The following is a 56,032-nucleotide window of genomic DNA, read 5'->3' as shown; positions in this document are numbered from 1 at the left end:
GGCAGGTACAGGTGCGTGAAGGCGGCGACCGAGCCGCCGTTGCGGTCGGCCGGCAGCCCCGTGACGGTGGCGCGCTCCAGCAGGAAGTCCAGCACCTGGGTCCTGGCGAAGATCCGGGTCACCAGCTCGCAGTCCTTGAGGTTGTAGCGCGCCAGCGCCACCTTGTCCTGGGCGAACATCCGGTCGATCTCGGCCAGGCGCTCGTGGGGCGTGTCGATGGCCTTGCCTTCGCCGAGCAGCTCGCGGGCGACGTTTTCCAGGGCAAACGAGGCAAAGCTCCAGGTGGCCGAGCGCAGCGCCTCGATGCCGTCGATGAGCAGCCGCCCGGCGGCGGCCGCGAAGAAGTGGCCGCTTTGGGTGCCGTGCGTGCGCCACTCCATCAAGGCGCCGCCGCGGCCCAGCCGCAGGGGCACCTGCAGGCGCTGCGAGTGCTCGTGCAGGATGCGCAGGTCGAACTGCACTAGGTTCCAGCCGATGATGGCGTCCGGGTCGTGCCGCTCGAGCCAGTCGCCCAGCGCCTGCAGCAGCTGCGCCCGGGATTCGACGACGTCGAGCCGGAAATCGACCGCTTCCTCGTTGCCGCTGAGCGGGCCCAGCACCCAGACCTGGCGCTGGCCGCAGCCCTCGATCGCGATGGAGTAGAGCTCGCCGTGCTGACTTGTCTCAACATCGAGGGATGCCAGTCGCAGGCGAGGGCGGTAGCCGGGCGCGGGCTTCATGCGCGCGTGGAGCACCACGCCGCGGTGGTCCGGTGTGCCAGAAAACCGGACGGGCGCCGTGATGAAGCGCTCCATCATGTACCGCTCCGGCGGGCGGATGTCAGCCTCGAAGACCGGAACGCCGGCGCGCTTGAGCAGCTTCTCGACGCGCAGCAGATGGCGGTGCTGCTGGCAGTACAGGCCCATCACGGAGCGGTGCTGGAAGTCCCGCAGATCGAGCGCGCGCAGATCCACGTCGCGCTCGCCGCACAAAAGCGCCGCGACTCGCTCGTGCTGATCGGCGGGAAAGAAGGCGACGGACGTCTGGTGAGGCAGCTGGACCAGGCGGGGGCCGTCATCGGTAGCCAGCCAGAACTCCACTTGCGTGCCTTCGGGCGTGTCGCGCCAGTGCCGGGTGAGCACGAATCCCTGCCGCTGATCCAACGCTTCAGCGCCGTGCAGCCCGCCACTTTGCGTATGCAAACTGTCTCCTGAAACGCAACCTTACCCCAGCCGAATGATGCGCCGCCACGGGAGATTCAGATCCGCCTCGTAGTCGGCAACGACCCAGGTGCGTGTCGGATGGTTGGCCATGGCGTGCAGGAACTCGCGGATCACACGGATCGAAGCCATGTCGAGCGCCGCGTAGGGCTGGTCCAGGCAAGTCACCGTGGCTTCAGTGGCGAGCAGCCCCGCGAGAGCGACCTTGCGGCGAGTCCCCGTGGAGAGCATCGACAAGGTCTTGCCCACGTGAGGCTGCAGCCCCAGTGCCAGCGCCAGCTCCTGCAGGAGTGCAGCGTTCCAGCGCGGGCAGCGCGTGCGCAAGGTATCCCACACGTCCTGAGGCGTGGAGTCATCGAGTTTCGGCAGACTGAGATCCAGCCAGATGGCGTCATGGTCCAGCCCGGGTGACGGAGTTTCGTGCAGCTGGCCAGTCAGTTCGCGCAGAAGGCGGGTCTTTCCAGTGCCCTCGTCGCCCACCACGGCGACAAGGCCCGCAGGCAATGAAGGATCGATCATGGTCCGTATTCTGCGGCGTGCTGGCGCCGGCAGCCTGCGGCGGCGACCTGAGCGCCGGCCGACTGCCGGGACGAACTGGCCTCGTCATTGCCCAGGAGCCAGAGCTACGATCCTTGCACTGGCACGCCATGCGAGGAACAGGCCAAGGGCTGACGTCTTGAAGGGCAGTGCCCGGAAAATCTGTTCCCCGTAGGGCAGCGACGTTGAGAAAAACGCCATTCAGTAATTTGCGGCTGCTGAAGTCGCAATTGCCTTTGCGCGACATTGGATGCGTCAGCACCAATCTGAGGTCGGTACTTACTAAGGCCTGAGGAAGTATTGCCTCATTGATAGAATGAGGTATGCGTTGCAAGAAGACGATTGATGCGCGCAGCTACCCGCACGACATGCTGGAGCGGCTGCGCCGGGATGCCGTCAAGCGAGTAGAGGACGGCGAGAGCCCGGAGGCGGTAGCTGCTGGGCTGGGGATCAACCGCCGCACGATCTACCGCTGGCTGAAGGCGTACCAAAGCGGCGGCAGCGATGCGCTGGCTGCCAAGCCGATACCCGGAGCACCGACTAAGCTCAGCGCTCAGGAGATGCAGGAGCTGGCACAGCTGCTGCGCGAGCACACGCCGCTGGACTTCGGCTTCGAAGTGGCGCTGTGGACGCTGGCGATCATCGGCGAGCTGATCCAGTGCCGCTTTGGCGTGAGCCTGAGCGAGAGCGCGCTGGGGCGGATGATGAAGCAGCGCCTGGGTTTTTCACCGCAGCGGCCGCTGTACCGGGCGTGGCAGCAGGATGCCGAGCTGGTGGCGCATTGGCGCGAGCACGAATATCCCAAGATCGCGGCACGGGCCAAGCGCGAGGGGGCGCTGGTGATGTTTGCCGACGAGTCGGGGATTCGGGCAGACCACCATGCGGGCACGACCTGGGCGCCCAAGGGCCAGACACCGGTGGTCGAGGCCACGGGTGCGCGATACGGCTTCAACATGCTCTCAGCCATCTCTGCCAAGGGGCACCTGCGTTTCATGACGATCGAGGGCCGGCTCAATGGCGACGTCTTCTGCGAGTTCCTGCGTCGCCTGATCACGGGCATGGACCGCAAGATCTTCCTGGTGGTGGACGGACACCCCGCGCACACTTCCAAGCTGACCAAACAATTCGTCGAGGACAACGCCGAGCGGCTGGAGTTGTTCTTCCTACCTGGGTACGCGCCGCAGCTCAATCCCGACGAGCTTGTCTGGGGCCACGTGAAGGCCCGCGTGGCCAAAGCGACAGCGCGCACCAAGCATGAACTCAAGCGCACGGTCTACCGTGTCTTGCATCGACTGCAGAAGTTGCCCCGGGTGGTCGCGAGCTTCTTCCACGCACCGACTTGCCGCTACGCCTCAGCGTGAGGCTTTACTTACGCTGGTTTTAGTAAGGCATACGTGATTGCCGTGATCAAAGCCTACTTGCCGCGCAACTGCAGTTGGTGAAGTGGCTGCGCGGCCATCGCGGGCGTGGCTGCTTCCGCCAAGGCGGGTGCGTCCTGCACCCCGTGGAGCGTGTTCGAGCGCTACGGCGCGCAGCAATGGCTGACCATGCGTCAGGTCCCTTGTAACCGCATCACGTCCTGGCCAGCGGCCGCGTGATCCGGTGCCAGCCGGCCTTGTGCGCTCGCCGCAGGGTTTGCGCAACGAAGTCCTGCTCCGACGGGGCAAGCTCGACGTCAGCGCGGATGGCGTCCACTGGACACTCCGGCACGCACATGGCGCAGTCGATGCACTCGCTGGGTTCGATCGCCAGCACGTCGGGCCCTTCCAGGAAGCAGCCCATCGGGCATGGCACCACGCAGCCCGTGTCCTTGCAGCCCACACAGGCCGCGGTGACAGCAAAGGTCATGGCAGCCAGTGGGAGAGCAGTGCCAGCAGCACCAGCACCGGTGCCATACCCAACACGAAAACGAGCAGGAAGCGCTCGGCCAGGCTGTAGGCGAGCCCTGCTGCGATGACAGCCATCCCGAGGGTGCGCAGGTCTGCGAGCGTGTCGTCGAAGCCTCCCATCCACAGCCAGGACGACGCCCCCACGAGTGCCGCCGTGGCCAGTGCCAGGGCCAGGCGGAACCCGGGGGAACATGAGGTTTCAGAATGCGGTTGGTCTCGCACGGCAGAGGCTTGCGGCAAGCTTGGGAAGCCCGAATTCTTCCAGAACAAGCTGCAGCGTGCCGGTGCTGCGCATGCTTGCCGAGTTGCCGGCTGCGACTGCGGTATGGCCCTGGCCGCGCATATCAACGTGCGCGTATCGCTGGCGATCCACGTACGGTCAGCGCCGACCCCAAGGTGAACGGTCGTACCAGTTCGGCACGCCATCGCCATCATGATCCTGGCGCAGGTTGTCACGGCGGTCATGCCGGTTGGCGATGCCGTCGCCGTCGCGGTCCCAGACCGGATTGAAGACGTGATCGCGGCCATTGGGAATGCCGTCGCCATCACGATCCCAGCGGGTGGGCTGTTGATAGCCCTGCGGCATGCGCACAGGTACAGGACGCGTTGCCGGCATCGGTGAGCCATGGACCGGCGCGCCTTGGTTGTAGACCGGCACACCGACGGGCGCGCCGATCGTCACCGACCACTGGACGTCGGCACCTTGCGCCTGCGCCAAGCCAGCTCCCAGGCTGCCGAAGAGGGCCATTGCCACGAGAGCGATCCGCTTGCTGAACATGAATGCGACTCCTTGATTACGGGCGCAGCTTGCGCGCCACAAATCGACAACGCATCGCGGCCGCGGGCGGTTCACCACGGTTTGTGAAGCGCAGGTAAAGAAGTCTGAAGCGCCGGCGGCCGGCGGTACCACGGTTGGTGCAGCGCCATGCGCAACTCCTCAAGTCCAGCCACGGGCGCCACGGGCGCCATGGGCTGCCAGCACGCCAGTGGCGTTTCCGGTGTGCATCATCCGCGTCATGCCGTTTGATTAATCGGCGATCATGCCTATGTAAATCAAGGTGCATACTCAACGGAGAAGGCTGCTTGGTGAAGCGCCGCTGCTGGTACTCAGGGTGGACCGTTTGTCCATCCGCCAGTTTCATCCTTCGACGCAACTATCGTGATAGGAAGACCTATCTCAATAGCAGCATGCTTTTGCATGATGGAGTGGGCGTCAATCAACGTTCACACAACTAGAAGCTTAACTTTTTGCTCTACGAAGGCAGCAAATGGTTCCAGCAGATGAGCGCGCAGCCCAGGGTCAGAAAGGCCTGGTGGATGTGAGCACGCCTCTCAAAGCGCGTGCGCAGCCGACGCATCTGGTGCAGCCAGGAGATCGTGCGCTCAATGGCCTTATCACAAGTGAGCCTCTCTTGAATTTCGAGTGGGTAGACTGGCTGGGATTGAGGATGAAGGCGATGGTCGATGAAGCGTGCTGACGCACCGGCCATCGCGATACGGGTACGTTTGGAATGCACGACAAGTTGTTCGAAGCCGCGCTGGGAATCACTGCACCGTGGTCTGTGAAGGGTGTGCAGTTCGATGAGGCGGCCAAGGTGCTGACGGTGGCTATCGACTTTGCTGTCGGCTCTCGCTTTGCTGTGGAGGGTGTGCCTGGTGAGCACCCGATCCACGACACCGTCACCAAGACGTACCGGCACCTGAACTTCTTCCAGCACGAGTGCCTGCTGCAAGTGCGCACGCCCCGGGTGAAGCTGCCCGGCGGCTCGGTGCAGTTGGTCAAGCCGCCGTTTGCCGGACGCCTGTCGGGCTTCACGCTGCTGTTCGAGGCCTTGGTGCTGATGCTCGCACCTGAGATGCCGTTTGCGGCGGTGGCGCGCATCGTGGGCATCTCGCCGCACCGGGTGATGGCGATCTGCCAGCGATACGTCGCGCTGGCGCTGCAAGAGGCTGACTTCAGCGACGTCACCGCGCTGGCCATCGACGAGACCTCGCGTGCCCGCGGCCACGACTACATCACGCTGGCGGCTGATGCCGTCAAGCGCCGCGTGCTCAGCGTGACCACCGGGCGTAATGCCAAGGCTATTGCCGCGATCGCTGCCGAGCTTGCTGAGCACGGCTGCCCGTCTGAGCAGATCAAGTCGGTAAGCATCGACATGTCGCCCGCGTTCATCAAGGGCGTGGGCGAGCAGCTGCCCAACGCGCGCATCACGTTCGACAAATTCCACGTTGTCTGGCATGCCAATGCCGCGGTGGACAAGATGCGGCGCATCGAGCAGCGCAGCGACAAGTCCCTTAAGGGCATGCGCTGGACGCTGCTCAAGGACCGCGACCGTCTCAAGCCCGAGGCCGCCGTGGAGCTCGACGGCCTGATCGCCCGGATGGCGAGCGTGCGCACGGCACGCGCCTGGCTCTACAAGGAGCAGTTGCGCGAGATCCTGGAGCGCAAACAGATCAACGTCGTGCGCGCCATGCTGCTGCATTGGTGCCGCTGCGTGATGCGCTCCAAGGTCGAACCGATGAAGGTCGTGGCCGCAATGGTGCGCCGTCATCTTGAGGGCATCGTGGCCTGGGCTCAGACCCGCCAGACCAACGGCTTCATCGAAGCCCTCAATGGCCTGTTCCAGGCCGCCAAGCGCCGCGCCCGAGGCTTCACCCGCATGTCAACCATCAAGACCGTGATCTTCTTGATCGCCGGCAAGTTGGACTTCACCGCGGTCAACCCTCATGCCCGGCAACCCACTTGAAATTTAGAAGAGCCACAAGTGACAAGTTTTGCCTGATCCGCTGCGAGCGGCTACAGCTCAGCTGGCCGCGTCCCCAGCGGCCACGAGTCGAGTTTTCCGCGCCGTACTCTGCCCCGCTCGATGTCGTGCACAGCGGAGGACGCGATGAACGGCAACCAGCGGCCGCGACGAGCGGACTGGAGCGTGCGGCGCAGCGGGGTGGCAATTCCCGTCGGCCAACAACGCTGGGATCGAACGTACCAACTCTTTCTGCAGTGGGCGACTGTCAAGCCGAGCGTACCGGTGGAGCCGGTCGCCGGCGCCCCGGTGGAGGTAAGTCAGGATCGCCCGCATTCGGATCGCCCTGTACGTGCGCGTATCGACCAGCCATCAGGTCGATCGACAGACCATCGAGCAGCAGCTCGAACTTCTAAACGACCACGTCCGAGCACATGCCGCCGACGGCTGGGAACTTGAGCCACCGCATGTGTTTCGCGATGAGAGCTGCGTGGTGCGACCTTGGCACGGCCCGGGCTGGATCGGTTGCGCGATGCTGCCAAGGCGCGCGAGATCAACTGCTTGCTGGTCACCGAGCCGGACCGTCTGGTGCGCAATTACGTGCATTGGATGGTGCTGATCGAGGAACTGAGCCGGGTGGGCTGCGCGGTGGAGTTTCTTGATCGCCCGATGAGCAGCGACCCGCATAGTTGCCGAAGGCCAGCTGTTTGCCGGCCGCAGCCTGACCGGCTTCCCAGAGGAACTGCGCTCCGCATGGGTTACGACTTTCCTTGTGTGAACGCTGTTGCAACAGAGCCGCCTCGCGGCTTGCCGCCGCTGTGGCTTCAGGAGGGCCTGGCCGCCTCGAAACGCGGATACCGTCCCAGCGGCAGCAGCATCAGCGAACCGACGACAAACAAGCCGGTGCAGATGGTCAGCATCGAGTCGTAGTCGCCCGTGCTCTTGTAGAGCTGCCCAAAAAGTAACGGAGCAACGGTAGAGGCCAACGTGATCATCCCGAGGTGGATGCCAAACAGCGGCCCGTAGTCGCGCATGCCGAAGTAGCGTGCCATCAGGAACGCCGCAATGTCGAACTCCGCGCCGGCGCCGATACCGATCAGCATCACGGCCAGTGCCAGCATCATGGTGTCGTGGGGGGCGGTGTGGCCCAGCAGCCAGCATCCCAGCGCCGGCAACGCCATCGCCACGGCAGCCACACCTGGGGCCCAGACTCGGTCGACGAGGTAGCCGACGACCACGCGTCCGAGGATCAGCGACAGCCCGAAGCTGCCGAAGACCTGTCCGGCGGTTGAGGCATCGAGCCCTTTGTCGCGCAGCAACGGCACGGTGCTCGTCACCATGGCAACGACGGCGGCCACCACCATGGACAAAGCGATGTTCAGTGCCCAGTAGCGCGGGCTGCGAAGCGCAGCCTTGAAGGGCACGCCTCCCGGCGCCGGGCGGGAAACCTGGGTGCTGCGTGCCGAGGCCGTTGCTGCAACCTCACCCGGCTCGACCATCCATAGCCGTACCAGGGGCAGCACGATGCCGGCCGGCAGCACTGCCAGCACCAGCAATCCGGCCTGCCAGCCCCACTTCGCCGTGGCAGCGCTCACGGCGGCCGGGATGATGATGGCGGCCAGGCCCGTGCCCGAAAGCACCAGCGCCAGGGCCAGCCCGCGGTTGTGTTCGTACCAGAGGTTGACGATGTGCGTCCAGGTGACCTGCATGGTACCCATGCTGCACAACGACAGCACCACCAGCATCACGTACAGGCTGCTGATGGATGGCCCCATCTGTGTCATCGCCACGTAGGCCAGCGACAGCGCCAGCAGCGACACGGTCGTCACGCGTTTCATGCCGTAGCGCCGGTTCAGCCAGCCCACCACCTGCGCGCTCACGATGGCGCCCAGGAAGAGGAAACCCACCGCCGACTGGATCGCACTGCGCTCCCATCCGAAAGCCTGCTGCCAGGGCAGAGTGAGCGAGCCGAAGGCATACAGCATCGACGCCGCAGCATTGGCCGCAATGCCCAGCGTGGCAATGATCACGATGCGCCAGGCCACGCGGAACTCGCTGAGGTCCAGGCGCAGGCCGTTGCTGCCCGAGTGCGTTTCGTGGCCAGCAGCGCTCGCGCCGCCATCGACCGGAATGGATCGGTCTGCGACCGGTCGTGTGTTGCTCATGGGGTGATTCCAGGCAGGTGGGCCATGTCGTTCCCGCGCGGGGCGACGGCCCTGTGGCTGAAGCGGGCCCCGTACGGGCGGCCCTCCAGGGGTTGAGGGAAATGCCGGCAGCTCGCAGCGGGCTCGGAACGGCCCGCGTCCTTTCGCGCGCGAGATGCCGGCGCCGTCGTGCCTGCGGAACTGGCACGCCCCGGGGCAGGCACACCGGCAAGGCAGCTTTTATCGCTGCACCCGAAGGGTCCTTGATGGGGTTGCCTGGCGGCTCGCGGAAGACGGGGTGGGGTGACAGGCATTGACGGCGCGTTGGAGGAAAAGTCTAATAGCTGAACAGATTCAATCAATCTGTGCAAATCTACGGAGTTACCCTTGGATTCCACACCTGCGGCGGCTGCCGCTTCACTTTCTTCCCGCCGGGTGCTGGTGACCGGCGGCCTGGGTGCGCTCGGACGTGCGGTGGGCGACCTGCTTGCCGAGCGCGGCGCCCGCGTGGTGCTGCTCGATCGCGCGCCGGCGCACTCGCTGCCCGGCATGGCTGGCGTGCTGGGCGACGTCGACCTGGGCGACCAGGCGGCCGCGGCTGCAGCGCTGGAGCAGGCTTGCAGCCTGTTGGGCGGCCTGGACTCGCTCGTCAACGTCGCTGGCGGGTTCCGCTGGGAGACGCTGGAGGGCGGCAGTGTCGAATCCTGGGATGCGCTGTACGGGATGAACCTGCGCAGCGCCGTCGTGGCCAGCCGCGCAGCCCTGCCGTACCTGCTGGCCGCGGCACCTGCGGCGATCGTCAACGTCGGCGCATTGGCGGCCAACAAGGCTGCCCTGGGCATGGGCGCGTATGCGGCGTCCAAGGCCGGCGTGGCCCGGCTCACCGAGGCCCTGGCCGAGGAGCTCAAGGACCGTGGCGTGCGTGTCAACGCGGTGCTCCCGAGCATCCTGGACACGCCGGCCAACCGTGCGGACATGCCTGATGCGGATTTCGCGCGCTGGGTGCATCCACAGGCGCTGGCCACCGTGATCGCGTTCCTGCTGTCCGACGATGCGCAGGCGGTTACCGGCGCCTGCATTCCCGTGGCAGGGCGGGTCTGAAGCATGGGTGCACCAATGCAGTGGACCGAGGCCTACCTGTTGGGCTACCCGGCCATGGATGCGACGCACCGCGACTTCGTCGACTGCGTTGCCGCATTGCAGGCCGCCGGCAACGCCGATGTGCTCGCACGGCTGGATGCAGTGGCCACGCACCTGATCGAGCATTTCCATCAGGAAGAGGCGTGGATGGCCGACAGCGGTTTTCCCGCCGCGCAGTGCCACGCCGACGAACATGCAGCGGTGCTGAAGTCCGTGCGTGAAGTCAGGGCGATGCTGGACGACGGTGCGCAGGACCCGGCCCGGGTGCAGGTCGCACGTGACCTGGCGGCAGCGCTTGAGAACTGGTTTCCCGGCCATGCCGATTACATGGATGCCGCGTTGTCTCACTGGATGAGCAAGCGCGCGCATGGGGGCGCGCCGGTGGTGCTGCGACGTGGGGTGGCCAGGACACCGGAAGATTCCAATGTCCAGGAGGACTGTTTGAAATGAGACTTGTGACCTATGAACGCGCCCAGGGCGTGCAGCGCTGCGGTGCGTTGATCGAGGCCGGCCAGGCCGTGCTCGATCTGGGACACGCGGCGCAGATCGCGCTTGGGGGCGATACGGCGGCCTTCGGCAGCGTGCAGGCCCTCATCGAGGCCGGTCCGGCGGTGTGGGAGGCGGCTCGCAATCTGATTGCGCGCGCACCGGCTGAAGCGGTGCTGGCGCGCCAAGACGTACGCCTGCGCGCGCCCATCCAGCCACCGATCCAGATGCGCGACTGCTCCTGCTTCGAACTGCACCTGCGACAGAGCTTTGCCGCCGCAAGACGGCTGCGTGCGATGCGCACGCAGGACCCCGAGGCCACGCTCAAGGCCATGAGCACGCGCGCCGACGATCGAGTGATCGACACCTTCAACCGCCAGCCGATCTACTACAAGTGCAACCGCTTCGCCACCATCGGCGCCGATGACGATGTGGTGTGGCCTGCCTACAGCCAGGCGTTGGACTTCGAGCTCGAGTTCGGCTGCTACATCGGCAAGCGTGCCAAGGACGTGCCCAAGGAAAAGGCGCGCGAGCACATCTTCGGCTACACCATCTTCAACGACATCAGCGCGCGCGATGCGCAGGCGGTCGAGATGGGCGGCATGCTGGGTCCGGCCAAGGGCAAGGACTTCGACACCGCCAACGTGATGGGACCCTGCCTGGTCACGGTGGACGAGTTGCCCGATCCCTACCAATTGACGATGGTGGCGCGCGTCAACGGCCAGGAGTGGGGCCGTGGCAACACCAGCACGATGCGCTGGACCTTCGAGGACGTGATCGCCCATGTCTCTCGATCCGAGACGCTGTACCCGGGCGAGTTCCTGGGCTCCGGCACGGTGGGCAACGGTTGCGGACTGGAGCAGCTGCGCACGCTCAAGCCAGGCGATGTGGTCGAGCTGGAGGTCGAGGGCATTGGTGTCCTGCGCACGCGCATCACCAAGCCGTGAGACGTCGCACCGCATCGAAGGCGCTGTGCGCGGCCTTGCTGCCCGGTGCGGGACTCGTGCCCGGCGCCGTGCGCGCGGCAGTTGACACGACAGCGAGGCGGCCGATCACGTTCATCGTGCCGTTCACCGCAGGAGCCGCGCCCGACGGGCTGGTGCGCGCGTTGGCCCGTGAGGTCGGCCAGCAGGCGGGTGTGCCGGTGGTCGTCGACAACAGACCCGGGGCCGGCTCGGCGCTCGCCGCCACGGCGGTGTCCCGGGCCACGCCCGATGGCCACACCGTGCTGGTCACGGGCAACGTCACGATGACGGGGAATCCGCATGTCATGCGACGGCTGCCCTATGACCCCGCCAGGGATTTCACGCCCGTGACGCCGCTGTCGCGCGGACCGATGGTCCTGTACGTCAATCCGGCCAGGGTCGTGTCGGCCTCGGTGCAGGATCTGGTACAGCGGCTGCGCAGGCAGCCGCGGCGATACTCGTTCGCGTACACCAGCATCACCAGCCGGCTGCCGGCCGAGGTGCTGCAGCATGGGGCCGGCAACCGGCTCACGGGCATTCCCTACCTCAGCGGTGCAGCAGCCCTGTCCGACCTCCTGAACGGGCGCGTCGATCTGCTGTTCACCGATTTCTCGCCCTGGCCCCATGTCGCGTCGGGACGCCTTCGCGCCCTGGCCGTCACCGGCCCCTTGCGCAGTCCCAGCGCACCGGAGTTGCCGACCTTTGCCGAGGCCGGTATCAAGGACATGGACATCGGCTTCTGGATCGGGGCTTACCTGCCGGCACAGGCTGACGAAGCGCTCGTGATGCGGCTGCAAGGCTGGCTTCGGCATGCCGGTGCTTCGGCGGCGGTGCAAGAGGCCCACAAGCGGCTGGGAACCGTGGAATTCACGCTTGCGCCCGCGCAATTCGCGCGTTTTCAAGCCTGGGAGATGCAAACATGGGGACACCTCATTCGTCAGGCGGGGATCGAGGCGCAATGAGTCAGGAGCCGGGCATCCTCGATGGTTTGCGGGTGGTGGATCTGGCCCAGGGCCTCGCGGGCCGTGCGGCAACACGCTACCTGGCCGAAGCCGGAGCCGACGTGGTGCGGATATCGCGCCCCGGCGCATGCGAGCTAGGCACCGGGACGCTGTTTCGCGTGCTCGACCGCGGCAAGCACCCGATGGCGCTCGATCCAGCCGATGCGCCTGGCCTGAAGCGGCTGCATGCTCTCCTGGCCGCGGCCGATGTGCTGGTACATGACCTCACGCCCTCGCAAGCTCGCGCGCTGGGGCTCGACGATGCCGCGCTGGCAGCGCTGAACCCGCGCCTGGTGTTCTGTGCCATCGGCGGCTGGCCGCAGCGCCACGCGCGGGCCGACGATCCCGTGGCAGAGACGCTGGTGCTGGCACGGCTGGGCCTGCTGGACGAGCAGCCCGGGCATCGCGACGGCCCTGTATTCATCCGCATGCCGTTTGCCGGCTGGATCGCGAGCTGGCTGGGTGCCGTGGGCGTGATGGCTCGGCTCATCGCTCGCGACCGCAGCGGCACGGGTGGTGCGGCGCACACGAGCCTGGCGCAGGCGGCCCTGGTGCCGATGACGATGCACTGGTCCCGCGCGCAACGGCCCAGTTCCGTCTTTGCCCAAGGCCTGCCCAAGTCGACACCCATCCCCCTGCACCAGGCCAGCGACGGCCAATGGATCCACGTTCACTACTCTCCCGATGCCGCGCCGTGGATGGCGCAGGCGCTCGCTGCCATGGGCCCCGAAGCCGTGGCCGCGGAAAACGCCAAGTACCCGCCCAGCCATGTTGCGCCCAACTTCGGGGCCAACAAGGCCATCATCGCCACCCGGCCTGCGCAGGAATGGGTGCGCCATTTTTGGGAACACGATGTGGCGGCCCAGATCGCCGCCCCCTTCGGCGCCATCTATGCAGACGAACAGGCGCGTGCCAATGGCTACGTCGCCGAGGTGGAAGACCCGGTCCTGGGCCCCACGCTGCAGCCCGGTCCTGCCGTGCACGTGCTGCCGCCTTGCCGGGTGCAGGTGTGCGCCACGGCGTTCGACCTGGATGTCCCGTGGCCGTCCCCATCTGCCTTGCCGACATCGGCTCCTGAGGCAGGGCGGGCCTGCCACGCACAGCCGCCGCTGCACGGCCTGAAGGTGCTGGACCTGGGTGCGTACCTGGCCGGTCCGTTCGCCTGCATGTTGCTGGCCGACCTGGGCGCCGAAGTGGTCAAGGTGGAGCCGCCCTCGGGCGACGCGATGCGGCGCCTGGAGCGCATCTTTGCCGGTACCCAGCGGGGCAAGCGCGCACTTGCACTCAGACTGGGGACGCCGCAGGCGCAGCCGGTGTTGCAGGCGCTGGTGCGCCAAGCCGATGTGGTGCACCACAACATCCGGATGCCGGCCGCGCGCAAGCTCGGGATCGCGCCGCAGCAGTTGCGTGCGCTCAAGCCCGAACTCGTCTGTGCTCACGTCAGCTCTTACGGTCCGCACGGCCCCCGTGCCGACTGGCCCGGCTTCGACCAACTCATGCAGGCCGCCTGCGGCTGGGAGCTCGAGGGCGGTGGCAAGGGCAACCCGCCGATGTGGCTGCGCTTCGGCGTGGGCGATCACCTTGCCGCGGCGGCCTCGGTATTTGCAGTGCTGCTGGGCCTGTATCGCAAGACGCGTACTGGCCAGGGACAGGCTGTGGCTGCCTCGCTGCTTGGCGCGATGCTGACCACCGTGGCCGAGGCCGTGGCGCTGAGCGACGGCAGCATCACGCCCATTGCCCACCTCGACCAGGACCAGGCCGGCATTGCGCCAACGCACCGCCTGTACCGCTGCGCCGACGCCTGGGTGGCCGTGGCAGCCTTCTCGCCGCAGGCGGTGGCCGCGTTCGAGTGCCTCACAGCCAGCGATCCACAGGCTCATTTCAGCCGGCTGACGCAGGCCCAGGCCCTGGCCAGCCTCGATGCGGCCCGCGTGCCGGCCGCGCCGGTCCTGCAGGCCCAGGGCGAACCCTTCCTGGACGATCCCGCGCACGCGGCCGCGGGCCTGCATGCCAGCTACATCCACGCCGAATACGGCCAGATGCGGCAGATCGGCGCGCTGTGGGACTTCGGCGATATGCCGCTGTCCCTGCACATCGCACCACCAGCCCTGGGCGAGCACAGCGAAGCGGTACTGCGCGAGCTGGGACTGGACCAGGCCGCCATTGACGCCCTGGTGGAAGCCGGCATCACGCTGTGCCGACCCGCCACGGCGATGGCTCCTACTGCGAAAGCGACGACATGAACCTTCTGGACTTCAGCGGCCAAACCGTGCTCGTGATTGGCGGATCCAGCGGCATAGGCAACGGTATCGCCCAGGCCTTCCGCCAGTACGGCGCCACCGTGCACGCATGGGGTACGCGTGCGAACGCGGCCGACTACGCCGACGAGCCGGGTTGCGACTTGACGGGGCTGCACTACACGCAGGTGGACGTGTCCGATTGGCGCCGTGTGGAAGCTGTCCCGCTGCCTTTTGATCGGCTCGACGTGCTCGTCCAGGTCCAGGGCACCGTGCGCTACCAGCAGCAGGAATTCAAGGCCGAGGTGTTCAGCAAGGTGGTGGACGTCAACCTGATCAGCCTCATGGCCTGCGCCGACCGCTGCCATGGCGCGCTCAAGGTTGCAGGCGGACGCATGATCATCGTCAGCTCCGCCGCGGCCTTCCATTCCACGCGCGGTACACCCGCCTACAACGCATCCAAGACGGGTGCCTTCGGCCTGACACGCACGCTGGCTGAGGCTTGGGCGCGCGACGGCATTCGCGTCAACGGCATCGCGCCGGGGCTGGTAGAGAGCAAGCTCACGCGCGTGACCACGCAGAACCCCCAGCGCCTGGAGTCCGCGCTCAAACGCATCCCGCTCGGCCGCCTGGGCCAGCCTCGCGACATGGCCCACGTGGCGCTCTTCCTGGCATCGCCGATGTCGGACTACATGCTGGGGCAGACGCTGCTGGTGGACGGCGGCATGTTGCTCGCCTGATACGAAGGAGACCATGATATGGCCTGGGATTTCGAGACCGATCCCGAGTTCCAGCGCGAGTTGGACTGGATCGCGCAGTTCGTGCGCGAGCGCGTGGAGCCACTGGATGCCGTGCTGGGCAGCCCTTGGAACATCCACGATCCGCGCTTCGAGCAGCACGTGCGGCCGCTGCAGGCGCAAGTCAAGGCGCGCGGCCTGTGGGCCTGCCATCTGGGGCCCGAGCTCGGCGGCGCCGGCTACGGTCAGGTCAAGCTGGCGCTGATGAACGAGATCCTGGGGCGCTCGTCCTTCGGACCCATCGTTTTCGGATGCCAGGCCCCGGACTCGGGCAACAGCGAGATCCTGGCGCACTATGGCACGCCGCAGCAGAAGCGCCGCTGGCTGCAGCCGCTGCTGGACAACCGGATCGTGTCCTGCTTTGCCATGACGGAGCCCCAGGGCGGAGCCGACCCCGCGGTGTTCACCACTTGTGCCGTGCGCGAAGGCGACGAATGGGTCATCACCGGGCGCAAGTGGTTCGCGTCCAACGCGCGCTTCGCAGCCTTCTTCCTGGTCGTGGCCGTGACGGATGCCCAGGCCCCCGTCACCGCGGGCCAGTCGATGTTCATCGTGCCGGCCGGCACGCCCGGGCTCTCGATCGTGCGCGACGTGGGCATCGGCGACGAGCCCGAGGCCACGCACGGCTACCTTGACTTCGACCACGTGCGCGTGCCGGTTGACCACATCCTGGGCCAGCCGGGCAAGGCGTTCGAGGTCGCACAGGTTCGCCTGGGCGGTGGCCGCGTGCACCATGCGATGCGCACGATCGGCCTGGCGCAGAAAGCGCTGGACGCGATGTGCGAACGTGCGCTGTCACGCCGTACTCAGGGATCCCTGCTGGCCGACAAGCAGATGGTGCAGGAGCGGATTGCCGACTCCTGGATCGAGCTGGAGCAGTTCCGACTGCTGGTGTTGCGCACCGCCTGGCGCATCGACCACTACAAGGATTACCGGCGCGTGCGCCAGGACATCGCCGCCGTGAAGGCAGCCATGCCGCGCGTGCTGCACGACATCGCCGCGCGCGCGCTGCACCTGCATGGCTCGATCGGCGTCTCGACCGAGATGCCCTTTGCCGGCATGGTGCTGCGTGCCTTCCAGATGGGCCTGGCCGACGGGCCAACGGAGGTGCACAAGATCACGGTGGCACGCCAGGAGCTGCGCCGCCACCAGGCCAGCGCTGCGCTTTTCCCGGCCTATCACAAGCCCACGGCAGCGGCACAGGCCCGGGCCGTGCTCGGCATGGATGGGGACGTGCCGGCATGAGTGCACTGGCTGGCGTCTCCCCCGAGGCCGTGGATGTGCTGCGGCTGCAAGGCTGGATGCAGGCCCGGGGGCTGGACCACGGCCCCATCGAGCAGGCCCGCATACTGTCCGGTGGCACGCAGAACCTGCTGGTGCACCTGCGGCATGAGGACGGTTTTTGCTGTGTGCTGCGCCGTCCACAGCTGCCAGCGCGCGCCGAGGTAGGTGCAGCGCTGCTGCGCGAGGCACGGGTGCTGGGGGCGCTGGCAGCCACGGCAGTGCCGCATGCGCGGTTGCTGGCCGCTTGCAGCGATGACGGTGTGCTGGGCGCGCCGTTCTACCTCATGCAGGCCATAGACGGCTTCAACCCGTCCGGCACACCTTTGCCTGGTAGGCATGCCAAGGATCCTGCGTGGCGCCGCCGCATGGGGTTGGCCCTGGTCGATGCGCTGTTGGCGCTGGGCGAAGTGGACCCTGCGGCCGTGGGCCTGGGGGACCTGGGCCGCCCGCAGGGATTCCTGCAGCGGCAGGTCGGCCGCTGGCAGCGTCAGCTCGATGGCTGCCGCGGCCTTGACGGCTGGGAAGGCCCCGAGGGCCTCACCGGCGTGGCGGAGGTCGGCCGCTGGTTGCAGCAGCATTGCCCCGCGGCTGGTGCGACCGGGCTGATGCACGGCGACTTCCACCTCTCCAACGTGATGTTCCGTCGCGACAGCCCCGAGCTTGCCGCCGTCGTGGACTGGGAACTGACCACCATCGGTGATCCGCTGCTGGACCTGGGCTGGCTGCTGGCCACCTGGCCCGACGCCGCGGGCCAAGGCGCGGGCACGATCCATGTGCAGCCATGGAGCGGTTTCCCGACGCCGGCCGAGCTGGTGGAGCACTACGGCAGGCACAGCCCCCGCCCACTCGATCACCTGGACTGGTACGTCGTCCTGGCGCGCTACAAGCTGGGCATCCTGCTGGAGTGCAGTCACGCGCGCAGCTGCGCGGGCCTGGGCGACCCGTGCGTCGGCAAGCGCCACCATGCCTCTGCGCAACGCCTGCTGCGCCAGGCGCTGGACCTGGTCGAATCTTGAACCCCATGGACGGAGACCCTGCGATGAGCCTCGAAGGAAAGCGTTTCATCGTCACCGGCAGCGCACGTGGCATCGGCGCCAGCACGCTGCGGGCGCTGGTGGCGGCCGGCGCCTCGGTGGCGGCGTTGGACGTGAGCGACGCTGACGGCGAACGCCTCGCGCGCGAAGCCCACGCTGCCGGACCTGGCCGATCGCGCTACTTCCACTGCGACGTGCGTGAGCGCGCGCTCGTGCATGCGGCGGTGGACGAGGCCGTGGCCTGGCTTGGCGGCCTGGACGGCCTGGTCAACATCGCCGGTGTGGAGCGGCAGGCTCCGGCCGAGGACCTGTCCGAGGAGGAGTGGGACCTGATGTTCGACGTCAATGCCCGGGGCACGTTGCACACCAACCAGGCGGTGTTCCGGCATCTGAAGGCCCGCGGCGGACGGATTCTCAACTTCGCATCCGCGGCCGGCGTGATGGGGCTGCCAGGCTGCGCACATTACTCTGCGGCCAAGGCGGCGGTCCTGGGCTGGACCCGCACCGTGGCCAAGGAATGGGGCATGTACGCGATCACCGTCAACGCGATCGCGCCCGGCATGTGGACGCCCATGTACGACGCTCACCGCGCCCGGATGGACCAAGCGCAATTGCAGGCGCACGACGCCATGATGGCGCGGATGATCCCCTTGGGAGGCCGCCTGGGCGACCCGGACCGCGACCTCGCTCCGGTGCTGGTGTTCCTGCTGGGCGAGGGGGCGCGTTTCATCACGGGCCAGACACTGGCCGTCGATGGCGGGTTGATGATTCCATGAGGAAGCAGCCCGGTGCGTGAGCGCCGGTACGGGGACAGCGCCCAGGCACATCCGCCCGTGCCCCTGCCGGCAGGCAGGCAGGCAGGCAGGCAGGGAAATGTAAAGTTGAACACTGCTGGCCATATGTGCTCAGTAATTAGCGTAAACCAGCATCGCTGCACGAGGGCAGGGTGCCTAAAGTCGGGATGTGGAAGGTGCCCTGCAGCGGGCGGGACACCGTCCACGGCATCACCCGAGAGGCTTCACCATGCGTCTTCGCAGTATCCTGACGACCAAAGTCTCCATCGTTGCCCTGCTGTTGGGCTTCGAAGCCTTGTCATTGCTCGTCCTGGGGCCGGCGCCGCTCCACGCGTCCGTCGACCCGATGATGCGGCAGTCAGCGCAGCACATGCCCGTCGTGCCAACGATTGAACACGGTTGGTCGTTACTGTTCCACTGAAGCCTTTGCCAGCGCGCCGCGGTTGCAAGGCGTGTGCTTGGGGGACGGTAACCGCGGCGCGGTGATCCAAAGAGGCGCCCGAGCCTCGGCCGTACTGCCGGCCGATGCGAAGCACCGGCTTTCGCGCGAGGTCTTCCTGCCCTTTGGCGTGGCCGCCTTCGGCATTCATGGAGGCAGCCAGGCGGCATGGCTCAACCCTCTCGACCAGGCGCGGCCCGAAGCCGGGCGCCCGGCTCGCAACCGCAGGTGTGCCTCGGCCACCGAGGCGCTGCAGCCACCGGCAAGCCGCTGACGCAGATCGGGTGGCGGGTCTCAGCGCCAGGAGCCACCGCGCTGCTGCAGCGGCTGGGCAAAGCGCGGCGGCGTGGCCAGCACCTGCGCGCCGCCGTACAGGCGCGGCACCATCGTGTCGATGAAAGCGTACGGGAAGATCGCTGGCAGCTTGCCCACCGCATCTAGCCGCTGCTCCAGTTCGGGCGGCAGCGTGAAGTCCAGTGCGGGCAGGGTCTGCGCCAGTTGCTGCGGTTTCGTGGCGCCCAGGATCACCGAGCTCACGCTTGGCCGCTGCACCACCCAGTGCACGGCCACCTGGGCCATGGGCCGGCCGATCTCGCGGGCGACCGCCTCGAGCTCGGCCACGATGTCCCAGTTGCGCGGGGTGAGCTTGTTCAGCGACGGGGTGGCCACCTGGGCCGTGTTGCGGATGCGGCCTTCATCCTGGTCAGCCGCTCCCACGTGGGGGCGGTACTTGCCCGACAGGAGGCCGCCACCCAGCGGACTCCAGGGAACGAGGCCGATGCCGAGTTCCTGGCACATCGAGGTGAATTCGTACTCGATGCCGCGCGACACGAGCGAGTACTCCATCTGCAACGCGCAGGGCTGCTCCAGGCCATGCGCCTGCGCCAGCGTGATGGCCCGTGCGGCATACCAGGCCGGCACGTCGGACAGCGCCCAGTGACGGATCTTGCCCGCGCGCACCAGGTCGTCCATCGAGCGCAGCACTTCCTCCACCGGCGTGACGGTGTCCCACATGTGCAGGTAGTACAGGTCGATGCAATCGGTGCCCAGGCGCGACAGCGAGGCTTCTAGCGCGCGCTGCAGCGCCTTGCGCCCGTTGCCCGCGGCATTGGGGTCGCGCGCGGTGTTGGAGAAGTTGTTGGTGTACTTGGTGGCCAGCACGACCCGGTCGCGCACGCCGGCCTCCCGCATGAACTCGCCCAGCCAGCGCTCGGACGTGCCCTGCGTATAGACGTCAGCGGTGTCGATGAAGTTGCCACCCCAGTCCAGGTAGCTGTCGAACAGCGCGCGCGCCGTGGCACGGTCGCAGCCGAATCCATGCTCGGTGCCGAAGGTCATGGTGCCCAGCGCCAGGCGCGAGACGCGCAGCCCGGTGCGGCCAAGCAGGGTGTAAGCGGGCGGAAGCGCCGTGGCGGGTGCAGCGTCGAAGGTCATGGGCGGCTCGTCCTCTGAGAAAAAGAGTGGTATTAGCACACATTGACTAAAAGTGTTCAATACATAGACTCCCGCTCCAGGCAAGCCCGGCAGGCGGGCTCGCAGTCACTGCCACGGAGCGCCAGTACATGCTGATCGATCTACACGCCCACCTTGTCACCGAAGGAATGCTCAACCGGCATGCCTTCTGGGGGCCCTTCATGAAAGCCCAAGGCTTCACAGTGGGCCATTTCTCACTGGGCACGCGCCAGCCCAAGAAGGCCGTCAGCGACGCCCAAGCGCAAGCCAACCTGCTGTCGCGCATGACGCACGATGCGCGGCGCAAGCTCATGGCCGAGCGCGGCGTGGATCGGCTCGTGATGGCCACCCCGTCGCACGCCTTCATGTATTGGGCCGAGGACTTCGGCAACGAGTACGCCCGCATCTGCAACGACGAGCTGTCCGCCTGGTGCGCACAGGATCCGGAGCATTTTGACTTCTGGGCCCACGCCAACCTGGCCGATCCCAAGGAGGCCGCGCGCGAGATCGAGCGCGCCGTCACGCAGCTCGGCGCACGCGGCGTGTGCGTCGGCGGCGCCAACTTCAACGGCCTGCAGGCCTATAGCGAGGAGCTGTATCCCGTGTGGGACAAGGTCTGCGCGCTCGACGTGCCGCTGATGGTCCATGGCTACAACCAGTCGGTCTGGTGGGGGGAGCGCCACACGGAGGACCGTTTCGAGACCACCTCCATCGTCGGCGACTGCGTGGACGAGACGCTCTTTCCCTGGTACCTGATCTGCGGCGGCGTGCTCGACGCGTTCCCGACGCTCAAGACCTATGTCACGCATGCGGGCGGCATGTTCGTGTTCCAGCTCGGACGCCTGTCGGAGCTCAACAAGACCATGGCGCCCGATGCGCGCAACAAGCGGCCGTTCATGGAGTACCTGCAGAACTTCTGGTTCGACCTCGACGTGCACCACCCGGCGCTGCGTCGGGGCGTGGCAGAGGTGGTCGGCGTGGACCGCCTGGTCATCGGTACGAACTTCGGCGGCGCCTACGACAACGGCGACCTCACCGAGGGACTGGGACTCAGCGATGCCGAGCGGGAGAAGGTGCGCGGCGGCAACGCGCTGCAGTTGCTCAAGCTCGCTCGATAAGTCCGTTCGGCACCGTACTGTGCCCTTGCGGCGCTGGCGGCTCAACCGCCGCGGGGCTGCAGCTTCCTTCTGCGCCCGAATCGCCATGTCCGCGCAAGCAGGCATGGCGATTCTTTTTGGTTGAGGAGGAAACCTGATCCAAGCGATGATCTCGGGCTGCGGGGGTCGCGATCGTCCCCGTGTACCGGCTGCCCCGGGCGCCGCGTCGCCTGCGGAATCTGATCCAGCGCAAACTCGCTGCGGGTATGGCCTATGGTTGGTCCCTATTTGTTGAACACAAAGCAGATAAGTGTCTTAGATTCGCGCCCACGCCTTGCAGTGCAGGCGCCAAGGAGACACCCACATGCTCAAGCGCAGCGACCCCATGCTGTCCGACGGAACCCGTATCTCGGACCTCATCAACCTGCAGACCCGCGAAGTCAAGTTGCGGACGCTTTCCGACAAGGAGCTCTACGAACTCGAGATGGAGAAGATTTTCGCCAGGACGTGGGTTTTCCTCGCCCACGAGACCGAGATCCCCAACCCCGGCGACTTCGTGCAGCGCGACATGGGCTCGGACTCGGTGCTGGTCACGCGCGACAAGAACGGTGAAGTCCATGTGGTGCTCAACGTGTGCACGCACCGCGCCATGAAAGTCTCAACGCTGGATTCGGGCAACACGCACATCCATACCTGCATCTACCACGGCTGGGCCTTCAGGCCCAACGGCGACTTCATCGGCGCCCCGGTGGAGAAGGAGTGCATGCACGGCAAGCTCATGACCAAGGAGCAGTTGTCGCTGAAGAAGGCGCGCGTGGCCCTTTACGGCGGGCTGGTCTTTGCCACGTGGAACGTCGACGGGCCGAGCTTCGAGGAGTTCCTGGGCGATGCCAAGTGGTACTACGACACCCTGTGGTGCCGTACGACCAAGGGCATGGAGGTGCTGGGCCCGCCGCAGCGCTTCATCATCCGCGCCAACTGGAAAGCCGCCGCGGAGCAGGGGGCCTCGGACGGCTTCCACACCCTCACGCTGCACCGCTGGCTGGGCGAGATCGGGCCGTACGCCAAGAAGCCCGGCGGCGAAGGCGGCGGCGCGGACCTGACACCGGAGATGTACGGCGTGGAGGTATGGACCGACCACGGCCACACGATGCGCTGCATCGATCTGGGCCGCAAGATCCGCCGCATCACGGGCCAGGATCCCGAGCAGCTCACGCCCGAGCAGCGCCTCACGGTGCTGCCCCCGCCGGGCATCACCCCCGAGCTGGTACCCGAGCTGCTGAGCCGCTTTACGCCCGAGCAGTTGCAGGTGATGTCCACCAACCCGCCGCAGGTGGGCAACTTCTTCCCCAACGGCCTGTTCGAGTTCATCTACCTGCCCACCGCCGACGGCAAGGTGGTCGGCGCGATGGCACTGCACACCTACGTGCCGCTGGGCCCTGACAAGTTCATGTTCATGAACTGGGTCCTGGCCGAGAAGGACACGCCGGCGCAGGTGAAGGCCGCGATGCTGCGCATTTCCTGCCAGCTTCTGGGCACCTCCGGCATGGTCGAGCAGGACGACTCCGACACCTGGCCGCACCAGACCATCGTCGCCAAGGGCGCGATGAGCCGGCACATCACGCTGAAGTACCAGGCGATGTTCGAAACCGGCAAGCCTGAAGGCTGGCCTGGCCCGGGACACGTTGGCAGCGGCTTCACCAAGGATGACACCAACTGGAGCTTCTGGCAGTACTGGCACGAGCTGATGACCACCGACTGCTGATCTGCAAAGGAGACCTGACCATGATTGCCAATCTGCTTGAACCGACGCCCCTGCCACCGACCGTGCGTGCCAACCGCGTGAGCGTGGGCAGCGCGCTCTACAACGAGATCGTCGAGTTTCTTTACGACGAGGCCGAGATGCTTGACGAGATCCGGCTCACCGAGTGGAGCGAGCTGCTGGCCCCGGACATCGAGTACAACGTGCCGCTGCGCCTGACCAAGCCGGTGCGCCAGCTCGACGGCACCGTGATCCGCACCGTCCAGCACCTGCACGACAACCATGCCTCCCTGATGCTGCGCGTACGCCGCATCACCGACACGCGCAGTGCCTGGGGGGAGGACCCGCCCTCGCGCACGCGCCGCCTGGTGAGCAACGTGCGCGTGTACAAGACGGACAAGCCCAACGAGTACAAGGTCCAGAGCTACATGCTGCTCACGCGCAGCCGGTTCGACTTCGACTACTTCGACCTGCTGCCTTGCGACCGCCACGACGTGCTGCGCAAGACGGGCCAGTCGCTGCAGTTGGCCCGCCGCGAGGTCATCATCGACCAGTCCGTGATCGGCACGCCCAATCTCGGCATCTTTCTCTGAACCGGAACCTCCCGATGAAACTGGAAGACCTCATCCTGGTCAGTGTGGACGACCATGCGATCGAGCCACGGGGTGCCTTCGACCGGCACATGCCCGCTCGCTTCAAGGGCCGCCAGCCCAAGGTGGTGCAGAGCAAGGGGCGCGACGTCTGGGTGTTCGAGGGCCGTGCCACCGGCTACATGGGCCTGAACTCCGTGGTGGGCCGTCCCAAGGACGAGTACGGCATGGAGCCCCTGGGCTACGAGCACATGCGCCGCGGCACGTGGGACGTCAAGGCGCGCGTGCAGGACATGAACGCCAACGGCGTGCTGGGCTCGATCTGCTTCCCCACCTTCCCCGGCTTTGCGGGCCAGCGGTTTCAGCAGTACCAGGCCGCACGCGACGTGTCGTTTGCCGCGATCCAGGCCTACAACGACTGGCACCTGCACGACTGGTGCAATGCCGCGCCCGGCCGCTTCATCCCGCTGGGCCTGATTCCGTGGTGGGACGGCGAGCTCGCCGCCGGCGAGATCCGCCGCATGGCCCAGCAGGGCGTGCATGCGATATCCCTGTCGGACAATCCGGCGCTGCATGGCTTCCCCTCCATCCACGACGACCACTGGGATCCGGTGTGGAAGGCCTGCGCCGACCACGACGTGGTGATCTGCTGCCACATCGGCACCGGGGTCAAGGCCGAGCATGCGTCCGATCTCACGCCCATCGACGCCTGGATCACGTCGATGCCGATCTCGATCGCCAACTCGGCGGCCGACTGGATCTGGGCGCCGATGTGGAAGAAGTACCCCAAGCTGCGCATGGCGCTGTCCGAGGGCAGCATCGGCTGGATCCCGTACCTGCTCGAGCGCGCGGACTTCACCTACCGTCATCACCACGAGTGGACGATGACGGATTTCGGCGGGGGCAAGCCCAGCGACGTGTTCCGCAAGCACATCATCACCTGCTTCATCGAGGACGAGTTCGGGCTGCGCAATCTTGGGGACATCGGCGAGGACATGGTGACTTGGGAGTGCGACTATCCGCACTCGGACTGCACCTGGCCCGGCTCGCCCGAGATCTTCCACGCACAGACCAGGCACCTGACGGATGCGCAGATCGACAAGATCGCTCACCTCAATGCCATGCGCGAGTTCTCGTACGATCCGTTTGCCATCCTCGGGCGCGAGAACTGCACGGTCGGCGCGCTGCGCGCCCAGGCCGCCGGCGTCGATACCAAGCCGCTGCTGGGCATGGGCGGCGCCCGCCCCGTGCGCGAACCGGGCAAGCCCGTCACTTCGGGCGACATCCACCGGATGTTCTGCGCGGCAGACGCCGAGACCGCGCTCTGAGCCGCTGTCGCTGCCATGCTCCCGCCCGGGGCATGGCGGCGACATGCTGCAGCACATGCGGGTTCCTATATATGTACACAGATTCGAATTCTGTCTATATTCGCCGCGCTGGACCACAATGCGAGGCGAAGGAACCCCTTATGCTGACTCCGACAATACCGACGCTGGCCGATGGCACCCGGATCGATGACCTGGTGAACCTGGCAACCCGAGAGGTGCAGATGCGCACGCTCTCGGATCCCGAAATCTACGAGCTGGAGATGGAGCGCATCTTCGGCCGCATCTGGGTCTTTCTGGGCCACGAGTCCGAGGTCCCGAACTCCGGCGACTTCGTCGTGCGCGACATGGGCTCCGACTCGGTGCTGGTGACGCGCGACAAGAGCGGCGAAGTGCACGTGATGCTCAACATGTGCACGCACCGCGGCATGCGCATCTCCACGCTCGACGCCGGCAACACGCAGATCCACACCTGCATCTACCACGGCTGGGCCTTCCGGCCCAATGGCGAGTTCCTCGGCGCGCCCGTGGAAAAGGAGCAGATGTACGGCAAGATCCGGACCAAGCAGGAACTGGGTCTGAAGAGGGCGCGCGTCACGCTCTACGGGGGGCTGATCTTCGCCACCTGGAACATCGACGGCCCCTCCTTCGAGGAGTTCCTGGGCGATGCCAAGTGGTACTACGACATGCTCTTCCAGCGCACCGACCGGGGGCTGGAGGTGCTGGGCCCGCCGCAGCGCTTCACCGTGCGCGCCAACTGGAAGGCCGCCGGCGAGCAGTCGGCCGCCGACGGCTATCACACGCTCACGCTGCACCGCTGGCTGGGCGAGGTGGGCAACTACTCCAAGAAGGGCGACGGCGAGGGCGGTGGTGGAGACCTCAGCCCCGAGATGTACGGCTCCGAGGTCAGTTCCCCGCATGGCCATGCGCTGCGCTGCATCGACCTCGCGCGCAAGATCCGCCGGCTCACGGGCAAGGATCCCTCGCAGCTGAGCATCGAAGAGAAGCTGGCGGCGCTGCCGCCGGCGGGCATGACGCCCGAGATGGTGCCGCAGCTCAAGAAGCACCTCAGCGATGGTCAACTGCAGGCACTGACGTGGATGCCGCCGCAGGTGGGCGGCATCTTCCCCAACGTGCTGTTCGGCTTCGTCTACATCCCGCAGGCCGACGGCTCGGTGGTCGGTTCGATCACCCTGCACGCCTACGTCCCGCGCGGCCCGGACAAGCTGGAGTTCGTGAACTGGATCCTGACCGAGAAGGATGCTCCTGCGGAGCTGCGCGACAAGATGCGCAAGCAGACCACGCAGCTCTTCGGCACCTCCGGCATGGTGGAGCAGGACGACTCCGACACCTGGCCCCACATGACGCTGGGCGCCAAGGGCGCCCAGGGCAAGAAGATGACGCTGAAGTACCAGGCGGTGTACGAGACCGGCAAGCCCGAAGGCTGGCCCGGTCCCGGGATCATCAACGAGGGCTTCACCAAGGACGACACGCAGTGGCACTGGTGGCTGTACTGGCGTCAGCTGATGCTGGGCGAGATCTGAGCCCCTGCAGCCCCACAAGCCACTTCCATGGAGACAATTCCCATGACCGATCTCAAGCCCGGCCAACTGGTGCCGGTGGGCTCGCCCGTCTACAACCGGGCGCTGGAGTTCCTGTACGTCGAGGCGCGCCTGCTCGACGAGATCCGCCTCAAGGAATGGGGCGCCCTGCTGGCCGAGGACCTGGTCTACACCGCCCCGCTGCGGGAGACCCGTCCGGTGAGCCAGCAGGCCGCGTCAGTGGTGCGTACCACCCAGCACTTCGAGGACGACTGGCGCTCGGTAATGGGCCGCATCATGCGGCTCACGGGCACCAAGAGCGCCTGGGCCGAGGACCCGCCCTCGCGTACGCGGCGCATGGTCACCAACGTGATGGTGGAGCAGGGCGACCAGCCCGAGGAGTACCGCGTGCGCAGCAACCTGCTGGTCACGCGCAGCCGCTTCAACTTCGACGAGCTCGACCTCATCAGCGGCGAGCGCCGTGACGTGCTGCGCGTCAGCGGCGAGAGCTTCAAGCTCGCCCGCCGCGAGATCCTGCTGGATCAGGCCGTGCTGGGCACGCCCAACCTGGCCATCTTCCTCTAGACACTGGCGTCCGCCTCGAACGCCAGCCAACCCTCGTCGTCAGCGCACAGGCGCTGCGGCGAGGTGCTGAAGTCCCAGGTCGACCCCACCACACGCAGCGCCTGCGCAGCCCGCACGGGCTGCTGTGCCCAGCACAGGCCGGTCACCCGCGCATGCGGCTGTTCGTCCAGCGGGAGGCCCTTGCCATTGGAGATGACGGCGCAGCGGCGCAGCACCAGCGCCGCCTCCGCCTCGTCCGCGGACAGTGTCTGCAGCGCCCAGCCAGCCATGGCCTGGCGCACCCCCATGCCAGCATAGAGCGGCGGCTCCACGATCGTGTCGTCCTGCAGGGACCACGACAGCAGCAACGTGCCGTCGCGCCACAGCAGGGCGTTCGTGCGTCCGGCCTCACGCAGGGGCACTTCGATGTCGTAGCGACGCGTGCTCAGGCCGCGTGCGGCCGCAGCGCAGGCCAGCCCCGCGAGCTCGAGCTGGTGCGTGCAGTGCTGGCGCGCCTCGACCGAACGCGTCACGGTATGGGCAATGGGCGACAGCGCCATGCCCACGAGCTGCTGCAACTCGGCAGCAGCGCCTTCGCACAGCGTATAAGGCTGTCGCGCGGCCGTCGCGCGCACAGCGGCGATCCGGCCCTCACGGGCCGCGAGCTCGACACGGAAATGGTGGAAGTCGTCCTCCAGCGCCGCGCGCACGCAGCTGTCGCCTCCATCGGTGCGGCTCCTGATGTCAATGCGGCGGCGGAATCTAGGCGGGGTCATGGCGGGCAAGGGTCCTCACCGGGTGTCACACGGAGGGTGAAAGTGTACGATTATCGTGAATGTGTTCAATAACCATTCCGAAATGGAGATGAGGATGACTCTGCTGAAAGACAAGGTGGCTGTGATCACGGGCGCGGGCGGCGGCATCGGCCGCGGCATCGCGCGCTGCTACGCGCGCGAGGGCGCCGCGGTGGTGGTTGCGGAGATCAACGAGGACACCGGCGTCCAGGTCGAGCGCGAGCTCAAGGAGCTCGGCGGCCGGGCACTGTTCGTGCGCACCGATGTGATGCGCAAGGAGGCGGTCCAGGGTGCGGTGCGCGCTGCAGTGGATGCCTTCGGTGGCCTGGACATCCTGGTCAACAACGCGTTCGTGCCATCGCCCAACGTGCTGCTGGAGGACAAGACCGACGAGATGCTGGCGCAGACCCTGAACTCCACGCTCTGGGCCACGTGGTGGGCCATGCAGGCGGCGCTGCCGCTGATGCGCGCGCGCGGTGGCGGGCGCATCATCAACTTCACCTCCATCGATGTGGAGGTCGGCGCCTGGCAGCATGCCGACTACAACAGCGGCAAGTCGGCGGTGGTCGGTCTCACGCGCAGCGCTGCTGCTGAATGGGGGCGCTTCAACATCACGGCCAACGCGATCGCGCCGACCGCGATGGGCGCCACGTTCCACAAGCTCGCGGCCGAGGTGCCGGGCTTTGCCGAGAAATCGGCCGCCGCGCGCCCCCTGGGGCGTTCGGGCGACCCTGAACTCGACATCGGCCCGGTGGCCGTATTCCTGGGCTCGGAGATGTCGCGCTACGTCACTGGCGAGACGCTGCACGTGGACGGCGGGCTGCACCTGCCGGGCTACAACTCGCGGCCCCCGCACGTGCCCGTGCGGGAGTACTGAGTCCGATCGATGGAGCGCGTGTCAGCGCTTCTTCACGCTGATGCCGCTGGCTTCCTGGTCCCAGGTGGCCGCGGTGCAGCCCTCGTCGCGCAGCAAGTACTTGAGCACGCGCCCTTGAGGGTTCTTGGGCAGCGTGTCGCGGAACTCGATGTAGCGCGGCAGCGCGTAGTACGGCACCGAGTCCACGGCCCAATGGAACAGGGCTTCGGGGGTCAGCGTGGCGCCAGGGCGCAGGATGGCGGTGACCTTCACGTCGTCCTCGCCCTTGGGCGAAGGCACCGCGTGCACGGCGACTTCGGCCAGGTCGGGATGGCGCGCGAAGGCGGCCTCCATCTCGAAGCTGGAAATGTTCTCGCCACGGCGGCGCAGGTAGTCCTTCTTGCGGTCGACGAAGTAGAAGAAGCCCTGCTCGTCGAATTTGCCGATGTCGCCCGTGTGGAGCCACAGGTTGCGCAGCAGCTTGAGCGTGTCCTCGGGGCGACGCCAGTAGCCCATGAACATGATGTCGGGCTTGAGCGGGCGCACGATGATCTCGCCCGCCTGGCCCGCGGGCAGCTCACGGTCGTGCTCGTCCACGATGCGCACATCGAATTCCGGGATGCGCCGGCCCGAGGAGCCCGGTGCCGCGTATTCACCGCCAGGCAGCGACGTCACCACCGCCGCCTCCGTCAGGCCGTAGCCGTTGCCTCCCACCTGACGGGCACCGAAGCGCTCGCGCCAGACGGTCTTGACCTCTTCGGTGAAGGGGTTGCCGCGCACGGTATGGATCTGCCCCTTGCAGCGCAGCGCCGCCTCGTTGTCGGGCGCGTTGGCCAGCAGCGCGCCCATGCTGCCCAGGATGGATGCGATGGTGGCGCCGCTGCGCTCGACCTCGGGCCAGAAGTTGCTCACCGAGAAGCGCGGCACGATGGCCACGCGCGCGCCCACCAGGATCGTGGCCACGACGCCCACGCACAGCGCATTCATGTGGAACAGCGGCAGCGGCGTGATCGTCACGTCGTCGGCGGTGGCCGGGCCGGCACGCAGCTGCTGGCGTGCCAAGTGCACCATGTAGTTGTGGCTGACCATGCAGCCCTTGGACGGCCCGGTCGTGCCCGAGGTGTAGATCAGGCAGGCCAGCTCGCCGGGTTGTGGCTTGCGCTCGAACGGCGTGTCATCGCTGCCGCGGTGCGCATCCAGCGCCGCGAGCGTGAGCGTGCCGCACAGCGCGCTCTCTGGCCGGCCGCGCTGCAGCACCAGCCGAGCTTCGGGCAGTTCGGCCGACACCGCGGCAATGCGTGCGACGTAGTCGGCCTCGCAGACCACGATCGCCGCGCTAGCGTCGGCGATCTGGTGGCGCAGGAAATCGCCCTTGAGCGCGGTGTTGATCGGCACGCTGACCGCGCACAGCTTGTTGATGGCCAGCCAGCACAGCACCGCGTCAAGGTTGTTGTCCAGCATCGTGACGACGGTCTGGCCAGCCTGCACGCCCAACGCCGCCAGCTCGTGCGCCAGCCGCGTCGACATCATGTCCACCTCGCCGTAGGTCACCAGCTGCCCCGAGAAGTCCAGCAGGACCCGGTCAGGATGGCTCTTGGCCACGCGCTCCAGCGCAGCAATCGGTGTGTCTTGCTCACCCAGGTACCAGGTGGCTTCGGGTCCCATGCCGGTCATCTCGTGCGTCCTTCCGTGCAGTTGTTCAGGAAAAATCGGTCCAGGAGTGGAGAGGAAAAAATGATTCTGATATTAGAAGACAATTCTAATGCCTGCATGGCTTTGCCAGATCGCTGGAAAACCCGCACAGACGCGAAACCGAAACTACCCACCATTAACCTCAGGAGGAACTGCGCATGAGCCGCTCCAATCCATCCGGCAACGCCGCCGTGCAGGCGGCTGCCAAGCGACCCGGCAAGAGCACTGTGGCCAAGGCCCCGGCGTCAAAGTCGGCGGCAGGCAAGGCCAAGCCGGGCAAGGCCGCAACTGCCAAGGCGCAGGTGGGCCAGCCAGCCGCGGGCGCGCAGGTCATTGCCCTGCCTGATCGTGGCGCGCAACAGCGCCGGCGCAGCAACCGCCGCTCGGAGCAGACGATCGATCGCATCCTGGCGGCCACGGAAAACATCGTCTTGCAGTCCGGCGCCGAGCGGATCTCGATCCTCGACGTGTGCCGCGCCGCCGATGTCTCGCGCGGGACGTTCTACCGTTACTTCGCTTCTCAGGAGGAACTGCTTGATGCCTTCTCGCGCCACAAGCGCGAGACGTTTCACCGCACCCTTGTCGAGTCGGTGGAGGTGTTCACGGACCCCGATGAGCGCTTTGCCGCTCTGGTGCGCTACCTGGACGAGTACCTGGAGCGCGGCAATTCGCGGCGGCTGCTCGTGGTGGCGCCGGACTATGCGCTGGGCTTCTTCAAGCGCATCTTTCACGACTCGGTGGTGCGCTTCCAGGACGTGCTGGGCATCGTGTTCGATGCCTGGGAGGAGCGCCTGGACATCAAGCTCGACCGCGAGCTGGTGTGCGAGATGCTGATCCGCTACGTGCTCAGCGAGCAACTCGTGCCCAGCGAGGGCGGCCGCAAGGCGCTGCCGCGCCGCATTGCCCGCCTGGTCGAGTCGCTGGTCACGGGCGGGACATCACGCGTGCGTCGCTGAAGCGGCGGCCGGCGCAACGCCGGCCATGTCCTTGCGCAGCAAGGCTGCAGCCACGTGCCTGAACAGCCGCTCCAGCGGCAGCCCGGGCTGCAGCTCGCGCAGCGGGTCATCATGGGTGGTGAAGGCCTGTGCCACCTCTGACCAGTCGCCTTCGCTGAGGTAGCGACGGGTGGCCGGGAACACGAGCGCCTCTTCCATGCCCATGTGCTCCCACACGGTGCCCGCGAGCTGCTGCACCGCATCGCCCACCGCCTCCAGCGACGCCGCCTCGCTGCTGTCATAGCGCGAGAGCGCATCCGCCAGCGCCTGGACGCGGCGCTGCTCCTGCCCGTGCTGGCGCTCGAGTTCCAGCAGCACGTGGTCAAGCTCGTGCGTACGCTGGCGCAGCAGGCGGAACAGGACCGTTTCCTCCTTCGGGTGATGCTGGGTGCCGGGAAACTCGCGCAGGTAGCGCACCATCTCCGCCGCAAGCCCGACATCCAGTTGCTGGCCCGGCAAGCGGGCCGCACGCACCAGGTGCTGCAGGCCCTGCAGCACTGCCGCGATCGCACGGTGCTCGCCGGCCACGATGCCCAGTGCCCTGGCCGCGGGCGCGCACGCGTCATTGGACTCGACGGCGGACACCAGCACCGGCAGATCGGCGAGTTGCAGCAGATGCTGCGTCACGCTGTGGCGTAGCCAGCCACGCAGGCCCGGCGCGCGCCCGTGCGCACTGACGAAGACAAGGTCGCACCCGTGGCGGTGCGCGGCTTCGACGATGGCCTGCGCAGGCTGGTCGCTCGTGCGCGACTCGGTGCCGCAGCTCACACCGGCCGCGCCTGCCGCCGCGGCAGCCTTCACGAGCACGGCACTGGCCGCGCCGGCGGCTTCCTGTGCGAAAGCCTCCTGGTCGAGCGTGTACAGCAGCGCGCCTTCTCCGGTGGCGGCAAGGTCCGGCGCCGCGTGAAAGAACGTGATGCGCGCACCCGCGGAGCGCGCGAACTCGACGCTGCGCGTGACGGTGGCATCTCCGAGCGGACTGTCGTCCAGCGCTACAAGCAGGTGTCGGTACATCGGTGCTCTCCTGTGTCGTGAGGGATGTGCACACGGCGCGAAAAGCCCGCGTGACGTGCCATTGCAAGGCATGACGCCGCCGGCGCAAGTCAGCGTAAACGCTAAATTGAACAAAAACTCAAAATGTGCACAATTTGGTGTGATCATCCTCCAAGGCTACTTCTGAAGGCGACCTAGACCATGCTGATCGACCTGCATGCACATGCGCCCCATCCGGGCTACTACAACCAGCACCCGCACTGGGGGCCGTTCTTCGAGCAGCACAGCGACGGCGACGTCAAGCTGCGCGTGGGGCACTGGATCCTTGGGCTGGGCTCGCCCGAGCGCAAGGCCGCGGTGCGCTCGGGCCAGGGCCTGCAGCTCGAGGAGTACCTCGCGCGCTGGGCCGACCCCAAGAACCGCCTGGCGGGCATGGACGCCGCAGGCCAGAACGCGCAGGTCGTCTCGGTGCCCTCGCACTGCTACATGTACTGGGCCGACCCGGAGTTCAGCGTGCGCTTCGCGCGCAAGGTCAACGACACGCTGGCCGAGTACTGCTCGGGCGCACCCGATCGGCTGATGTTCTGGGCGCACGCGCCGCTGAACGCGCCGCACGAGGCGGCCAAGGAGCTGCGCCGCGCGTGCACGCAGCTCGGCGCCAAGGGGCTGGTGGCCGGCGGGGCCAACTTCGGCGGGCTGGAGTACGACTCGCCGCAGCTGGACGTGGTGTGGGCCACGCTGTGCGACCTGGACCTACCGATCTTCGTGCACGGCTACAACCAGTCGGTGACGTGGGGGCTGCAGGCCAACCACGACAAGTACGAGACCACGGCCATCGTGGGCATGAACTACGACGAGACGCGCTGCTTCTGGTACCTCGTCAACGGCGGGGTGCTCGACCGCTTCCCCAAGCTGAAGGTCTACATCACGCACGGCGGGGGCTTCGTGCCCTACCAGCTCGGGCGCCTGGCGCAGACCAACCGCAACCTGGACGTCACGCACAACAAGCGCCCGGTGCTGGAGTACATGAAGAACTTCTACTTCGACGTGGAGCTGCACGAGCTGCCCATGCGCCAGGCGCTGGTGGACATCATCGGGGCGGACCAGGTGGTGTATGGCAGCAACTTCGGCGGCTCCGATGCCGTGCGCCACGACCTCACCGAGGGCCTGCGGCTGTCGCAGCCGGACCTGGACAAGATCCGCTGGAAGAACGCCTGCGAGCTGCTGCACCTGGACCCGGCCAAGCTGGGCCGGCCCGCAACGCAACCGGCGGCGACGCCTGCGTGATGTTCCTGCATGGCACTTGCGACGTGGTCCCTGCCTGGCCCCAGGCATTGCCGGCTTGTCGGGCCCGGCAAGCGCATGGTGCCGTGCCTGAGCTCCTGGCTCGCGCGCGGGCGGGCTGGCCTGGCGAGCCGGTGCAGGCGCCCTGCGTCGGGCGGACGGTGCCCTGAGTCATGGTTCGGCTCACCCGGAACCAGGCCTTCGCGCTGGTGCTGCTCACGCTCTTCTGGGGCCTGAACTGGCCCGTGATGAAGGCCGCCGTGACGACGTATCCGCCGATGAGCTTTCGTGCGCTGTCGATGCTGCTGGGGCTGCCGTGCCTGGCACTGGGCCTGCGGCTGCTCCAGGTGCCTTTCGCCGTGCCGCGCCGGCACTGGGGCGAGCTGGCGCTGCTGGCAGTGACGAACATGGTGGTGTGGCACGTGGGGCTCATGCTGGCGCTGCCGCACCTGAGCTCCGGTCGGGCCGCCATCCTGGGCTATACCATGCCGGTGTTCTCGGCGCTGTGGGGCATGGCCCTGTGGCGCCAGCGTCTGGGCGCGCGTCAGGCACTGGGGGTCGCGGCGGCAGGTGCGGGCGTGCTGCTGCTCCTGTGGCACGAGGTGGCACGCCTGAGCGGTGCCGTGGGCGCAGCGGCGACGCTGCTGGCTTCGACGGCGGTATGGGCGCTGGGCACCCAGCAGCTGCGCCGCTCGCGGCTGCCCGCACCGACGCTGGCCATCGCCTTCTGGATGACGACGCTGACCACGCTCGTCGTGTGCGTCATCGCGGCGCTGACCGAGGCGCCGCGATGGCGAGTGCCCTTGGCGCTGGAATGGTGGGCCATCATCTACAACGCGGTGTTGATCTTTGGCTTCTGCCACGCGGCGTGGTTCCAGCTCGCACGCGCGCTGCCGCCCACGGCCTCCAGCGTGAGCATCTGCATGATCCCGGTGCTCGGGCTGTTGTCCGGGGCCGGTCTGCTGGGTGAGCGGCTGCACTGGCAGGACGGTGTGGCCGTGGGACTCATCGTGCTCGCCATCGGGACCGTGCTGTGGCCCCCGCGCGTGCACGTGGCGGCAAAGCCCTGCGAGGCCTGAATGGAGCGAACCGAAGCTGCAAAGCCAGGGCGCACGGCGCGCGAGAGCTTCAGCGCAGCGCTGCTGGCGCTCATCACCTGCCAGGTCGGCCTGCACGCCTGCACGCAGGGCGTGCGCATGGCCGCGCCACTGCAGGCCTTGGGTGCGGGGCAGGGTGAGTGGTCCGTCGGCGTGCTGCTGGCGCTGTTCGCCGTCTTCCCGGCCCTGTTGGCCGTGGCCGCAGGACGCATGGCCGACCGGCACGGTTACCACCGGCCCGTGCACCTGGCAGGCACGCTGTCGCTGCTCGGCGCGCTTGCGGCCGCGGTCTCCGGCCACTATCTCGTGCTGTGCCTGGCCGCTGCGATGTGCGGCGCGGGATCGGGCTTCGGCATGGTGGCGATCCAGCGCACAGGCGGGCGCCTGGCGCACGACCGCACCGAACGCATGCGCATCTTCAGCTGGATCGCGCTGGCCCCGGCTGTCGCCGGACTGATAGGACCACTGCTGGCCGGCACGCTGATCGACGCGCTGGGCTTCCGGGCGGCCTTCGCCGCGCTGGCAGTCCTGCCCGCTGCCACGCTGGTGGTGGCGCAGGCAGTGCCGCGTGAAACAGGCCGGGTGGCCGACGCGGCCGACACGCGCCCGCGCCCAGCGTGGGAGTTGCTGCGCGACGCGCGTTTCAGGCGGCTGCTGTTCATCAACTGGCTGGTGTCGGCAAGCTGGGACGTCTTTGGCTTCGCGCTGCCCATCGTCGGCCATGCCCACGGTCTGAGCGCCTCGGCCATCGGCGGCGTGCTGGCGGCCTACGCGCTGGCCTCCATGGGCGTGCGGCTGCTGATTCCGCTGCTGGCGCACCGCCTCTCGCGGCGGTTGATGATGGTTGGCGCCCTGTCGGCCGTGGCGTTCGTGTACGCCGTGTTCCCGCTGCTGCAGGGCGCCTGGGCCATGGGCGTGGCTGCCGCGGTGCTGGGCCTGGCACTGGGCACCATTCAGCCTGCCATCCTGGCCAGCGTGCATGACATCGCGCCGCCTGAGCGCCAAGGAGAGGCCATGGCGGTGCGCTCGATGAGCGTGCATCTGTCCATGGCGCTCACGCCGCTGCTGTTCGGCGTCGCCGGCAGCGCCATCGGCGCGGCCACGCTGTTCTGGCTGATGGCAGCAGCACTGGGTGCCGGCGGCTGGCAAGCCCGTGCCATGGGCACCGCAGACGAATCCACCAGAGGAGAGAACCGATGAGCAACGTGAAGATCACCGCGCTGAAGAATGGCCCATTGAAGGTCGAGGGCGTGATCGAGCTGTTCAACGTCGACGTGCCCGTGCCCACCTCGGGCGCCGCAGTGTTCCTGTGTCGCTGTGGCGCGTCGAGCAAGAAGCCGTTCTGCGACGGCACGCACTCGAAAGTCGGCTTCCAGGCTGCCGCCGCGGCGGTGCCCGAGAGCAAAGAGTAAGGCAGGAGACACCATGAAAGCAGCCATCATCACCGAGCGCGGCGCAGCGCCGCAGGTCGGAGAGTTTCGTGAGCCCACGGCGCAGGACGGTGCCGTGCTCATCGACGTCGACACCGCCGGCCTGGGCGGCTGGGACACGCTGGGCGCGTACCGCCTGGGCGTGAGCTTTCCCTGCGTGATCCGGGGCGAGGGTGTGGGCCGGCGCGTGGCGGACGGCCAGCGCGTGTACTTCGGCGAGCGCTCGGTGCAGCCCTTTGGCGCCTGGGCCGAGCGTACGCTGGTACCTGCCGAGGAGGTGTGGGAGGTGCCCGACGACGTGGACGATCGCACGGCCATTTCCATGGGCATTGCCGCCACGGGGGCCATCGTGCCGCTGGAGCAGGCGCACATTCAGAAGGGCGAGAACGTGCTGGTGCTGGGTGCCACCGGCACGCTTGGACAGATTGCGCTGCAGCTGGCACGCCACTTCGGTGCCGGGCGCGTCGTTGGCGCCGCACGCTCGCAACCGGCCCTGGCCCGGCTGCAGGAGCGCGGCATCGCGGACGCCGTGGTCCAGCTCGGCGGCCCAGACGATGTCGCCGCGCTGAAGGAAGCGTCCAATGGCGGCTTCGACGTGGTGCTCGACCTGGTGTGCGGCCAGCCATTGCTGTCCTCGCTCAAGGCCACGCGCTGGGGCGCTCGCATCATGACCGTCGGTACCGGGGCAGGACGCCAGATCCAGCTGGACATGGCCGACTTGCTGTTCCGCACCCTGTCCACCGTGGGCACCGGCCAGCGCCCTCCGGCCGACCGGCGCGCCATCTGGGAGCGGCTGCTCGAGCTGGCGCGCAGCCCCGGCATCGTGCTGGAATACGCCGACTACACGCTGGACCAGGCGGCCCAGGCGTGGGCCGCACAGCTCAGTGGTCCGCACGCCAAGATCGTGGCAACTGTCTCCCCGCACGGGCGCCGTTTCGCATAAGGCGCGTCCGAGATGAGCACCCCGGCCGCGGTCGTGCAGCACCGCGGGATGATCACGCTGTCGCTGATGCTCGCGACGGTCATGCAGGCGCTGGACACCACCATTGCCAACGTGGCCTTGCCGCACATGCAGGGCAGCCTGCAGAGCTCGCTGGACCAGATCAGCTGGGTGCTCACCTCCTACATCGTCGCCACGGCCATCGCCACGCCGCTCACGGGCTGGTTGTGCATGCGCTACGGACGCCGCCAGGTTTTCCTTGTCTCGGTGGTGGGGTTCACGCTGGCGTCGCTGCTTTGTGGCTTGTCCAGTACCCTGTGGCAGGTGGTCGCCGCGCGAGTGCTCCAGGGCCTTTTCGGCGCGGCACTCGTGCCGCTGTCGCAAGCGGTGCTGCTGGACATCAACCCCAAGGAAAAGGTCAGCCAGGCAATGGCGCTGTGGGGCGCCGGTACCATGGTCGGCCCGATTCTCGGACCGCTGCTGGGGGGCTGGCTGACCGAGCAGGCCAACTGGCGCTGGGTGTTCTTCATCAATCTTCCGGTGGGCGCGCTGGCCTTTTACGGCATCGCACGCTACCTGCCCGAAAGCCGTCCCTCGCAAGAGCGGCTGGACCTCTTCGGCTTCGTGAGCTTGAGCTTTGCGGTGGCGCTGCTACAGCTCTTTCTTGACCGGGGCGAGCACCTGGACTGGTTCGATGCCACGGAAATCCGCCTGGAGGCCGCTGGCGCGGCCGTCGCCCTGGCCTGCTTTGTCGTCCATACCTGGACCACCCCCAGCGAGTCGTTTCTCAACCGCGCGCTGCTGCGGGACCGCAACTTCGTCATCGGCAACGTGCTGATGTTCGTCGTCGGAATCCTGCTGTACGCGACGCTGGCGCTGCTACCTTCCCTGTTTCAGGGGCTCATGGGCTACCCGGTGCAATTCACCGGGCAAGTGATTGCGCCGCGTGGCTTGGCCACGATGGCGACGATGATGCTGGTGGGCCGCCTACTGCACTACTTCGATGCACGCGCCATCATGGCGGTCGGGATCTCGCTTATGGTGCTGTCGCTGTACCAGATGACGCGCATCACGCTGGACATGGACAGCTCGCTGTTCATCATCTCCGGCGTGCTGCAGGGCATCGGCCTGGGCCTGACGTTCGTGCCGCTGAGCGCGGTCACCTTCGCCACGTTGGGAGCAAACTTGGCCGTGGAGGGCACGCCGATCTTCGCCCTGTTGCGCAACATCGGAGGCAGCATCGGCATTGCCATGGTGCAGGTGTTGCTGACGCGGGGATCTGCCCAGGCGCATCATGACCTGTCCTCTCATGTGACGTTATCCAATCCGGCCGTGCACGAGCTGCCTGCGGCCCTGAGCCCGTCCACCGCCGAAGGCCTTGCGGCGCTCAATGCCGTGGTGAGCCGCGAAGCGATGATGATGTCCTACGTCGGCGATTTCCAGGTACTGCTGGTCATGGCGCTGCTGCTGTTGCCAATGCTGCTGCTGTTGCGCCGCTCGTCGACCGGCACGGCCCGCGTCGACGCGGTGCTGGACTGATACCGGCGCGCTGATGCTGCCAGGGCTTGGGCCGCCGAGCTGGCATGCTGCTCTAGCGGCGGGTTGGCGGGCCACGCGCAGCCTGTGCGGGCTCCGGGGCGCCAACACGGGTAGTCCCGAAGTTGAACTAAAACACTTTTAGTGTCTAAATCTCGCCAAGCCGGAACGGATCCGGCGGCAGGGAACACACGCGCATGCAGACGGCGGAACTCAAGCCTTTGATGGACCGGCTGGCGCCGATCAAGGTGATCGGCGCGCACCTTGCGGAGGGCGCGTACGAGGTGGCGGTGCAGGACATCCACTGGCAGCAGCCGGGCTCGATCCGGGTGCTGTCCAAGGCGCACTGCCTGGTCGAACTCAACGAGCCGGCACCCTGTCCCGAAGACGAGCGCACCCGCTACGTGGTGTGCGGCGTGGACGGGGCGGAGCGCTCCACGGGCACGCTGAACTTCATGCCGCCTGACACCGAGGTGTCGGTCCGCTGGACGGCGGGGCGCCGTCGCTCGGTGGTGTGTGTCATGGAACCGCGACGCCTGGGATTGCTCGCGGGCATCGACTGGTGCTGGGATGCGGCCGACCCAACGCTGCTGATCGACATGCACAACGAGCGGGTGCACGCGTGCATGCGCTGGCTGGTGCAGGAGATGACGGCGCCGTCGTTCGCCAGTCCGCTGCAGACCAGTGCCCTCCTGACCATGCTGGCGATCGAGCTGCACCGGCATTGTGTGCCGGGCAGCGGCGTGCCGGCGGCGCCACGCGGTCGGCTGAGCAGCCAGCAGCTCAACCTCATCCAGGAGACGATCGAGGCCTGTGGCGAACCGTCGGGCCCCTCGCTGTCGACGCTGGCCGATGCCTGCGGGTTGTCAGCACGCGAGCTCTCGTCGGTGTTCAAGAAGACCACCGGGCACACCCTGCGCAGCTATGTGGCGACGGTGCATATTGCGCGTGCCAAGGTGCTGCTCGGCGACGAGGCACTGCTCATCAAGCAGGTGGCTTATCGCAGCGGCTTTCGCAGTGCCGCTGCCTTCAGTGACGCGTTTCGCCGTGCCACCGGGCTCACGCCGGTGCAGTACCGTCAGCGGTTGGGCCTGCCGCCGCAGCGAGACGACGCGCTTGCGCATTGATCTGCGCGCGCGGGGCCCGGCCTGGCGAGGCCTGCGTCGATGACACCGCCTATGGGCAGCCCCGTGCGGCCAGCAGCTCGGACATGTCGCGCAGGGGCCGCTGGCCGTCGAAGCGCTGGTGCTCACGGTACTGCGCCAGGGTGAACTGCCATAGGCGTTCCCCGACGTCCAGCAGCTCGATGAAGCAGCCCATGCTGGCAAGCGCATCGAAGAAGGCATGGCGGCCGATGCCTTCGACCTCGCCGGTCAACACGACTTCCAGCCCGGCCGCGCGGTGCGCAGCGAAGCGGCGGTCGTACTCGCCCGGCGGCATCAGGCGAATGTCTGGAAACACGTGGTGTACCGTTTCCCCCTTCACGTCCAGGATCTCGCGCCAGATCGAGGGCGTGTCGTCCAGCGGCTCGATGAACTCGACCACCGTGGTGCCCAGGCTGCCGAGTGCCACGCGATGCGGATCGCGGCACGGCTGACCGCGGTAGAGCCGCGCCCGGTCGTGCGGTTCGATGAGGTAGAACGGGCCCGCACCGACGTTGCGTGCCCACTCTCGGGCCGCACGCTCGACGTCGTGCACCACGTAGCAGATTTCCGTGAACGAGGGAGGATCTATAACAGACATCGAAACCTTTGTTGTCGGTCAGTGGGATGAACCAGGAGGCGGCCTCCACGCCAACCCGGGCGGCCGCACCGCGTGCCGGGCACGGGCGCATGGCTAGCCCACCGGCTCCGCGCCGGGTTGTTCCAGGGCGGCGGCCGAACGGCTCTGCAGCAAGGGCTGCCGCCCTAGCGTCAGCAGCAGCGCCGGACCGGCCAGGCATGCGCCGATGCAGTACGCCAGCATCGGGCCATAGCTGCCAGTGCTCTTGTACGCGGCGCCGAACGCCAGTGGCGCCAGCATGCTGCCTGCGGTGATCAGGCCCAGATGGATGCCGAAGAGTCGGCCGTAGTCAAGCAATCCGAAGTAGCGGGCCACGAGATAGGCGGACAGATCGAACTCCGCGCCAGCGCCGATGCCGACAAGGCACACGGCGACCGTGAGCTGCGTGGTCGTCCAGCTCGCGTCCGCGCTCCACAGCATCAGGCAGCCGATGGCTGGCATGACCAAGGCCGTGGCTGCCACGCCGGGGGCCCACAGGCGGTCGATCAGCCAGCCCGCAGCCAGCCGACCGGCGATGAGCGCGATGCCAAAGCCGCTGAACACGCTGCCGGCTTGCGCCGCTGTGAGCCCGATGTCGCGCAACAGCGGCACCGTGTTGGTCACCATGCCGACCACGGCCGTCACGACCAGCGTGAGACCGAGGTTCAGGGTCCAGAACTTGCGCGAGCGCACGTGCACCCGGAACGTTGCGGACGCCCGCCGTGGCGCCCGGGCTGCTGCCGCGGCGGTAGCCGTCGAGGCGCCGGGCGGGGTGGGAACAAAGAGCTTCCAGGCCAGCGGCAGGGTGATGAGCAGCGGCAGGGCGCCCAGCACGATGAACCCGGCACGCCAATCCCAGCGGTCGATGGCCCAGGTCAGCGCTGGCGGCAACAGCGCCGCCGACAGGCCCGAGCCGCACAGCACCAGCGCCAGCGCCAGGCCGCGCCGGACCTCGAACCACTGGCTCACCAACTGTGTCCAGGTCACGAAGGTGATACCCACGCCGGCGATCGGCACGACGAAGAAGGCCAGGTAGAGCCACCCGATCGAGCCTTGCACCAGCGTGGTCGCCAACAGCGCCAGCGGCATGGCCAACAGCGACAGCAATGCCACCGGCCGCATGCCCCAGCGCAGGTTCAGCCAGCCGGCGAGCTGGCTGGCCACGACCACGCCCCCTGAGAGGCAACTGATGGCGAACTGCAGGTTGCCGCGGTTCCAGCCAAAAGCCTTCTCCAGCGGCACCACCAACGTGCCGAAGCCATAGAGCAACGTCACGCTGGCCGTGGTTGCGGCGCCTGCCAGTGCCAGCAGTACGATGCGCCAGCCGCGCAGGAATTCATTGGGCATGCCGGCGTGGGCGGATCTTGCTACGGAGTTCATCGTATGGAGGGCGTGGTGGCTCGCTGTACCGGGCGTGCTGTCAAGCGGCCAGCGACTCGCGGAAGGCCTCCATGGACATGCCGTGCAGCTTGGCCACATGGCCGGGATCGAGGTATTCGCGCCACGCAGTGATCTGGCCGGCATCGTTGAGCTCGAACACCGCTACCAGCGGCACCGGCACCCAGCGCCCGTTACGGAAGGACCAGTCGCAGCGCTCGGTGAAGACGGTATTGCCACTGGCTGCCACAGCCTTCATGTCGTGCCTCTGGTCGGTGACGCTCTGGCGCATCAGCTCCAGCTCCGCCTTGATCGCATCGCGGCCGCGCACCGGTGCGAAGGCCGGCACCGCGATCTGGTAGTAGGCGTCGTCGGCCAGCGGTGCCAGCGCCGCGTCCAGGTCCTGCGGCCAGCTTTCGCGGAAGGCATCGATGAAGCGGCGCACGATGGCCTCGGGCGTCCTGGTGTCGCTCATGGTGTTGCTCCGTCAGGGGGAGGTCCGAACGCGGCCGCGGCAGCGGCCGTGTCGAAGTACTCACGTCCGCTGGCGATGAGGCCGTCGCGGACGATGAACAGGTAGTGGTACGTGTTGCGGTAGACGAGACCCGGCCGCTCGAAGTGGCCCTGTGCCTCGACCGCGACGCGGTCCGCCTCGGCGGTGACGCCCGTGGGCGTCACCCGGCGCTCGTCGAAGGCTCGCATGGTGCGCGACACGGCGTCGAGGAAGGCCTTGCGGCTGCGTTCGCCCCAGCCTGCCACCCACCAGCTGAAGCCCGGGGCCAGCAGCGCCTGCAGGCCCGGCGCGTCACCACGCTCGATGGCGTGCAGGAACGCTGCGGCGACGCGCTTGTTGTCCTGTGTCGTCGTGTCGGTCACGGCACGGCTCAGGATTGCGGCGTGAAGAAGTAGCGGATCTGCACATCGTCGCCATCGAAGCGGTAGAGCTCGATGCTGGGCCGCGGCGGGGTGCCGGCGCCGATGGTGGTGTTGTGGTGGTAGCACGCGGCTTCGTTGCCCGTCACCATCACCTCCTTGACGTCGATGTGCACCTTGCCGGCGAAGCGCTGCCACATGTCCTCCAGCGCCTGCCAGCCCTCCATCACCGGCAGCCCGATGTACTCGATCGTCATGCGGCCAGGCACCATGCGGCGATACAGGTCGAACATCTCGTGCTTCCTGCCTGCGTTCCAAAGCTCGACTTGCTGGTGCAGGAACGAGCGGATCTCCTGGGGGTCGCGGACCTTCATCGTCACTCCTTGGTTGTGCGCTGGATGCATGATCACCAGGGCGCTGGCCAGCCAAGCGGGGAACGCTATCGATGAAAAGCCCCATGCCATAGCCGAAGTGCACGCTACACGCCTGCCCGAACCGGGCTGCCTAGACTGGGCCGCATGAGCAGCACCCATGACCCTGTCCAGGTCCATCGACGCACCTGTCCGCTGTGCGAGGGCATGTGCGGGCTGAAGGTCGCGACGCAGGACGAGCGCGTCATCGCCATCCGGCCGGATCCGGACAACGTCTTCAGCCGGGGTCACATCTGTCCCAAGGGCACGACACTGGGCGCGGTGCATCATGATCCCGACCGGCTGCGGCACCCTGTCGTGCGCGACGGAACCACATGGCGTGAGGTGTCCTGGGACGCCGCGTTCCAGCGCATCGACGAACTCGCGCAGGGTGTGCGCCACCGCCACGGTCCCAAGGCCTTTGCCTTTTACGGCGGCAACATGAACAAGGGCGGCTTCGACACCAGCCGCTACATGATGCTCATGGTTCGCCAGGCCGGCTTCGCGCAACGCTTCTCGTCGTCCAGCGTCGACCAGCTTCCCAAGAACGTGTCGACCTTCCTGATGTACGGGGACATGTGGAAGATGCCCATTCCGGACATCGATCACACGGACCTGTTCGTCATCGTGGGCGGCAACCCGGCAGCGTCCAAGGGCAGCATCTTTTCGCACCGGGACGTGATGGGCGCCATCAAGGCGCTGCGCTCGCGTGGCGGACGCGTCGTGGTCATCGACCCGGTGTGCACTGGGACGGCCCGGGCCGCCGACCAGTGGATCGGCATCCGCCCGGGCACTGACGCAGCGCTGCTGCTGGGCGTCGTCCATGTGCTGTTCCAGGAGGGACTGGTTCGCCTCGGGCACCTGGAAGGCCTCGTCAACGGCCTGGAGGAGGTCCGGGTCCTGGCCAGGGCCTGGCCTCCCGAGCGCGTCGCGTCCTTCTGTGGCGTGGAGGCAGCCACGATCCGGGCCCTGGCGCAGGAGATCGGCCAGGCACCGCGTGCCGCAGTGTATGGCCGCATCGGGACCTGCACCCAGGAGTTCGGCACGCTGGCCTCCTGGCTGATCGACGTGGTGGCAGTGCTCACCGGCAACATGGACCAAGAGGGTGGCGTGATGTGGAGCACCTGCGTCGCTCCGCATCTGAAGCTCACGCCGCCGTATCCGACCGATGCGCCGCTGCTCGGGCCGCCCATGCGCGTGCGCGGCGTGCCGGGCGTGCTCGGTCAGTACCCGGCGTCGTGCCTCGCCGAGGAAATCGACACTCCCGGAGCCGGGCGCATTCGCGGCCTGGTCACCTCAGGCTGCAATCCGGTGCTGTCTGCGCCCGGGTCGGCCCGGCTGGCAGCAGCGCTGCCGCAGCTTGAATGCATGGTCAGCGTCGACCTGTACATCAACGAGACGACGCGCCATGCCCATGTGATCCTGCCGGCGCTCTCTCCGCTGGAGCAGCCGCATTGGGACATCTGGGCCTGGCCCTTCAGCCTGACCAGCGGCGGGCACTACTCGCCGGCGCTGTTCCCGCGGCGGGACCGGCCACCGGAATGGCAGGTGCTCGCGCGCCTGGGCTCGATCATCGGTGGCAATCCGCACGCGGACCTCGATCGGCTCGACGACGAGTACTTCGGCGCGATGTGCGACCAGCTCGGCGTGCCGCGCGCGGTGGCATTCGCAGCGCTGCCCTCGCATGGCGCGGAGCGCATCCTCGACCTGTGCATCCGCACGGGGCCGTTCGGAGACAGGTTCGGAGAGCGGCCTGAAGGCCTGAATCTTCAGGCGTTCAAGGACCAGCCCGACGGCATCGTGCTCGGACACGCACCGTCGCAGGGTGCCGCCGCCTTCACCACCCCGTCCGGCAGGCTCGAGCTGGCGCCTGCACACATGCTGGGTGACCTGCCACGCCTGGAGCAGGCGATGGTGGCACCTGCGCCCTGCCTCGTCCTCGTCAGCCGGCGACAGTTGCGCTCGCTGAATTCGTGGATGCATAACGTGGAGGTGCTCGTGAAGGGGCGCGACCGCTGCACGCTGCAGATCCACGTCGACGATGCCCGGCGCCTGGGCATCGCCGACGCAGACTTGGTGCGGGTGCAAAGCGAGAGTGGCGCGCTCGAGGTGCCCGCCGAGCCGACCACCGATATTCGTCCCGGCGTGGTGTCGCTGCCGCACGGCTGGGGACATGGGCAGCCCGGCACGCGACAGCACACGGCCGCCGAGCATGCGGGTGTCAACATCAACCTGCTGAGCCCGGCTCGCCTGGTCGATGCCGCGTCGGGCAACGCGGTGCTCAACGGCATTCCCGTCCAGGTGGTGCGCATCGGCGATGGCTTGCGTGCCTCATCGATATCGCACGAACCCCTGCCGGAATCGACGCTGCCTGGACTGCGCCAGGCGCCTGGGATCGCAAGCGCTTGACAGGGGGGATCGGAATGGCGCGACTGCGAGGCAAGGTGGCCTGCATCACTGGCGCAGGCAGCGGCATCGGCCGCGCCAGCGCGCTGCGCTTTGCTGCCGAGGGCGCGCGCGTCATGGTCACCGACCTGCGTGGCGACGCGGCACAGACGGTCGCGGAGGAGATATCCGCCGCTGGTGGCCAGGCCCTGGCGCTGGCCGTGGATGTGGGGGTGGAAGAACAGCTCGTCGCGATGGTCGAGCAAGCGGTGACCCGGCTGGGCCGCATCGACGTGTTGTTCAACAACGCGGTGAACACCGCGGGCGCCGGCAAGGCGGACAAGGATTTCCTGTCGTTCAGCAGCGAACGCTTCTTCGATGTGGTGCGGGTCAACGTGCTGGGTGGCGTGCTGGCCAGCAAGCTGGCCATCCCGCACATGCTCAGACAAGGCGGGGGCTCGATCCTGTTCACCTCGTCCACGAGCTCTCTGGGTGGCGACGTGGCCCAGTTCAGCTATGGCGGCTCCAAGGCCATGGTCAACTGGTACGTGCAGACGATCGCTGCGACCTTCGGCAAGCAGGGCATTCGCTGCAACGCGATCCTGCCCGGCGTGATCCAGACACCGGCCATGCAGGCTTGGGCAAATGGCGCCATGCAGGAAGCCTTCCTGGAACTGCACAACGTGCCGCGCCTGGGGCGCAGCGACGACATCGCCGCGCTGGCGACCTTCCTGGCCTCTGACGAGGCCGCCTACATCAACGGTGCGCTCATGCGTGCGGACGGTGGCATGAGCTGCACCGTGCCGCACGTGCAGGTGGTGCGCCACCTTCTGCGCTGATCGAGACAGACGGAGACCGAGCATGGGACACAAGCAGGAGCAGGCGGTACGCGAGTTCCTCGACGCCTGGGGCGACGAGACCCGGCGGCCCGACGTGGAAAAGATCGTTTCCATGTTCGCGCCCGATGGGTACTGGGAACTGTACGTGCCTCATGGCCCGGTCATCCGCGGTCGCGAGTCGTTGCGCAGGGAGATCCAGCGGCAGCTTGGCTACACCGAGTGGGCACGCTGTGGCATCGAGCGCATGTGGTCCGATGAGCGCTCCGTGGTCACCGAGCGGCTGGACCACTTCGGCCGCAACGGCCGCACAGTCCGGCACGCGCTGATGGCAGTGTTCGATCTCGACGACCAGACCCTGATCACGGCCTGGCGAGAGTACTTCGACCTGCACGACCTCTCGCGGCAGACCGGCACCGATCCGGCCCGGCTCTGCGGACTCGAGCAGCCGGTGGAGGCCTGAGCGATGGCCTGCACCGATACCACGACGGATTACGGCGCCGACGGTCAGGCCCGGCTGCGCGCCTTCGTCGAGCACGCCACGGGGGGCAAGGTCGTGCGCATGGAGCGCCAGGTGCGTTGGCGTCCCGCATGGTTTGTCGATGTCGAGCGCGGTGGCGAGCTGATGAAGCTGCACCTGCGCGGAGACCGCGGCGGCGACGTCGCAATCTTTCCGGAGCTCAAGCGCGAGGCTGACGTCATCAGCGTGCTGGGCGAACATGGCATCGCCGTGCCCCGCATCCATGGCTACTGCAGCGAGCCGCCGTGCATCCTGATGGACGCGCTGCCCGGCACGCGCCGGGTCGCTGACGCGGCCAGTGATGCCGAGCGACGAACCGTCGCACGCCAGTACATCGCCGAGGTCGCGGCCATGCACCGCGTGCCGGTGGAGTCCTTCGTGGCCCGGGGGCTGCACCTGCCGCAGGGCGCGCGCGAGATTGCGCTCGTCGGCCTGGGCGCCTACATGCCGCACTATCTGCGCACCAGGAGCCGCCCCGAACCGATGCTCGAGTTCGTGATCGGTTGGCTGAAGCGCAACGTGCCCACGCACCGCACCCGGGCCAGCTTCATACAGTTCGACTCGGGCCAGTTCCTGTTCCAGGATGGCCGCATGACCGGGCTGTACGACTTCGAGTTCAGCATGATTGGCGACCCCATGGTCGACCTCGCGACGATGCGCATGCGCGACAACTACGAGCCGTTGGGCGAGTCGTTCCCGGTGCTGCTCCAGCTCTACGAGGAGTTCAGCGGCGAGCCCGTTGACCACGAGGTGATCGACTTCCACACGCTGCAGTTCGCCACGCTGGGCACCATGCAGTTCACCGGCACGGTCGGTGCCGGGCGGCCCGGTGACGAACACGCGGTGTACCTGGAGTTCGACCTCGCCCTGCGCCAGGTCATCCTGCAGGCGATGAGCGGCCTCACGGGCATCAGGCTGCCGCTGGAGCCACCCCTGTCCGAGCACACGGGCAACCATGCTGCGCTGTTGGCCAAGCTCGCTGACACGGTGTCGCGCATCGAGACGCCGGACAAGCTGCAGCAGTCGCGCCAGGAGGCCGCGGACAAGCTCATCGAGTGGCTCCAGCGTGCCGACGCCATGGGCACGGAGCTTGAGGCGCGCAACCTCCATGACATCAGCACGCTGCTGGGCCGACGCTTCGACAACTGCTGCGCGGCGGAAGCTGCGCTTGAGCGCCATGTGCAAGAGGCCGGGCCCGAGCACGACGAAACGCTGCTGCGGCTGTTCGCCACGATGGAGGCCCGCCGCATGCATGTCTTCGGCCCGACCCGCATCGGCCGCTCGGCCACGCAGGTACACCTGCCTCCCACCCGCTGAACCCTTGTCCACCACGACGGAGCACTCACCCGTGACCCAGACCACTTCATCCGACCGCGATTTTCTCGACCGCTACGGCCCCTGGGCCCTGGTGGCCGGCGCGTCCGAAGGCACCGGCGCGGAGTTCTCGCTGCAGGCCGCGGCCAAGGGCCTCAACGTGATCCTGGTCGCCCGCCGTCCGGACAAGCTCGGGGAACTGGCCTCGCGCATCCGGCAGACGTACGCCGTGCAGGTGCGCACCCTGGCGCTGGACCTGTCGACGCCCGGCGCCGCAGCCGCGCTGCAGCACGTCGCTGACGGCCTGGATCTTGGCCTGGTGGTGTTCAACGCCGGCGGCGACAGCGTCGGCGGCCGCTTCCTTGAGAGTTCCTACGAGGCCTGGCGCACGCTGCTGCAACGCAACATCGACTTGCTCACCGAGGCTTGCCACCGCTTTGCGACGGCCCTTGTCGCGCGTGGGCGCGGCGGCATCGTCCTGGTGGGTTCCGAGGCGGCGTTGGGCGGCACGGGGCGGCTGGCCATCTACACGGCCACCAAGGGCTATGCGCTGAACTTTGGCGAAAGCCTGTGGAAGGAGCTCAAGCCGCATGGCGTGGATGTGCTCAACGTGCTGCTGGGGGCGACCGACACGCCCAAGCTGCGCACCGTGTTTGCCAAGCACGGGCTGTCGCCCGACGCCGTGCACTTGACGCCCTCGCAGGAGGTGGCACGTGTCGGACTGGCGCGCCTGGGTCAAGGGCCCACCGTCGTGCTCAGCGCACCCGAGGGCTCGACGGACTCGCTGGTCTCAGCACGCGTGCGCCGCGAACGCGTGGAAGCGCAGAGCCGCTTCCTCGACAACTTCTACGGTCCCGCCGCGTGAACTGCTGAGGGCGCGTGCGGCTTGTCGCGCTGCAGCGCCCGGCGCCGAGCCGGACGATCGGCCAGGGCGAGGTAGGCATCGATCGACGGGCTGGCGCCTAGCAGCGGGCGTGCCTGTTCGAACAGGCTCATCATCAGGATGTCCGCCGCCGTGAAGCGCTCGCCCAGCAGGTAGGGGCCGGACTCCGCAAGCGTTGCCTCGATGTGCTGCATCATCGCCGCGTCCAGCCGGGCCATCGCGGCATCCCGGGACAAGGCCTGAGTGCCCTTCATGTACACCAGCGGTTCGGTGAGCCCCACCTGGTAGAACAGCCAGGTGAGGTATCGCCCACGCAGCGCGTCGCCCGCAGGCACGCCGACCTGCGCATTTGGGAACAGGTCCGTGAGGTACAACGCGATCGCCCCGGTCTCTGTGACGATCCGGCCGTCGTGATCGAGTGCCGGTGTGAAGCCGTGCGGATGGGGATTGCGTGCATCGGCCCGGCCGCCCGTGCTGTACGGATCGGCAACGTTCACGAGTTCATACATCGCACCGAGTTCTTCGAGCAACCATGCGATGCGCGACGATACGGAACCGGGGGCGTGGTACAGGGTCAGCATGGCTGGCCTCCTTGGTGCGCCTGACGGCGCGGACAGTGGAACGGATCGGCACGGCCGGCATGCGCATGCGCATGCGTGCGTGCCAAGGCTGCACTCGATGGTGGCGCCAAAGATGGAAAATAGTTGAGGGCTCAACTCTATGGCGGTCTGCTCTATTCCCTCTACTGATCGTTTTCCCGGATCTGCCGGGAGATTGCCGCCGAGCGTTGACGCAGCGCAAGACGCGGGGTGGAAGCGGCGTCGCAGGCGCTTGTGTGGCGGGCGTCAAAAGATCAGAATTTGAAAATGTGTTCAATATAAGGGCGCGACCGGTGACCGGCAAGGTCCGGGCCGCCCCTGACTGAAAGGAGACGATCGTGACCGCAGCAACCAAGGACCAGTCGCTGGAGCGCGCTTTTTCCGGCGTGGCCGACAACTACCGGGGAGCCGATGTCGATCTGAATGCCCTTTACCGTGAAATGCGACGCGACTCGCCGGTACTGGAAGAAAACTTCATGGGGCGTCTGGGTGTGCCCAACATCGCGGGCCTCGACCCCGACCGCCCCACGTTCACGCTTTTCAAGTACGCCGACGTGATGGCCGTGCTGCGCGACGCAGCCAACTTCACCAGCGGCTTCATTGCCGAGGGGCTGGGCTCGTTCTTCGACGGGCTCATCCTCACCGGCATGGACGGCGAGGCGCACCGTCGCGCCCGCGCCCTGCTGCAGCCCATTTTCATGCCCGAGGTGGTCAACCGCTGGAGGCCCAGGATGGACCGCATCGTGCGCGAGGAGTACCTGCAGCCCCTGGTGCCCCAGGGACGCGCGGACCTGATGGACTTCGGCCTGCATTTCCCGATCCGGCTGATCTACGCGCTCATCGGCTTTCCCGACGACAAGCCCGAGCAGGTCAAGCAGTACGCCGCCTGGGCGCTGGCCATCCTCGCCGGACCGCAAGTGGACGCCGAACGCGCGCGCGTTGCCCGCAAGGCGGCCATGGAGGCAGCGCAGGCGCTGTACGACGCCGTGAAGGTCCAGGTGGCACAGGTACGCGCCAACGGTGCCACCGGCGAGGACCTCATCAGCCGACTCATCCGTGCGGAGTACGAGGGCCGCTCGCTGGACGACCACGAGGTCACCACGTTCGTGCGCTCCCTGCTGCCTGCGGCCGGCGAAACCACCACCCGCACCTTTGGCTCGTTGATGGTGCTGCTGCTGGAGCGCCCCGAACTGCTGGAGCGCGTGAGGCGCGACCGCAGCCTGGTGTCCAAGGCCATCGACGAAGCCGTGCGCTTCGAGCCCGTGGCCACCTTCAAGGTGCGTCAGGCCGCAAAGGACCTGGAGATCCGGGGCGTGAAGATCCCCAAGGGCGCCATGGTGCAGTGCATCGTGGCCTCGGCCAACCGCGACGAGGAAGCGTTCGAGAACAGCGAGACCTTCGACATCGATCGCAAACCCAAGCCGTCCTTCGGATTCGGGTTCGGGCCGCACATGTGCATTGGCCAGTTCATCGCCAAGACCGAGCTGCAGGTAGCCCTCAACGCGGTGCTGGATCTGCTGCCCGACGTTCGACTGGATCCGGCGCAGCCGGCCCCGCAGATCACCGGAGCACAGCTGCGCGGGCCGCACGCCGTGCCCGTTGTCTGGGGCTGAGGCCATCCTCGGCATGGGGCCCATGATCGAGAAGGACGTGGTCGTCGTAGGGTCCGGCGGTGCCGGTCTCACGGCCGCTACCGTTGCCGCCCGGCACGGGCTGGACGTGTTGCTGGCAGAAAAGACAGCGTGGTTTGGCGGCACGACGGCGCTGTCAGGCGGAGGCGTCTGGGTGCCGGGCAGCACGCTCGCAACGCAGGCCGGCCTGGGCGAGGCTGCCGGTACAGCCGCGCGCTATGTTCACGAGGTAGTGGGCCCGACCCTGCGTGCCGACCTGCTTGAGGCATTCCTCGACGCCGCGCCACGCATGGTGGACTTCCTGCATGCACACACCGCCGTGCGCTTTGCGGTGCAGCGTGGCTTCGCCGACTGGCATCCGGCTGCCAGCGGGTTCTCGCGCGAAGGCCGCCTGCTGGTCCCGCTGGAGTACGACGCGCGCGAGCTGGGTCCACATTTTGCACAGCTGCGCCCGCCACTGACGGAATTCAATGCACCCGGGGGCATGATGATCGGACTGGCCGACATGGGGCATGCAGCCAACGCGACGCGCTCCTTCGCGGCGTTCAGGCACATGGCGCGGCTCGCCTTGCGCTTCGGGCTGGACAGGCTCGCGCGGCATCCGCGTGGCACGCGTCTGACCATGGGCAATGCGCTGGCGGCCCGGTTGCTGCGCTCGGCGCTGGACGCCGGCGTGACGCTGTGGCGCCAGGCGCCCATGCAGCGGCTGCTTGTCGAGCAGGGCAGGGTCACCGGTGTGGTGCTGCAGCGCGGTGGGGAGCAACTGGAGGTGCGGGCCCGGCGCGGTGTGGTGCTGGCCACGGGCGGATTCTCGGCCAATAGCGAGATGCGACGTCAGTTCATCCCCTATGCCGAGCACCACGTCTCGCTCGTACCCGAGGGAAACACCGGCGACGGCCTGGCGGCGGCGCGTGCGGCTGGTGGACGCTTCGACGGTGAGAACCTCAGCAATGCCGGCTGGGTGGTGGTGTCGGTGCTGCAGCGAGCGGACGGCTCGGTGCGCAAGTTCCCGCACCTGTTCCTCGACCGTGGCAAGCCCGGCTGCATTGCAGTCAACGCCCATGGCAAGCGCTTTGGCAACGAGTCCGCCACCAACCTCGTCGAGCCCATGCACCGCAGCGGCTCGGTACCTGCGTACCTCGTGTGCGACGAGGCATTCATCCACCGCTATGGCCTGGGACTTGTGCGCCCCGGTGGTTGGGGCCTGCGACGCATGATTGCTGAAGGCTACATTGTCACGGCACCGACGCTGCAGGCGCTGGCCGCGGCCATCGGTGTACCGCCTCACGCACTGGAAGCGACCGTCAATCGCTTCAATGGACAGGCCGAGCGTGGTGTCGACGAGGACTTCGAACGAGGCAACGCGCGCGCCGACCATGTCATGGGCGATCCGTCCCACGGTCCCAACCCCTGCCTGGGCCCGGTGCACAAGGCGCCTTTCTACGCGCTGAAGGTATTTCCTGGCGACTCGACCACCACCGTGGGCTTGCGCGTGGACGCCCGGGCTCGCGTGCTCGACATGCAGGACGCGCCTGTGCCGGGGCTGTACGCCATCGGGCTGGACATGAATTCATTGTGGCGAGGGCGTGCGCCGGGAAACGGCGCGAACAACACGCTGTCGTTGACCTTTGGCTTCATTGCGGGACACGCGCTGGCTGGTGCTGCCTGACTGCTGTTGGCCGTAACCTGCGCGACAGTGCGCAGTCGCGTTCCTGCCGCGAGATGTCTTGATGAGGGCCGCGCGCCTGACGCCAGGAGTTCCCAAGCTGCCAGTGGAGCCTTCTCCGGCACGGTGGTGCCGTTGCCGCACGCGCTGCTCGCCACGGACAGTGTAAGAAGCGGTTGGAGCCGTTTCAGGGCAGGTGCGGCGTTGCAGTACGCGCCGCGTCATTCCCACGCCCGCACCGCGCGGAAAACCGATGGCGGCATGCATACGGTGCGTCCCGGACGTATGCCGGATCAAGCCCTGGGCGCGCGTAAAGCCCGCAACCGGCATGCACCTGGCACAGGCCGGTACGGGCCTGTGCCAGGTGCTGTCCCGTCAGGCCTGGCCCAGGAATGTTGTTCCCACATCGGCACCGGCCCCATGGCTGCCGGTCACGGAAGAATCCGCCGGCGCCTGGGCCATCGGGTTGCGTTCGACGGCGTAGCGATGCCGCACAGCGTTGCTGTGGATGCTGACTGCCCTGGGGCGATCGCTTACCTCGATTGAAGCGTACTCAGCATCATCGCCGGCATGGAGCTTGAATGTCGCCACCATCTGCGACAGCCGCTGTGCCTGTGCCTGCAGCGAAGCTGCCGCTGCCGCGCTTTGCTCCACCATCGCGGCGTTCTGCTGGGTCATCTGCTCAAGATCCGTCATTGCGGCGTGTACCTCGCCGATGCCCGAACTCTGGGCCCCAGCGGCATCGGTGATCTGGGAAATCATGTGGCTGACCTGCTGCACCGAGCCGACCAGCGTCGTCATCGTCTGTCCCGCCTTCTGTACCAGTTGGCTGCTCGAGTTCACCTGGTCCACGGAGCTGCCGATCAGCTGCTTGATGTCCTTGGCGGCCAGCGCGCTGCGCTGAGCCAGGTTGCGCACCTCGGCAGCCACGACGGCAAAGCCACGCCCTTGCTCGCCTGCGCGCGCGGCCTCCACCGCGGCGTTGAGCGCCAGGATGTTGGTCTGGAACGCAATACCGTCGATCACGCCGATGATCTCGCTGATGCGGCGCGACTGGAGCGCAATCTGCTCCATGCTGGCAACGACGTCGGCAACCACCCGGCCACCGTGCTGCGCAGTGGCAGCGGCGCTGCCAGCGACGTCGTTGGCCATGTGGGCCGAAGTCGCTGTCTGCTGCACGGCACCGGCGAGCTGGCTCATCGAGCCTGCGGTGCGCTGAAGATTGGCGGCGGCGTTCTCGGTGCGCGCGGAAAGGTCCTGGCTGCTGCTGGCCACCTCGGTAGATGCAACCTCGATCGTATGGGCGGTATCGCGAACCGCGCCCACTACCTCCCGCAGGCTGGCCTGCATCCGACCCAGCGCCGCCAGCAACGCACCGGTCTCGTCGCGCAGGGACGTTTCAATGGGCTGCGACAGGTTACCTTGGGCCACTTCCTCGGCGACTGCGACGGCACGGCGCAGCGGGACACTGACGCTGCGCGCAATCAGCCAAGCCGCCAGCACGCTGATGGCCAGCCCCGCGCCCGCGGCAAGCAACTGGATCCGGCGCGACAACGCCACGGCGGCTTCGGTCCGAGCCTGCGCCTCTTCGCCGGCCTGTCGCACCGCGGCGACCACGCCATCCACCGACTTGGCCCAGAAATCGACTTCGTTCTTCACGCTGAACGCCATCGTGGCCACCTGGGCCTCGTCGAGCGGCACGTCGGCGTCACCTGCGCGCGCGCCATCGGAGATGCGAGCACTCAGCGCCTGCCTCATCAGCCCCATCGCACCCTCTGATTCGGTCAGCGGCTTGAGCGCCTCGAGCATGCCCGCAATGTCGTTGCCCTCATGGGTCAGTTCCATCAAGCGACCTTTGGCCGCCGCATAAGCAGCAATCTGCTTCTCGATTCGGCCGGCGTGGAAACTGATTTCCTCGGACTGCGTCGAGAGCATGACAAGCAGGCCGCTCATGTAGCTCTCGTTGATCTGCGCGCGCATTTGCTCGGCTGCTGCAATGAGCTCGGTACTCGAACGCATGGTGGCACCCATGTCCTGCTGCAGCCGACCGGTCTGGAACACGGAGAATCCCGTCGTCCCGGCAAAAAGTGCCAGAACGGTCCCGAACGCCAGGGCCAGGCGCCGTCCAATTGTCATGTTGCCAAGCAAGTTCTGCAGGGACGATCGGCGGCCAGGAGAGCGCACGAAGGAGGAGGAGTAGGGCATCAAGGCGACCTCGGCACGCCGCGACTAGCGGCACGGTTTGTGGAACTTCTGAATCGACCCCTTGTTCACCGACATGAGGCACGAACTCCGCAACATTGGTTGCGAAAGCTGCCGATCTTTGGATTCGACAGTGCACAAGGTCTTATGTGATTCGCAATTGTTGATCTAGTTGATACGGCAACTACATGATTCTTGCCCATATGCGTTGTTCGAACGCATGGAACTCAAGCTGGCGCAGCTCATGCGTGCCCTGCAGGAAGCGCCGTTGCTGCAGCACGGCATTCCAGGCGCGCAGCGCGGGGCATGCACCGCTGACGCCGGGATGGCATTCGCGCGTGAGCAGTGCGTGCTTCGCGGCAAGTCCCCATGCAAAGAGCACTGCCTAGTTGCGTGCTGCCTGTACGAAACGGCGCGAGGACGTCTTGCGCAAGACCGCTGCAGCACTGCAAGGCGGAAGAGCGTTTTTTGGCTTGCGGTTCAGGCCAGGAGCACGCCTGTACAGCGCGCCTCCGCTGGAGGCCATGCGATGCCGCTGCGCTGGCGGCATGGTGGATAGCGAGCCGGCGTGTCAGGCCGGCGTGGTGTGCTTGCGCACCGGTATACGTGGCCGAGCCGCACCCGCGGACTGCTCGAGCCGCTGTGGTGCTGGCGTTGCAGCACCGCCATGCGCGGTGCGGAAGATGCGAACCGACTCCACCACGACTTCGGCCCGGTGGTGCAGCGAGCGGGCTGCCGTGGAGAGCTGCTCCACCATCGCGGCGTTTTGCTGCGTGACGCTGTCGAGCTGGCTCACGGACTTGTTGACGAGTTCCACGCCCTGCGCCTGCTCCTGCGCGGCGCGGCTCATGTCGGCGATCAGGCCGAACACCCGGTCCACCGCCTGCGCGCTCTGGCGCACGGTGCGGCCCGTGGCCTCGGCCAGCGCGTTGCCGGC

Annotated in this window: 53 protein-coding genes and 2 pseudogenes (1 of these 55 cut by a window edge); 35 read left to right on the top strand and 20 right to left on the bottom strand. The window is 67.3% G+C overall.

Features of this window, described 5'->3' with window-relative positions; genetic code table 11:
- On the bottom strand, positions 1-1,142 hold the start of the coding sequence (locus tag H537_RS0105190; RefSeq protein WP_028997049.1) for a DNA polymerase II. Its footprint begins 1,228 nt before the window's first position; only the first 1,142 of its 2,370 coding nucleotides appear in the window; it begins with the start codon at positions 1,140-1,142; the stop codon falls past the left edge of the window.
- 60 nt (positions 1,143-1,202) lie between these two features.
- A complete protein-coding gene (locus H537_RS41295; protein ID WP_084150449.1) occupies positions 1,203-1,718 on the bottom strand; it encodes an ATP-binding cassette domain-containing protein in 516 nt (171 codons plus the stop codon).
- A gap of 341 nt (positions 1,719-2,059) precedes the next feature.
- Here H537_RS41295 and H537_RS0105180 point away from each other — a divergent pair, with 341 nt between their 5' ends.
- Positions 2,060-3,097 carry an IS630 family transposase gene (locus H537_RS0105180; protein WP_028997048.1) on the top strand — a complete coding sequence of 346 codons (1,038 nt, stop codon included), beginning with the start codon at positions 2,060-2,062 and terminating at the stop codon, positions 3,095-3,097.
- Between the two features lie 211 nt (positions 3,098-3,308).
- Here H537_RS0105180 and H537_RS41290 read toward each other — a convergent pair whose 3' ends face one another.
- The 4 genes and pseudogenes from H537_RS41290 to H537_RS52345 all read right to left on the bottom strand — a co-directional run.
- Positions 3,309-3,584 carry a ferredoxin family protein gene (locus tag H537_RS41290; RefSeq protein ID WP_064735915.1) on the bottom strand — a complete coding sequence of 92 codons (276 nt, stop codon included), beginning with the start codon at positions 3,582-3,584 and terminating at the stop codon, positions 3,309-3,311.
- Positions 3,581-3,895 (bottom strand): hypothetical protein, encoded by a 315-nt coding sequence (locus tag H537_RS52350; RefSeq protein WP_156901410.1) that lies wholly within the window; start codon positions 3,893-3,895, stop codon positions 3,581-3,583. The genes H537_RS41290 and H537_RS52350 overlap by 4 nt, the downstream gene beginning before the upstream one ends.
- Before the next feature lie 109 nt (positions 3,896-4,004).
- On the bottom strand, positions 4,005-4,403 hold the full coding sequence (locus H537_RS48875; RefSeq protein WP_051241928.1) for a hypothetical protein: 399 nt from the start codon (positions 4,401-4,403) through the stop codon (positions 4,005-4,007).
- Between the two features lie 475 nt (positions 4,404-4,878).
- A pseudogene (locus tag H537_RS52345) lies at positions 4,879-5,013 on the bottom strand (IS5/IS1182 family transposase); the annotation flags it as partial.
- 123 nt (positions 5,014-5,136) lie between these two features.
- Between H537_RS52345 and H537_RS0105160 the strand changes: the two are divergent.
- Positions 5,137-6,372: an ISL3 family transposase gene (locus tag H537_RS0105160; RefSeq protein WP_028997046.1), complete on the top strand. Its 1,236-nt coding sequence runs from the start codon at positions 5,137-5,139 to the stop codon at positions 6,370-6,372.
- A gap of 498 nt (positions 6,373-6,870) precedes the next feature.
- Positions 6,871-7,299: a recombinase family protein gene (locus H537_RS56695; RefSeq protein ID WP_084150447.1), complete on the top strand. Its 429-nt coding sequence runs from the start codon at positions 6,871-6,873 to the stop codon at positions 7,297-7,299.
- On the opposite strand, the gene H537_RS0105155 is transcribed toward H537_RS56695, so the two are convergent.
- Complete coding sequence (locus H537_RS0105155) at positions 7,194-8,534, bottom strand: MFS transporter (protein ID WP_084150446.1); 1,341 nt, start codon at positions 8,532-8,534, stop codon at positions 7,194-7,196. The genes H537_RS56695 and H537_RS0105155 overlap by 106 nt on opposite strands.
- A 366-nt stretch (positions 8,535-8,900) precedes the next feature.
- Between H537_RS0105155 and H537_RS0105150 the strand changes: the two genes are divergently transcribed.
- From H537_RS0105150 to H537_RS0105105, 10 genes are all read left to right on the top strand, one after another.
- The gene (locus tag H537_RS0105150; RefSeq protein ID WP_051241926.1) at positions 8,901-9,614 is read left to right on the top strand and encodes an SDR family NAD(P)-dependent oxidoreductase; all 714 of its coding nucleotides are present in this window, start codon (positions 8,901-8,903) and stop codon (positions 9,612-9,614) included.
- Between the two features lie 15 nt (positions 9,615-9,629).
- A complete protein-coding gene (locus H537_RS0105145; RefSeq protein ID WP_238446612.1) occupies positions 9,630-10,103 on the top strand; it encodes a bacteriohemerythrin in 474 nt (157 codons plus the stop codon).
- Entirely contained in the window at positions 10,100-11,086 is a 987-nt protein-coding gene (locus H537_RS0105140) for a fumarylacetoacetate hydrolase family protein (protein WP_028997042.1), read from the top strand. Before H537_RS0105145 ends, H537_RS0105140 begins: the two co-directional genes overlap by 4 nt.
- Positions 11,083-12,066: a Bug family tripartite tricarboxylate transporter substrate binding protein gene (locus tag H537_RS0105135; RefSeq protein ID WP_028997041.1), complete on the top strand. Its 984-nt coding sequence runs from the start codon at positions 11,083-11,085 to the stop codon at positions 12,064-12,066. Before H537_RS0105140 ends, H537_RS0105135 begins: the two co-directional genes overlap by 4 nt.
- A complete protein-coding gene (locus H537_RS41280) occupies positions 12,063-14,348 on the top strand; it encodes a CoA transferase (RefSeq protein ID WP_051241921.1) in 2,286 nt (761 codons plus the stop codon). The genes H537_RS0105135 and H537_RS41280 overlap by 4 nt, the downstream gene beginning before the upstream one ends.
- Positions 14,345-15,082: an SDR family NAD(P)-dependent oxidoreductase gene (locus tag H537_RS0105125; protein WP_028997040.1), complete on the top strand. Its 738-nt coding sequence runs from the start codon at positions 14,345-14,347 to the stop codon at positions 15,080-15,082. The genes H537_RS41280 and H537_RS0105125 overlap by 4 nt, the downstream gene beginning before the upstream one ends.
- Before the next feature lie 18 nt (positions 15,083-15,100).
- Positions 15,101-16,384 (top strand): acyl-CoA dehydrogenase family protein, encoded by a 1,284-nt coding sequence (locus H537_RS0105120; protein ID WP_028997039.1) that lies wholly within the window; start codon positions 15,101-15,103, stop codon positions 16,382-16,384.
- A complete protein-coding gene (locus H537_RS0105115; protein WP_028997038.1) occupies positions 16,381-17,439 on the top strand; it encodes a phosphotransferase family protein in 1,059 nt (352 codons plus the stop codon). The genes H537_RS0105120 and H537_RS0105115 overlap by 4 nt, the downstream gene beginning before the upstream one ends.
- A gap of 23 nt (positions 17,440-17,462) precedes the next feature.
- Positions 17,463-18,233, top strand: coding sequence for an SDR family NAD(P)-dependent oxidoreductase (locus H537_RS0105110; protein ID WP_028997037.1), 771 nt, complete (start codon positions 17,463-17,465; stop codon positions 18,231-18,233).
- Positions 18,234-18,480: 247 nt separating this feature from the next.
- Positions 18,481-18,672 carry a hypothetical protein gene (locus tag H537_RS0105105; RefSeq protein WP_028997036.1) on the top strand — a complete coding sequence of 64 codons (192 nt, stop codon included), beginning with the start codon at positions 18,481-18,483 and terminating at the stop codon, positions 18,670-18,672.
- 312 nt (positions 18,673-18,984) lie between these two features.
- Here the strand turns inward: H537_RS0105105 and H537_RS0105100 are convergent, their stop codons facing one another.
- Complete coding sequence (locus tag H537_RS0105100) at positions 18,985-20,124, bottom strand: aldo/keto reductase (protein WP_043458233.1); 1,140 nt, start codon at positions 20,122-20,124, stop codon at positions 18,985-18,987.
- Between the two features lie 128 nt (positions 20,125-20,252).
- Here H537_RS0105100 and H537_RS0105095 point away from each other — a divergent pair, with 128 nt between their 5' ends.
- The 6 genes from H537_RS0105095 to H537_RS0105070 all read left to right on the top strand — a co-directional run bounded on the left by H537_RS0105095 (position 20,253) and on the right by H537_RS0105070 (position 27,042).
- Positions 20,253-21,260 carry an amidohydrolase family protein gene (locus tag H537_RS0105095; protein ID WP_028997034.1) on the top strand — a complete coding sequence of 336 codons (1,008 nt, stop codon included), beginning with the start codon at positions 20,253-20,255 and terminating at the stop codon, positions 21,258-21,260.
- A gap of 343 nt (positions 21,261-21,603) precedes the next feature.
- Positions 21,604-23,004: an aromatic ring-hydroxylating dioxygenase subunit alpha gene (locus H537_RS0105090; protein ID WP_028997033.1), complete on the top strand. Its 1,401-nt coding sequence runs from the start codon at positions 21,604-21,606 to the stop codon at positions 23,002-23,004.
- Positions 23,005-23,024: 20 nt separating this feature from the next.
- Complete coding sequence (locus tag H537_RS0105085) at positions 23,025-23,594, top strand: aromatic-ring-hydroxylating dioxygenase subunit beta (protein WP_028997032.1); 570 nt, start codon at positions 23,025-23,027, stop codon at positions 23,592-23,594.
- Positions 23,595-23,608: 14 nt separating this feature from the next.
- On the top strand, positions 23,609-24,919 hold the full coding sequence (locus H537_RS0105080; RefSeq protein ID WP_028997031.1) for an amidohydrolase family protein: 1,311 nt from the start codon (positions 23,609-23,611) through the stop codon (positions 24,917-24,919).
- Between the two features lie 140 nt (positions 24,920-25,059).
- Positions 25,060-26,460, top strand: coding sequence for an aromatic ring-hydroxylating dioxygenase subunit alpha (locus H537_RS0105075; RefSeq protein WP_028997030.1), 1,401 nt, complete (start codon positions 25,060-25,062; stop codon positions 26,458-26,460).
- A 42-nt stretch (positions 26,461-26,502) separates the two neighbouring features.
- Positions 26,503-27,042: a 3-phenylpropionate/cinnamic acid dioxygenase subunit beta gene (locus tag H537_RS0105070; protein ID WP_238446611.1), complete on the top strand. Its 540-nt coding sequence runs from the start codon at positions 26,503-26,505 to the stop codon at positions 27,040-27,042.
- Here H537_RS0105070 and H537_RS0105065 read toward each other — a convergent pair.
- Positions 27,039-27,797, bottom strand: a complete 759-nt coding sequence (locus tag H537_RS0105065; protein ID WP_028997028.1) for a DUF2889 domain-containing protein — start codon at positions 27,795-27,797, stop codon at positions 27,039-27,041. The two genes, H537_RS0105070 and H537_RS0105065, sit on opposite strands and share 4 nt — an antisense overlap.
- A gap of 94 nt (positions 27,798-27,891) precedes the next feature.
- Here H537_RS0105065 and H537_RS0105060 point away from each other — a divergent pair, with 94 nt between their 5' ends.
- A complete protein-coding gene (locus H537_RS0105060) occupies positions 27,892-28,692 on the top strand; it encodes an SDR family NAD(P)-dependent oxidoreductase (RefSeq protein WP_028997027.1) in 801 nt (266 codons plus the stop codon).
- A gap of 21 nt (positions 28,693-28,713) precedes the next feature.
- Here H537_RS0105060 and H537_RS0105055 read toward each other — a convergent pair whose 3' ends face one another.
- On the bottom strand, positions 28,714-30,336 hold the full coding sequence (locus H537_RS0105055; RefSeq protein ID WP_238446610.1) for an ATP-dependent acyl-CoA ligase: 1,623 nt from the start codon (positions 30,334-30,336) through the stop codon (positions 28,714-28,716).
- A 185-nt stretch (positions 30,337-30,521) separates the two neighbouring features.
- On the opposite strand from H537_RS0105055, the gene H537_RS0105050 reads away from it, so the two are divergent.
- The gene (locus H537_RS0105050; protein WP_084150444.1) at positions 30,522-31,319 is read left to right on the top strand and encodes a TetR/AcrR family transcriptional regulator; all 798 of its coding nucleotides are present in this window, start codon (positions 30,522-30,524) and stop codon (positions 31,317-31,319) included.
- Here the strand turns inward: H537_RS0105050 and H537_RS41275 are convergent.
- Positions 31,302-32,372 (bottom strand): universal stress protein, encoded by a 1,071-nt coding sequence (locus tag H537_RS41275; RefSeq protein ID WP_051241918.1) that lies wholly within the window; start codon positions 32,370-32,372, stop codon positions 31,302-31,304. The two genes, H537_RS0105050 and H537_RS41275, sit on opposite strands and share 18 nt — an antisense overlap.
- Before the next feature lie 180 nt (positions 32,373-32,552).
- Here H537_RS41275 and H537_RS0105040 point away from each other — a divergent pair, with 180 nt between their 5' ends.
- From H537_RS0105040 to H537_RS48870, 7 genes are all read left to right on the top strand, one after another.
- The gene (locus H537_RS0105040) at positions 32,553-33,638 is read left to right on the top strand and encodes an amidohydrolase family protein (protein ID WP_028997024.1); all 1,086 of its coding nucleotides are present in this window, start codon (positions 32,553-32,555) and stop codon (positions 33,636-33,638) included.
- 170 nt (positions 33,639-33,808) lie between these two features.
- On the top strand, positions 33,809-34,714 hold the full coding sequence (locus tag H537_RS0105035) for a DMT family transporter (protein ID WP_028997023.1): 906 nt from the start codon (positions 33,809-33,811) through the stop codon (positions 34,712-34,714).
- Positions 34,715-35,932, top strand: a complete 1,218-nt coding sequence (locus tag H537_RS41270) for an MFS transporter (RefSeq protein WP_051241915.1) — start codon at positions 34,715-34,717, stop codon at positions 35,930-35,932. It begins immediately after the preceding gene.
- The gene (locus H537_RS0105025) at positions 35,929-36,144 is read left to right on the top strand and encodes a CDGSH iron-sulfur domain-containing protein (protein WP_028997022.1); all 216 of its coding nucleotides are present in this window, start codon (positions 35,929-35,931) and stop codon (positions 36,142-36,144) included. The genes H537_RS41270 and H537_RS0105025 overlap by 4 nt, the downstream gene beginning before the upstream one ends.
- Positions 36,145-36,157: 13 nt before the next feature.
- Positions 36,158-37,105, top strand: coding sequence for a quinone oxidoreductase family protein (locus H537_RS0105020; protein WP_028997021.1), 948 nt, complete (start codon positions 36,158-36,160; stop codon positions 37,103-37,105).
- A gap of 12 nt (positions 37,106-37,117) precedes the next feature.
- Complete coding sequence (locus H537_RS0105015) at positions 37,118-38,641, top strand: MDR family MFS transporter (protein WP_028997020.1); 1,524 nt, start codon at positions 37,118-37,120, stop codon at positions 38,639-38,641.
- A 194-nt stretch (positions 38,642-38,835) separates the two neighbouring features.
- Entirely contained in the window at positions 38,836-39,765 is a 930-nt protein-coding gene (locus H537_RS48870; protein ID WP_084150442.1) for a helix-turn-helix transcriptional regulator, read from the top strand.
- A 49-nt stretch (positions 39,766-39,814) separates the two neighbouring features.
- Here the strand turns inward: H537_RS48870 and H537_RS0105005 are convergent, their stop codons facing one another.
- From H537_RS0105005 to H537_RS54325, 5 genes are all read right to left on the bottom strand, one after another.
- Positions 39,815-40,381, bottom strand: a complete 567-nt coding sequence (locus tag H537_RS0105005; RefSeq protein WP_084150441.1) for a VOC family protein — start codon at positions 40,379-40,381, stop codon at positions 39,815-39,817.
- Positions 40,382-40,474: 93 nt separating this feature from the next.
- Positions 40,475-41,746, bottom strand: coding sequence for an MFS transporter (locus tag H537_RS41260; protein WP_043458231.1), 1,272 nt, complete (start codon positions 41,744-41,746; stop codon positions 40,475-40,477).
- A gap of 73 nt (positions 41,747-41,819) precedes the next feature.
- Positions 41,820-42,251 carry a nuclear transport factor 2 family protein gene (locus tag H537_RS41255; RefSeq protein WP_051241906.1) on the bottom strand — a complete coding sequence of 144 codons (432 nt, stop codon included), beginning with the start codon at positions 42,249-42,251 and terminating at the stop codon, positions 41,820-41,822.
- Complete coding sequence (locus tag H537_RS54330; protein ID WP_043458230.1) at positions 42,248-42,652, bottom strand: nuclear transport factor 2 family protein; 405 nt, start codon at positions 42,650-42,652, stop codon at positions 42,248-42,250. The genes H537_RS41255 and H537_RS54330 overlap by 4 nt, the downstream gene beginning before the upstream one ends.
- Before the next feature lie 8 nt (positions 42,653-42,660).
- A complete protein-coding gene (locus H537_RS54325) occupies positions 42,661-43,023 on the bottom strand; it encodes a Cif family virulence factor (protein ID WP_028997018.1) in 363 nt (120 codons plus the stop codon).
- A 144-nt stretch (positions 43,024-43,167) separates the two neighbouring features.
- Between H537_RS54325 and H537_RS41245 the strand changes: the two genes are divergently transcribed.
- From H537_RS41245 to H537_RS41240, 5 genes are read left to right on the top strand one after another with little or no spacing between them, the layout of a single operon-like run.
- On the top strand, positions 43,168-45,468 hold the full coding sequence (locus tag H537_RS41245) for a molybdopterin-dependent oxidoreductase (RefSeq protein WP_084150440.1): 2,301 nt from the start codon (positions 43,168-43,170) through the stop codon (positions 45,466-45,468).
- Between the two features lie 14 nt (positions 45,469-45,482).
- Entirely contained in the window at positions 45,483-46,283 is an 801-nt protein-coding gene (locus tag H537_RS0104975) for an SDR family NAD(P)-dependent oxidoreductase (RefSeq protein ID WP_028997017.1), read from the top strand.
- 22 nt (positions 46,284-46,305) lie between these two features.
- The gene (locus H537_RS0104970; protein ID WP_028997016.1) at positions 46,306-46,743 is read left to right on the top strand and encodes a nuclear transport factor 2 family protein; all 438 of its coding nucleotides are present in this window, start codon (positions 46,306-46,308) and stop codon (positions 46,741-46,743) included.
- 3 nt (positions 46,744-46,746) lie between these two features.
- Complete coding sequence (locus H537_RS0104965; protein ID WP_028997015.1) at positions 46,747-48,117, top strand: phosphotransferase; 1,371 nt, start codon at positions 46,747-46,749, stop codon at positions 48,115-48,117.
- 31 nt (positions 48,118-48,148) lie between these two features.
- A complete protein-coding gene (locus tag H537_RS41240) occupies positions 48,149-48,979 on the top strand; it encodes an SDR family NAD(P)-dependent oxidoreductase (protein ID WP_051241903.1) in 831 nt (276 codons plus the stop codon).
- Here H537_RS41240 and H537_RS41235 read toward each other — a convergent pair.
- Entirely contained in the window at positions 48,961-49,578 is a 618-nt protein-coding gene (locus H537_RS41235; protein WP_051241901.1) for a glutathione S-transferase family protein, read from the bottom strand. The genes H537_RS41240 and H537_RS41235 overlap by 19 nt on opposite strands.
- A 356-nt stretch (positions 49,579-49,934) precedes the next feature.
- On the opposite strand from H537_RS41235, the gene H537_RS0104950 reads away from it, so the two are divergent.
- Positions 49,935-51,209, top strand: coding sequence for a cytochrome P450 (locus H537_RS0104950; RefSeq protein WP_028997014.1), 1,275 nt, complete (start codon positions 49,935-49,937; stop codon positions 51,207-51,209).
- A gap of 22 nt (positions 51,210-51,231) precedes the next feature.
- Complete coding sequence (locus tag H537_RS0104945; protein ID WP_043458229.1) at positions 51,232-52,896, top strand: FAD-dependent oxidoreductase; 1,665 nt, start codon at positions 51,232-51,234, stop codon at positions 52,894-52,896.
- Between the two features lie 372 nt (positions 52,897-53,268).
- Here the strand turns inward: H537_RS0104945 and H537_RS41230 are convergent, their stop codons facing one another.
- The 3 genes and pseudogenes from H537_RS41230 to H537_RS41225 all read right to left on the bottom strand — a co-directional run.
- The gene (locus H537_RS41230; protein ID WP_084150438.1) at positions 53,269-55,098 is read right to left on the bottom strand and encodes a methyl-accepting chemotaxis protein; all 1,830 of its coding nucleotides are present in this window, start codon (positions 55,096-55,098) and stop codon (positions 53,269-53,271) included.
- Between the two features lie 181 nt (positions 55,099-55,279).
- Positions 55,280-55,477 (bottom strand): hypothetical protein, encoded by a 198-nt coding sequence (locus H537_RS0104935; RefSeq protein ID WP_028997012.1) that lies wholly within the window; start codon positions 55,475-55,477, stop codon positions 55,280-55,282.
- Positions 55,478-55,666: 189 nt separating this feature from the next.
- Positions 55,667-56,032: pseudogene (locus H537_RS41225) on the bottom strand (hypothetical protein); the annotation flags it as partial.

The sequence above is a fragment of the Azohydromonas australica DSM 1124 genome, assembly GCF_000430725.1.
Classification (GTDB): Bacteria; Pseudomonadota; Gammaproteobacteria; order Burkholderiales; family Burkholderiaceae_C; genus Azohydromonas; species Azohydromonas australica.
The sequence above is the reverse complement of the archived record's forward strand: the minus strand, read 5'-3'. Positions and strand labels throughout refer to the sequence as shown.

Excerpts from the sequence above, each read along its gene's own strand:
- H537_RS0105085 (WP_028997032.1), top strand. The coding sequence starts at position 23,025 with ATGATTGCCAATCTGCTTGAACCGACGCCCCTGCCACCGACCGTGCGT.
- H537_RS41280 (WP_051241921.1), top strand. The coding sequence starts at position 12,063 with ATGAGTCAGGAGCCGGGCATCCTCGATGGTTTGCGGGTGGTGGATCTG.
- H537_RS41260 (WP_043458231.1), bottom strand. The coding sequence starts at position 41,746 with ATGCCCAATGAATTCCTGCGCGGCTGGCGCATCGTACTGCTGGCACTG.
- H537_RS41255 (WP_051241906.1), bottom strand. The coding sequence starts at position 42,251 with ATGAGCGACACCAGGACGCCCGAGGCCATCGTGCGCCGCTTCATCGAT.
- H537_RS0105110 (WP_028997037.1), top strand. The coding sequence starts at position 17,463 with ATGAGCCTCGAAGGAAAGCGTTTCATCGTCACCGGCAGCGCACGTGGC.
- H537_RS0105160 (WP_028997046.1), top strand. The coding sequence starts at position 5,137 with ATGCACGACAAGTTGTTCGAAGCCGCGCTGGGAATCACTGCACCGTGG.
- H537_RS0105040 (WP_028997024.1), top strand. The coding sequence starts at position 32,553 with ATGCTGATCGACCTGCATGCACATGCGCCCCATCCGGGCTACTACAAC.
- H537_RS0105100 (WP_043458233.1), bottom strand. The coding sequence starts at position 20,124 with ATGACCTTCGACGCTGCACCCGCCACGGCGCTTCCGCCCGCTTACACC.
- H537_RS0105070 (WP_238446611.1), top strand. The coding sequence starts at position 26,503 with ATGACCGATCTCAAGCCCGGCCAACTGGTGCCGGTGGGCTCGCCCGTC.
- H537_RS41245 (WP_084150440.1), top strand. The coding sequence starts at position 43,168 with ATGAGCAGCACCCATGACCCTGTCCAGGTCCATCGACGCACCTGTCCG.
- H537_RS0105055 (WP_238446610.1), bottom strand. The coding sequence starts at position 30,336 with ATGGGACCCGAAGCCACCTGGTACCTGGGTGAGCAAGACACACCGATT.
- H537_RS0105140 (WP_028997042.1), top strand. The coding sequence starts at position 10,100 with ATGAGACTTGTGACCTATGAACGCGCCCAGGGCGTGCAGCGCTGCGGT.
- H537_RS41290 (WP_064735915.1), bottom strand. The coding sequence starts at position 3,584 with ATGACCTTTGCTGTCACCGCGGCCTGTGTGGGCTGCAAGGACACGGGC.
- H537_RS0104965 (WP_028997015.1), top strand. The coding sequence starts at position 46,747 with ATGGCCTGCACCGATACCACGACGGATTACGGCGCCGACGGTCAGGCC.
- H537_RS41230 (WP_084150438.1), bottom strand. The coding sequence starts at position 55,098 with ATGCCCTACTCCTCCTCCTTCGTGCGCTCTCCTGGCCGCCGATCGTCC.
- H537_RS0104970 (WP_028997016.1), top strand. The coding sequence starts at position 46,306 with ATGGGACACAAGCAGGAGCAGGCGGTACGCGAGTTCCTCGACGCCTGG.
- H537_RS0104975 (WP_028997017.1), top strand. The coding sequence starts at position 45,483 with ATGGCGCGACTGCGAGGCAAGGTGGCCTGCATCACTGGCGCAGGCAGC.
- H537_RS0105145 (WP_238446612.1), top strand. The coding sequence starts at position 9,630 with ATGCAGTGGACCGAGGCCTACCTGTTGGGCTACCCGGCCATGGATGCG.
- H537_RS0105060 (WP_028997027.1), top strand. The coding sequence starts at position 27,892 with ATGACTCTGCTGAAAGACAAGGTGGCTGTGATCACGGGCGCGGGCGGC.
- H537_RS48870 (WP_084150442.1), top strand. The coding sequence starts at position 38,836 with ATGCAGACGGCGGAACTCAAGCCTTTGATGGACCGGCTGGCGCCGATC.
- H537_RS0105120 (WP_028997039.1), top strand. The coding sequence starts at position 15,101 with ATGGCCTGGGATTTCGAGACCGATCCCGAGTTCCAGCGCGAGTTGGAC.
- H537_RS0105080 (WP_028997031.1), top strand. The coding sequence starts at position 23,609 with ATGAAACTGGAAGACCTCATCCTGGTCAGTGTGGACGACCATGCGATC.
- H537_RS0105125 (WP_028997040.1), top strand. The coding sequence starts at position 14,345 with ATGAACCTTCTGGACTTCAGCGGCCAAACCGTGCTCGTGATTGGCGGA.
- H537_RS54325 (WP_028997018.1), bottom strand. The coding sequence starts at position 43,023 with ATGAAGGTCCGCGACCCCCAGGAGATCCGCTCGTTCCTGCACCAGCAA.
- H537_RS0105075 (WP_028997030.1), top strand. The coding sequence starts at position 25,060 with ATGCTGACTCCGACAATACCGACGCTGGCCGATGGCACCCGGATCGAT.
- H537_RS0105095 (WP_028997034.1), top strand. The coding sequence starts at position 20,253 with ATGCTGATCGATCTACACGCCCACCTTGTCACCGAAGGAATGCTCAAC.
- H537_RS0105035 (WP_028997023.1), top strand. The coding sequence starts at position 33,809 with ATGGTTCGGCTCACCCGGAACCAGGCCTTCGCGCTGGTGCTGCTCACG.
- H537_RS0105015 (WP_028997020.1), top strand. The coding sequence starts at position 37,118 with ATGAGCACCCCGGCCGCGGTCGTGCAGCACCGCGGGATGATCACGCTG.
- H537_RS0105105 (WP_028997036.1), top strand. The coding sequence starts at position 18,481 with ATGCGTCTTCGCAGTATCCTGACGACCAAAGTCTCCATCGTTGCCCTG.
- H537_RS0104945 (WP_043458229.1), top strand. The coding sequence starts at position 51,232 with ATGATCGAGAAGGACGTGGTCGTCGTAGGGTCCGGCGGTGCCGGTCTC.
- H537_RS0105005 (WP_084150441.1), bottom strand. The coding sequence starts at position 40,381 with ATGTCTGTTATAGATCCTCCCTCGTTCACGGAAATCTGCTACGTGGTG.
- H537_RS0105020 (WP_028997021.1), top strand. The coding sequence starts at position 36,158 with ATGAAAGCAGCCATCATCACCGAGCGCGGCGCAGCGCCGCAGGTCGGA.
- H537_RS0105115 (WP_028997038.1), top strand. The coding sequence starts at position 16,381 with ATGAGTGCACTGGCTGGCGTCTCCCCCGAGGCCGTGGATGTGCTGCGG.
- H537_RS0105025 (WP_028997022.1), top strand. The coding sequence starts at position 35,929 with ATGAGCAACGTGAAGATCACCGCGCTGAAGAATGGCCCATTGAAGGTC.
- H537_RS41235 (WP_051241901.1), bottom strand. The coding sequence starts at position 49,578 with ATGCTGACCCTGTACCACGCCCCCGGTTCCGTATCGTCGCGCATCGCA.
- H537_RS0105090 (WP_028997033.1), top strand. The coding sequence starts at position 21,604 with ATGCTCAAGCGCAGCGACCCCATGCTGTCCGACGGAACCCGTATCTCG.
- H537_RS0105155 (WP_084150446.1), bottom strand. The coding sequence starts at position 8,534 with ATGAGCAACACACGACCGGTCGCAGACCGATCCATTCCGGTCGATGGC.
- H537_RS48875 (WP_051241928.1), bottom strand. The coding sequence starts at position 4,403 with ATGTTCAGCAAGCGGATCGCTCTCGTGGCAATGGCCCTCTTCGGCAGC.
- H537_RS0105050 (WP_084150444.1), top strand. The coding sequence starts at position 30,522 with ATGAGCCGCTCCAATCCATCCGGCAACGCCGCCGTGCAGGCGGCTGCC.
- H537_RS41275 (WP_051241918.1), bottom strand. The coding sequence starts at position 32,372 with ATGTACCGACACCTGCTTGTAGCGCTGGACGACAGTCCGCTCGGAGAT.
- H537_RS41270 (WP_051241915.1), top strand. The coding sequence starts at position 34,715 with ATGGAGCGAACCGAAGCTGCAAAGCCAGGGCGCACGGCGCGCGAGAGC.
- H537_RS41295 (WP_084150449.1), bottom strand. The coding sequence starts at position 1,718 with ATGATCGATCCTTCATTGCCTGCGGGCCTTGTCGCCGTGGTGGGCGAC.
- H537_RS0105065 (WP_028997028.1), bottom strand. The coding sequence starts at position 27,797 with ATGACCCCGCCTAGATTCCGCCGCCGCATTGACATCAGGAGCCGCACC.
- H537_RS0105180 (WP_028997048.1), top strand. The coding sequence starts at position 2,060 with ATGCGTTGCAAGAAGACGATTGATGCGCGCAGCTACCCGCACGACATG.